Source organism: Amycolatopsis sp. NPDC051716 (genome assembly GCF_040681595.1).
Classification (GTDB): domain Bacteria; phylum Actinomycetota; class Actinomycetes; order Mycobacteriales; family Pseudonocardiaceae; genus Amycolatopsis.
In genome coordinates this window covers 73,873-128,273 of sequence record NZ_JBFAZA010000021.1, presented here as the reverse complement: position 1 = coordinate 128,273, position 54,401 = coordinate 73,873, and the positions used below count along the sequence as shown (strand labels likewise).

The following is a 54,401-nucleotide window of genomic DNA, read 5'->3' as shown; positions in this document are numbered from 1 at the left end:
CACCGCGATGCCGAGCTCGCGCGGCAGCTCGACGGTCTGGTCGTCCCGCCGCAGCAGCAGGCCGCGGGCGAGCAGCTTCTGCACCGGCGTCCCGGCCTTCTCGAGCGGGAGGTCCAGCCCGGCGTCCCGGGTGCGGCCGATCGGCGGCCCCGCGGCGAGGGCGGTCAGCACGCCGCGTTCGTCGTCGGGCAGCTCGGCGAGCCGCGCGCCGAGATCCTGACCCGCCAGGGCCGGCGAGGACGAGCCCAGCCCGGCGGGGAACGGCCCCAGGGCCTCCCTGGCCGAGGGCGGCACGCGCAGGGCGTCGTCCGAGCCCCAGGTCAGCGCCCGCGCGCGCAAGCGGGCCAGCGGCTCGACGATGTCGGCGCCGATGAGCTTCGCGACGTCTTCGACCGGCACCGGATCGCGGTCGGCCCCGGCGAGCAGGCACGCTTCGAGCACGGCCAGGGTGAAGGTGTCGAGGTCCTCGCAGGCGCGCGCGACCGAGCCCGGTGTACCGGCCCGGGTGGCCAGCACCGTGCTGTCGGAGGGCGGGGGCGTCGACAGGTCGCGCCGCGTGCGGAGCAGCTCTGCGAGTGCGTCGTCGGACTCCGCACGCAGCCAGTCCGCCAAGGAGGTCGCGGGCATAGACGACCAGGATACCGGGCGGTTGTGACCGGCTGCGGGGGCTCAGGCAGACTGTCTGCGTCAGCCGAAGACCGGTGGTGGGAGGACGTTGTGGCCAAGAGTGAGAAGAAGCACAAGGGCATCGACCCGACCTGGCCGGGCGAGGACGGCGAACACCCCGTGACCGAGCTCGCGGCCGACCGCCAGGGCGCGCTTTCGCCGTTCGGCGACCTCACGTTCCCCCTCGACACGGTGCCCTACGTGCACCCCGAGACCGAGATCAATCGCTGACCGCATAGTTACTGGTCAGTACCGGTATCGGGGCCTCGTGAGGGCGGTCACGGGAGTAGGTTTCCTCCCGTCCCAGCCCAGCTTTCCCACACGGGGGTAGTGCCATGCCGGTTCCCGGTCCCGGATATTCGATCACCGTCCGGGTGGAGGCCCCGGCCTCGGTCACCGCGGCCGGTGACCTGACCGCCGCCGTCGGCCGCGTCGGTGGCGTGCTGACCGCGTTCGACGTCGTCGAGTCCCACTCCGACTCGATCGTGGTCGACATCAGCGCCAACGCGCTGTCGGAGAACCACGCGAACGACATCACCCAGACGCTCGACTCGCTGCCCGGCGTCAAGGTCCGCAAGGTCTCCGACCGGACGTTCCTGATCCACCTGGGCGGCAAGATCGAGGTCACCCCCAAGGTCGCGCTCCGCAACCGTGACGACCTCTCCCGCGCCTACACCCCGGGGGTGGCCCGCGTCTGCCAGGCGATCGCCGCCAACCCCGAGGACGCGCGCCGGCTGACCATCAAGCGCAACACCGTCGCGGTGCTCACCGACGGCTCCGCGGTGCTCGGCCTCGGCAACATCGGTCCCGCCGCCGCGCTGCCGGTGATGGAGGGCAAGGCGGCGCTGTTCAAGAAGTTCGCCGACGTCGACGCGTGGCCGGTGTGCCTGGACACCCAGGACACCGAAGAGATCATCCTGATCGCGAAGGCGCTGGCCCCGGTGTACGCGGGCATCAACCTCGAGGACATCGCCGCACCCCGGTGCTTCGAGATCGAGAAGCGCCTGCGCGAGCAGCTGGACATCCCGGTGTTCCACGACGACCAGCACGGCACGGCGATCGTGGTCGTCGCGGCGCTGCGCAACGCCCTGCGCGTGGTGGGCAAGAGCATCGAGGACTGCAAGATCGTGGTCAGCGGCGTCGGCGCGGCCGGCTCGGCGATCATCCGCCTGCTGCTGCAGAAGAACCCGGGCGACATCGTCGCGGCGGACATCGACGGCATCGTCCACCCGGCGCGCGGCAACCTCGACGACAACCTGGCGTGGATCGCCTCGCACACGAACAAGCAGCAGGTCAGCGGCACCCTGCACGAGGCGTTGGCGGGCGCGGACGTGTTCATCGGCGTGTCGGCCCCTAATTTGTTCGGCGCCGAGCAGGTGGCGACGATGAACAAGGACGCGGTGGTCTTCGCCCTGGCCAACCCGGACCCGGAGATCGACCCGATGGAGGCCCAGAAGCACGCGGCGGTCGTCGCCACGGGCCGCAGCGACTTCCCGAACCAGATCAACAACGTCCTGGCGTTCCCGGGCGTGTTCCGCGGGTTGCTGGACGCGAACGCCCACAACATCGACGACTCGATGCTCCTGGCGGCGGCCGACGCGATCGCGGACGTGGTGGACAACGGGAAGCTGAACGCGTCGTTCATCGTGCCGAGTGTGTTCGACAGCGCTGTCGCGCCCGCGGTGGCCGAGGCGGTGCGGAAGGCTGTGCGCGCGGAGCGCTGAGCCTTGCGACGATTCCGCGGCGGCTGGCTGGCGATGGGCGGCCGCTGCGGGACTCGGTGCGCGGCCCCGGTGGGACCCCCGGAGCGCTGAGCGGCAGCGACCTCGCCGTCGTGGTGTCCGCCCGGCTCCGGAAGTCCGGGCTCGCGGAGCGCTGACCGACCGCGAACCAGCCCCGCGGTGGCCGAGGCCGTGCGGCAGGCCGGGCTCGCGGGAGCGCTGAGCCTCAGCTGGTTCGCGCCAGCAGCCTCACCTCCACGTCCGGCAGGTCTTCGAACCGGGCCCGGCCGTCCGTGGTCACCAGCGTGCGGCCGGTGGCCCGGGCGGTGGCCGCGATGATCAGGTCGTGTGCGCCGCGAACCTGCCCGGTCCGCTGCAGGTGGGCCAGGAGCTCGGCGTGGTGCTCGACGACGTTCGTCGTGTAGTCGACCACCGGCGTGACGGCCAGGAACTCGGCCAAGAACGCACTGTGCGCCGCCCGGCGGGCCGGGTTCGGGTCGAGCCGCAGGCCCACCTCGTACTCGGTGATCACCAACGCCGGTACGGCGACGTCGTCCTCGTCGCCGATCGCGCCCGCCGGCAACCGTCGGCGGGCGGCGTCGATGAGGATGCCGGTGTCGAGGATCAGTCGCGCCACGGGTCGCCGTCCAGCTCGGCGGACGCCGTCTCGCGGACCTTCGCCACGTCCTCCTCGAACCGGTCGTCGACTTCGAGCTTTCCGGCCCAGCGGTGGAACACCGCGCACACCTCGGCGCCGTTCGCGCGCGGCGCGGGCACGATCAGCGCCACCCGCCTGCCATTGCGGGTGACGACGATCGTTTCGCCCTTCTCCGCTTCGTCGAGCACCGCGGAGAACGACCGGGAAGCTTCTGACGCCGTCAGTTCCAGCACGGGATCAGATTATCAGATTCCGGGGTTCTGAACCACGCGGCCGCGGCGGTGTTCCCCCGATGGTGGAAGTAGCCTCGGCTGGTGAGTGAACTCAGCCACGTCGACGAGACCGGCGCCGCCCGCATGGTCGACGTCTCCGGCAAGACCGCCACCGCGCGCACCGCGCTCGCCGCCGGGACCGTGCGGACCACCGCCGAGGTGCTCCGGCTGCTGGCCACCGATGGCCTCCCCAAGGGCGATGCCCTCGCCACCGCGCGCATCGCCGGGATCATGGGTGCCAAGCGCGTCCCCGAGCTGATCCCGCTGTGCCACCAGATCGCGCTGTCCGGGGTCAAGGTCGAGTTCGCGCTCGGCGAGGCCGAGGTCGGCATCCGCGCGACGGCGAAGACCACCGACGTCACCGGGGTCGAGATGGAGGCGCTGACCGCGGTGGCCGTCGCCGGGCTGACGCTGCACGACATGATCAAGGCCGTCGACCCGGCGGCGACGCTGGACGAGGTCCGCCTGCTCCGCAAGGACGGCGGCAAGACCGGAACCTGGGAGCGGCCGTGAAGCGCAGCGCGCGCGTGATCGTGGCGTCCAACCGCGCCGCGAAGGGCGTCTACGAAGACAAGACCGGCCCGGTGATCGCCGCCTGGCTGGCGGACCGCGGCTACGACGTGCCGGCGCCGGTCGTCGTCGAGGACGGCGATCCGGTCGGCGTCGCGCTGCGGGCCGCGCTGGCCGACGGCGTCGCCGTGGTCCTCACCACGGGCGGGACCGGTATCTCGCCGACCGACCGCACCCCGGACGTCACCCGCGCGCAGCTCGACCACGAGCTGCCGGGCGTCGCCGACGCGATCCGCGCCGCCGGCCTCCCGAAGGTGCCCACGGCGGTGCTGTCGCGCGGCGTGGCGGGCGTGGCCGGGCGCACCCTGGTCGTGAACCTCCCCGGCTCCAGCGGCGGCGTCAAGGACGGCCTGGGCGTCCTGGACGGCATCCTGGCGCACGCCGTCGACCAGCTGGCCGGGGGCGACCACCCGCGTCCCAACGCCGCCGCCGCGCCTCCGGTGCGGGTCGCGCGGGCACTGGTGACGGAGGAGCCGCTGTCGGTCGAGGAGCACGCCCGCCTGGTCGAGGACGACGCCGCGGGCGCGGTGGTGACCTTCTCGGGGGTGGTCCGCGACCACGACGGCGGCAAGGGCGTCCGCGACCTGACGTACGAGGGCCACCCGAGCGCGGGCCAGGTGATCGAGGACGTCGTCGCGGACCTGTCGGCGCGCTGGACCGGCGTCCGCGCGGTCGCCGTGAGCCACCGGCTGGGGGCGCTGACGATCGGCGACGTCGCCCTGGCGTGCGCCGTGGCGGCCGAGCACCGCGGGCAGGCGTTCGCGGCGTGCTCGGAGCTCGTGGACGAGGTCAAGGCGCGGCTGCCGGTCTGGAAGCACCAGCACTTCGCCGACGGCACGGACGAGTGGGTCAACTCGCCGTGAGCCGGAACGCCGCGACCCGCTGAGCGGCCGCGGCGAACTCGTCTGGGTCGGGGCCGGTGACCAGGCCCAGACGGACGAACATGGGCACGCCGTGCGGCACCTCGTGCGGGAAGGCGCGCATCACCCGCTCGCGCTCTTCGGCGTCGGTGACCTCGGTCAGCGTGACGGTTTGCCGCCGGCGCCCATGGGCGAGCTCGCCCCGGCCGGCGGCGCGGACGTTGCGCGCCCAGTCGCCGTCTGGCAGGCCGGCGATGACGTACCGCTGGCCGTCGACGGTCAGCGGGGAGACCGGAGTGGGCCGTGGCGCGCCCGAGCGGCGGCCCGGGACAGTCAGGACGTGCACGGTGCCCAGGCGCAGCCCCAGGCGCGTCAGGAGGCGCACGAGGCGGTTGGCGGGGCGCAGCCAGCGGGGCAGGGCCGGGCGGGTGGTCGGCACGGCAAATCCTTTCGATGATCGAAATACTTACCGGCCAAGGTAGACTCTTTCGAGTGTCGAAGCAATCACTGGTCACCGAGGCAACTCACGCGGCAGCGGCGTTCGGCGCGGCGAACGACGTAGTGGACGAAGCCGCTGCGGCGGCCTTCGGCGTGAACCGCACGGACCTGCGCATCATCGGCTTGGTGGCGGCGGCGGGAGCGGTGACGGCGGGGCGGCTGGCCACGGAGGCGAACCTGAGCCCGGCGGCGACCACGACGGCGATCCAGCGCCTGGCGAACGCGGGCCACCTGACCCGCCGGACGGACGCGGACGACCGGCGCCGGGCCGTGGTGGAGCTGACGCCGAAGGCGGCGGAGCTGCTGGAGGAGGTCTACGGCCCGATCGAGCGGGCGGGCCGGGCGCTGCTGGCCGAGTACGCGCCGGAGCAGCTGGAGCTGGTCATCGAGGTGCTGCGGAAGGGTGAACGGATGCAGCTGGCGGCGGCGGAGCGCATTCGCACGCGCTGAGGGGCTGGCGCCTGCCGGCGAATCTGTGCGCGCTTCTCGCGCTGAGGCGAGTGTGGGGCCGCATGGCTCCAGCGCCCGGCTGAGGCGACTGCGGGGCTGCTCGCTTGGCCTCCGGCCCCCGGTTGCCAGCTTACCGGCGAGGGCCGACAGTTCCTGGCGCCCGCGAAAACGAGTGAAGGGCTCCCACCGCCCGGGGGATCGGCGGTGGGAGCCCGTTCAGGTCACGGCTCGAGGCCGGACCCGTGCATCACTGCGAGATCGTCACTTGGTGGCGATCTTCTGCCCGACGAGGATCAGGTCCGCGTTCGGGATGTACTTCGCGTTCATGTCCTGCAGCTTCTGGTAGCCGCCCTGGACGTTGAACTTCTGGGCGATCTTCGACAGGGTGTCGCCCGCCACGACGGTGTAGTCACCGGCCGGGTTGGAGCTGCTCACGCCGGTCGACACGGGGGCGGCCGGGGCCGCGGCCGGAGCCGACGCCGCCTTCTTCGGGGCGGGCGCGGTCGTGCTCTTCTTCGGGGTCACCTTCTTGGTGGTGGGGCTGCTGGCCTTGGGGGCCGACGAACCGCCGCCCTTCTTGCCACAGACCGGCCACGCACCGATGCCCTGACCCTGCAGGACGCGCTCGGCCACGGCGATCTGCTCGTCGCGGGAAGCGTTCGCCGCGCTGCCGGTGCCGCCGTAGGCCTTCCAGGTGCTCTGCGTGAACTGCAGGCCGCCGTAGTAGCCGTTGCCGGTGTTGGTGTTCCAGTTGCCGCTGCTCTCGCACTGCGCGATGGCGTCCCAGTTGGTCGCCGACGCGGGGGTCGCGGCGATCGCGAGGGGAGCGCCGACCGCAATGCCCGCGATGGCGACGCGAGCGACGGTGCGGGTGGCAGCGGACATTTTGCGGTGCTTGCCTCGGTAAGACATTTGGATGCTTCTCGGTTTCCCAGCGCCTACGAACCGGTGTGAGGGTCAGGATCGGGGTCCTGGCGCCGACCGTCTCAGGCCGGCAGGCGAGTCCGACGCACGGCGCGTCTTCGTCGTCCCCTCGTCCCTGTCCGGAAATGCTTTCGCTCGGGGTATGGGTCCGGGGATCCGTCGGACAGGGCTAGGCGCTACGGATTCCCGGTCTTGCTGGTTGGTCGGGGCCAACCGAAAAGCGACGGTACGTAACGATGGCCGTGATCGGAAATTATTCGGGGCGTGACCTACGTCACAGTAACGGCACGCAACCCTGGCCGATATGCCTGTTTGTGCAGGTCAGCGGGCCGTTATCTGGCCGTTTCCTCCCCGAGATAAAACACGGATCGTGAGGCTTGCATCACGTGTTTCGGGGAGCGAATGGGCCATTCGCGCCCTCGCGATCGCGATTGAAGCGCGCATCTTAAGAGCCCTGCCGGTGCGGCGCCAGACTTGACAATCCTGCCCCACATGCCCCAGGAGTCACAACAGTCCCACCTGTTCGAGCGGTTTCCCGACCCGGTCGGAGAGAAGCTGGCCCTCCTACCCGGGCCCTGACACCGACGCAGGGCGACGGACCAGGTGAAACAGGTCACCGGAAGGCGTGGTGGCCGGTCGCGATCAGCTTCTCGCGAACACCCGGATCCGGTGACGCGCCACGCCGAGGACCCGAAACCCCGTCGCCGAGCGGTCGGCCGCCGTACCCGAGCGGTCGCAGATTTACCGGAAGGGCGAACTCGACACGCCTCCGCCGAACGGACCACCCGCTTACAAGCTTCGGCGCAAGCCACCCACCCCGGCCCGCGTACCCAGGCGGTCGGCCTGCGCACCCAGAGGGTCGGCCCGCGTACCCAGAGGGTCGGCCCGCGTGTCTGGAGAGCCGACACACGTGATCAGAAGGTCGACACACGTGACCAGGAGGTCGACACGCGTGATCAGAGGGTCGACACGAGGGGCTGGCCTAGTTTCGCCGTGTTGACCCTTCAATCACGCGTGTCGACTGTTCAGACACGCGAGTCGACCCTTCGATCACGTGCCGGGGTGGTCAGCCGCCGGCGAACGGGGGGAGGACGTCCAGCTCCGCGCCGTCCCGCAGGGGGCGGGTGAGGTCGCGGACCGCGATGCCGTCCAGGAGGTAGCTGACCGCCTCCAGCAGCCGGGGCAGGCCGGCCGGGTGCAGGCGGGCCAGCTCGGCCACGGCGTCGGCGACCGACGCCCCGGCCGGCAGCTGCACCTTCTCCTCTTCCACGCCCGCCGCGGCCCGCGCCGAGGCGAAGTACCGCACCACGATGGTCACCGTCGCCACCTCAGCCGCCGATCGCGCTCATCGGCCGGATCGGCTGCGCGAACCCGGCGTCGTTGATCTCGTGCCCGGCGAGCTTGCCCCACATCGTCGCCCGCCACGCGTCCGCCACCTCCTCATCGCGCGCGCCCGCGCGCACGAGGGACCGCAGATCCGTCTCGTCGTTGCTGAACAGGCAGGAGCGCACCGCGCCGTCGGCGGTCAGCCGGGTCCGCTCGCAGGCCGAGCAGAACGGCCGGGTCACCGACGCGATCACGCCGACGTCGCCGGGCCCGCCGTCGACCAGCCAGCGCTCGGCCGGTGCGCCACCCCGCGCCGCCGGGAACGGCGTCAGCTCGAACTCCGCCTCCAGCATCGAAAGGATCTCGGCCGCGGTGATCATCTCGCCGCGGTTCCAGCCGTGCTGGGCGTCCAGCGGCATCTGCTCGATGAACCGCAGGTGGTAGCCCTCGTCGAGGCAGAACCGCAGCAGCGGCACGGCTTCGGTCTCGTTGAGCCCGCGGATCAGCACGGCGTTGACCTTCACCGGCGACATCCCGGCGTCCCGCGCCGCGGCGAGGCCGGCGATCACGTGTGAGAGCCGGTCGCGCCGGGTGATCGTCTTGAACAGCTCGGGGTCGACGGTGTCGAGCGAGACGTTGATCCGGTTCAACCCGGCCTCGGCGAGGCCCGCGGCCCGCCGGGCCAGCCCGATCCCGTTCGTGGTCATGGACAACCGCGGCCGGGGCGACAACGCCGTGATCCGCGCGACGAGGTCCTCGAGGCCCGCCCGCAGCAGCGGTTCGCCGCCGGTGAGCCGGATGTCGGTGACGCCGAGCATCTCGACGGCGATCCGCATCAGCCGGACCAGCTCGTCGTCGGTCAGCACTTGCTCGCCCGGCATCCAGTCGAGGCCCTCCGCGGGCATGCAGTAGGTGCAGCGCAGGTTGCACCGATCGGTCAGGGAGACCCGCAGATCGGTGGCCACCCGGCCGAAGGTGTCGATGAGATGGGGGTTCTCGGGCCGGGGCACGCGAGAAGATCCTCGTGTACCGGGGACGCGAGGAAACCCGAGATCCACTGCTGTCATTACGCACAGAGTAGCTCCGCAACGGCCGGTTAGGATACTTTGCGCAGAGAGTGGTTCAGTGGACGAACTAACGAGGGCCCGTGACGGAAAAGACTTACCCGGTCACCGAAGAGGAACTCTTCCGCTTCGCGGAATTGGGCCGCCAAGGCAGCACGTTCACCGTCCTGCGGCACGCCCGGATCGCCGAGCAGATGGGCCTGTCCGGCACCGACCACAAGGCCTTCGACCTGGTCATCCAGGCCGGTGGGCCGCTCACCGCGGGCCGGATCGCCGGGCTGACCGGCCTGTCCACCGGCGCCGTCACCGGCGTCATCGACCGGCTGGAGAAGGTCGGGCTGGTCCGCCGCGTACGCGACCCCGAGGATCGGCGCAAGGTCCTCGTCGAGGTGGTGCCGGGGACGGCCGAACGCTTCGCGCCGCTCTTCGAGTCGGCCTTCGACGTCCTCCGCGAGCTGCTCGCGCAGTTCTCCCCGGCGGAGCGAAAAGTGATCGAGCGTTATCAGAACGCAATGCTCGAAGCGATGCGCACCGAAGTCATGGGCAATTCGCGCCCCGCGTAGCTTTTCCTCAACTGCGGAGATAATGTCTGCGGCATGCCGCAATTTCGGTTGTCCGAGGCCGCGCGCCTGCTCGGCGTCAGCGACGACACCGTCCGGAGGTGGGTGCGCGCGGGGCAACTGACCGCGACCGACGACGCCGCCGGCCGCAAGGTCGTCGACGGCGCCCAGCTCGCCGGGTTCGCCCGGGCACAGGCCACCGCGCCCGACGACCCGTCCGCGGTCGGCCGGTCCGCCCGCAATAGGTTCGTGGGGCTGGTCACCGAGGTCATCACCGACAAGGTGATGGCTCAGGTGGAACTGCAGTGCGGGGCGCACCGCGTGGTGTCCCTGATGAGTACGGAAGCCGTCCGCGAGCTGGGCCTGCGCCCCGGCGTGCTCGCGGTCGCGGTGGTCAAAGCGACCACTGTCGTGGTGGAGACACCGGAAGGAAGTCGATGAAGAAGCTTGCTCTGGCCGTCGCGGCCGTCGCCCTGTTCGCGGGCGCGTGCAGCAGCTCGGACGAGCCCAGCACGCAGCCCGGCGGGTCGGTCACCGCGCCCGCGCCCAAGGGGGCCGGCAACACCGGTGGCGGCACGCTGACCGTGTTCGCGGCCGCGTCGCTCACCGAGTCGTTCACCGCGCTCGGCAAGGCGTTCGAAGGCCAGCACCCCGGCGTCACCGTGAAGTTCAGCTTCGCCGGCTCGTCCGGCCTGGTCCAGCAGCTGACCAACGGTGCCAAGGCCGACGTCTTCGCCTCGGCCGACCAGGCCAACATGGACAAGGCCGTCCAGGGCGGCGTGATCGACGGCCAGCCGGCGGTGTTCGCGACCAACAAGCTCGCCATCGCCGTGGCGCCCGGCAACCCCAAGGGCATCAAGTCCTTCGCCGACCTGAACAAGGCCGGCCTCACCGTGATCACCTGCGCCCCGCAGGTGCCGTGCGGTGCGGCGGCGAAGAAGGTCGAGACGGCCACCGGCGTCACGCTCAAGCCGAAGAGCGAAGAGCAGGACGTCAAGCAGGTGCTGAACAAGGTCGCCTCCGGTGACGCCGACGCCGGCCTGGTCTACATCACCGACACGACGTCGGCCGCGGGCAAGGTCGACAAGGTGGACTTCCCCGAGGCGGCCCAGGCGATCAACAGCTACCCGATCGCCGCGATCAAGGGCGGGCAGAGCGCCCTGGCCAAGCAGTTCGACGACTTCGTCCTCGGTGCCGAGGGCAAGTCCGAGCTGACGAAGGCCGGGTTCGGTCCTGCCAAGTAAGCGGCTCTCCAGCGGCCGGCCGGGATCCGTCCCGGCCGGCCGTTCGCGCGTTCCGTGGGTCCTGGGCATCCCGGCCACGCTCGCGCTGGCCCTCGTCGTCCTCCCGGTCGTCGGGCTGCTGGTGCGCTCGGACCTGACGCGGCTGCCGTCGCTGATCGTCACGCCGTCGTCGTGGCACGCGCTGCGGCTGTCGCTGCTCACGGCGGCGCTGTCGACGCTGGCCTGCGTGCTGCTCGGGGTGCCGCTGGCCGTCGTGCTCGCGCGGGCCCGCTTCCGCGGGGTCCGGCTGCTGCGCCCGATCGTGCTGCTGCCGCTGGTCCTGCCGCCGGTCGTCGGCGGCCTCGCCCTGCTCTACCTGCTCGGCCGCAAGGGCTTCCTCGGCATGCTGATCACCACGCTGACCGGGGAGTCCGTGCCGTTCACCACGACCGCCGTCGTCATCGCGCAGACGTTCGTCGCGATGCCATTCCTGGTGGTCAGCCTCGAAGGCGCCTTGCGCGGCTCCGGCGACCGCTACGAGCAGGTCGCCGCGACGCTCGGCGCGCGCCCGTGGACGGTGTTCCGCCGGGTCACGCTGCCGCTGCTGCTGCCCGCGCTCGGCTCCGGCGTCGTCCTCAGCTTCGCCCGCGCGCTCGGCGAGTTCGGCGCCACGATCACCTTCGCCGGCAGCCTCGAAGACGTCACCCGCACGCTGCCGCTGGAGGTCTACACGCAGGCGGAAGTGGACATCGACAGCGCCGTCGCGCTCTCGCTGCTGCTGATCGTCGTGGCGTTCCTGGTCATCGCCGTCGCGCGGCCGCGCTCGTGGGAAGGCGGCCTCCGGTGAGCCTCACGGCCCGGATCGCCGCCGTGCGCGGCTCGTTCGACCTGGACGTCGAGCTCGACGTCCCCGCCGGGCACGTGCTGGCGCTGCTCGGCCCGAACGGCTCCGGCAAGTCGACGGTCCTGGGCTGCCTCGCCGGGCTGATCACGCCGGCGTCGGCGGAAATCACGGTGGCCGGCCGCGCGCTGGCCGGCTTGGCGCCGCACCACCGCGGGATCGGGCTGCTTTCCCAGGACGCTCTCCTCTTCCCGCACCTGTCCGCGGTGGACAACGTGGCGTTTTCGCCGCGCTCCACCGGCGCCGGCCGCCAGGCCGCGCGCGAACGGGCCTTCTACTGGCTGGCCGAAGTGGACGCCATCGCGCTCGCCGACCGGCGGCCCGGGCAGCTCTCCGGCGGCCAGGCCCAGCGCGTCGCGATCGCCAGGGCGCTGGCCGCCGAACCCGATCTCCTGCTGCTCGACGAGCCCTTCGCCGCCCTCGACGTCGACGCCGCGCCGGCGATCCGCGGCCTGCTGCGGCGGGTGCTCAAGACCGGGCCGACGACGGTGCTCGTCACGCACGACCCGCTGGACGCGCTCGCGCTCGCCGACCACGTCGCGGTGCTGAACGACGGCCGGATCGTCGAACGCGGCCCGACCCGCGAGGTCCTTTCGGCGCCGCGGACCGCGTTCACCGCGCGGATCGCCGGCCTCAACCTCGTCGCCGGTACCGCGGTCGCGGAAGGGCTGCGGACGGCGTCGGGCGAGGTCGTCAGCGGGCTTCCGGCGGCCGACGTGGTGCCGGGGGAGCCCGCGGTGGCGGTGTTCCCGCCGAACGCCGTCGCCGTCTACTCCCGCGACGGCGAGCACCGCGGCAGCCCGCGCAACACGACCGGCGCGGTCGTCGCGGCCCTGGAGCCGCACGGGCCGGTGATCCGCGTCCGGGCCGAGGGCGACGGCTGGGCCCACGGCCTCACCGCCGACCTCACCCCGGCCGCCGTCGCCGAGCTCGCCCTGGAACCCGGCTCGGCGGTGACGCTGTCGGTGAAGGCCGCGACCGTGGCGATCCACCCGGCCGCGGCCTCTTAGCCGGCGCCGGTCAGGCGGCGTCGTGGTGGTGGCCGCCGCCCGGGTGGACGTGGAACTTCGCCACCGCCGGCGGGTGCACGACGAACGGCCGCATCATGCCCTCGTCCTCGTGGTCGAGGATGTGGCAGTGGTACATGAACTCGCCGGTGCCACCGCCGAACTGCCCGGCGACGCTCACCCACTGGCCGGGGTTCACGATGATCGTGTCCTTCCAGCCCTCCTCGTACTCCTCCAGCGGGACGTCGGTGAAGCCCTCGATCGGCGCCGTCGTCCGCTCCGACGCCTGGTCGAACGTCGTGGTGAAGGCCCGCCGGAACAGCGCCTGGAACTCCGTCAGGTGGATGTGGATCGGGTGTGCCGGGCCGCCGTTCGCCACGTGCAGGATGTTCCACACCGCCCACCGGTCGTGGTCGATGAAGATCCCGGTGGTGTCGTCGAAGACCCGCCCGATCATCCGGAACGTCTTCAGGCCGCCGTTCGGGTCCTGGACCTGGATGATCCCCTCGCCGCCCGGGTCGGCTTCGACCTGCTCGAGGTCCCACAGCTCCGGGTGGCCGGCCTTGTTGAGCAGCAGCGCGATCCAGACGTGGTCGTGGTCTTCCGGCAGCGTCGTGCCGTGCTGCAGCCGGACGTACGACGTCGAGATCTTCTCCGGCAGCGTGAACGGGTCGTGCTTGGCCCGGCCGTCCACCCGGAACTCCATCAGGTCCGGCTCGACGATGCCCAGCCGCGGATCGGCGTTGCGCAGCTTGAGCTTCCGGCCCTTGAACCGGCTGAAGTCGATGAGGACGTCGAAGCGCTCGGCCGGGGCGACGGTCAGCCCGCCGGCGGGCAGCGGCGCCGGCGCGGGCAGCAGGCCGCCGTCGGTGCCGATCAGGCGGACGGCGTCGTTGACCGGGACGTTGTTCTCGTCGACCAGGTTCAGCGTGTAGAACCGCGAGTTGGCCGCGTTGAGCAGCCGGAAGCGGTACCACCGCGCGTCGACGTCCAGGTGCGGCCAGATCACCCCGTTGACCAGGTTGAACGGGCCCGAGAACGGGATCGCCGGGCCGGCCGGCGGGATGACCGGGAACTTGAAGAGCAGCTGCCCGGTGAGCTCGCCGGTCGCCGGGTCGAGGTCCAGGTTCCGGTCGGTGATGACCAGCGGGATCTCGTGGTCGCCGTGCGGCAGGCCGAGCGCGTCCTCCTCGTCGTCGCGGACCAGGTACATCCCGGCCAGGCCCGTGTGGACGTTGAAGCGCGTGATCGCCATGGCGTGGTCGTGGTACCAGAGCGGCATCGCCCGCTGGCGGTTCGGGTACTCGGCCAGCTGGGCCGTCCCCGGGAGGCCGGCGTTGTGCGCCCAGCCGTCGTTGCCCGCGTTGGTGCGCGCGCCGTGGAGGTGGACGACCGTCCAGGCCGGCAGGTCCGCGACACCCTCGACGATCGAGTAGCCCGGCCTGTCCAGTTCGCGGCCGGGGCGGCTCGCCGGCGCGTCGGCGAGCGGCCCCTGCACGGCCACGAGCGGGAACTCCCCTTCGATTTCGTTCGACCACGAAATCCGCAGCTGCTTGCCGTTGCGCACTTCGATCGTCGGACCCGGGAAATGTCCCGCGTACGTCCACAACGTACTTTCGGGCAATTCCGAGTGCAGCCGCTGCCGCGTCGTGATCATCGGAATCGTGATCATTTCCCGGCTGCGCGGCCGGAACACGGGTGGAATGCGCAGCGGGTCCAAGAACTTGGTGAGTCCCCAGTTGGGCGCGGTGATCGGCCCGGCCGTCGCCGGGCGCTCGATGATTTCGGTCATGGTTCTCCCCCTTCGGTTCGGGGGCAGGAAGAATTGCGCGGCGGCGCGCACGCCGTCGACGTCGAAAAGTATTCCCCCGAACCCCCTCGGTGACCGGAAGCGCGACTCCCCTCGCGATACCGGCAATTCCCATGGTAGCCGTTTTCGACGTATCACGCAGGGGTCTCGCACGCGTGATAGGTTCCGGACCATGAACGAACGCCGGTGGACGTACCTCTCCGACATGGACGGCGTCCTGGTGAAGGAGGAGCACCTCGTCCCCGGGGCCGACGAGTTCCTCGCCGAGCTGAAGGCGAACGGCATCGACTTCCTGGTGCTCACGAACAACTCGATCTACACCCCGCGCGACCTGCGGGCGCGGCTGGAGCGCACCGGGCTCGACATCCCGGAGGAGTCGATCTGGACCTCGGCGCTGGCGACCGCGAAGTTCCTCTCCTCGCAGCGGCCGAACGGCTCCGCGTACGTCATCGGCGAAGCGGGCCTCACGACGGCGCTGCACGAGGTCGGCTACGTGCTGACCGAGCGTGACCCGGACTACGTCGTGCTGGGCGAGACCCGCACGTACAGCTTCAGCGCCATCACGCGCGCGATCCGGCTGATCGAGGGCGGCGCGAAGTTCATCGCGACGAACCCCGACGCGACCGGCCCGAGCGTAGAGGGCTCCATGCCGGCCACCGGTTCGGTCGCGGCGCTGATCGAGAAGGCCACCGGGCGCTCGCCGTACTACGTCGGCAAGCCGAACCCGCTGATGATGCGCTCGGCGCTGCGCCGGCTCGGCGCGCACTCGGAGTCGACGCTGATGATCGGCGACCGGATGGACACCGACGTGCACTCGGGCATCGAGGCCGGGCTGCAGACCATCCTGGTGCTCACCGGCATCTCCACCCCGGAGTCGGCCGAGCGCTATCCGTACCGGCCCACGCTGGTGATCGACTCGATCGCCGACCTGATCGGGCGAACCGGGGACCCGTTCGGCGAAGGCTGACCGCGAGCCGGGAGGCCACAGGGCATATCGTCAGCGGATGAGCAAGTCGACGTACGTGGTCGGCGACGTCCACGGCCACCGTGACGAACTCGCCGACGCGCTGAGATCCGAAGGCCTCGTCGACGAGGAGGACAACTGGTCCGGCGGCGAGGACCAGTTGTGGTTCCTCGGCGACTTCGTCGACCGCGGCCCGGACGGCGTCGGGGCGATCGACCTGGTCATGCGGCTCGAAGAGCAGGCGGCCGAGGGCGGTGGCCAGGTCCAGACGCTGCTGGGCAACCACGAGATCCTGGCGCTGGGGATGTACCACTTCGGCGACGAGCCGGTGCCGTCCGACTTCGGCCCGCGCAGCTTCGCCCGCAGCTGGGAGATCAACGGCGGCCTGCTGTCGGACCAGGACCGGCTGACCCCGGAGCACATCGAGTGGCTGAGCGCGCGCCCGCTGGCCGCGCTCGCCGCCGACCACCTGCTGCTGCACTCGGACACGCTGGAGTACCTCGACTGGGGCTCGTCGCTCGACGAGATCAACGAGGCGGCTCGCGACATCCTCGAGGGCAGCGACATCGAGGCGTGGTGGGACGTCTGGCGCCGGATGACGACGCGCTACGCCTTCCGCGGCCCGGACGGCGAGGAAAACGCCCAGAAGCTGATGGACGCCCTCGGCGGCTCGCGGATCGTGCACGGCCACAGCGTCATCGCCGACCAGCTGGGCATCCACCCGACGCAGATCGAGGGCCCGTTCCTGTACGCGGGCGGCAAGGCGCTCGGCGTCGACGGCGGCCTGTTCGTCGGCGGGCCGTGCCTGGTCGTCGAGCTGCCGTACCAGCCGGAGTCCTAGGCGATCTCGACGATCTCCTTGCCGAGCGGCACCAGCGACACCGGGATCAGCTTGAAGTTCGCGATGCCGAGCGGGATCCCGACGACGGTGAGGCAGAGCGCGATGCCGGTGAAGACGTGCCCGAGCGCCAGCCACCACCCGGCGAAGACGAACCAGACGACGTTGCCGACGCACGACGCGGCGCCCGCGTCCCGCCGGTCGACGACGGTGCGGCCGAACGGCCAGAACGCGTAGCGCGCGATGCGGAACGACGCCAGCCCGAACGGGATGGTGACGATCAGGACGCAGCAGATGACGCCGGCGAGCAGGTAGCCCACGGCCATCCAGAAGCCGCACAGGACGAGCCAGATGATGTTCAGCAGGGTGCGCATCAGATGTGCAGCTCCCCGCTGAGGACGGTGACGGCCTGGCCGGCGAGGTGGACGCGGTCGCCGTCCTGGCGGGTCCGGACGATGCCGCCGCGGGCCGAGGCCTGTTCGCCGGTGAGCTCTTTCCGGTTGAGCCGCTCGGACCAGTAGGGCGACAGGATGCAGTGCGCGGAGCCGGTGACGGGGTCCTCGTCGATGCCGACGCCGGGGGCGAAGAAGCGGCTGACGAAGTCGTCTCCTTGCGCGGTGACCAGGAGCCGCCCGGTCCAGGTGTGCTTGAGCTTCCCGAGGTCCGGCTCGAGGCCGCGGACGGTGTCGGCGTCTTTGACGACGGCGAAGAGGTTCTCGACGCCGCGGCCGGTGTACTCGATCTCGACGCCGGGGAGGATTTCGGACAGGTCGTCATCGGTGGGCCGCGGCGGGTCGGAGGGGAAGTCCAGCTCGACCCAGCCGTCTTCGGCGTTGGCCCGCAGTTCGCCGCTTTTGGTGGTGTAGGTCTGTTTCCCGCCGAGAACGTGCGTGACGGCGACGGTGGCGTGCCCGCAGAGCGCGACCTCGACGGCGGGGGTGAACCACCGGAGCGACTTGGGGCCCGCGTCGGTGGTGACGACGAAGGCGGTCTCGGCGTGCTTCATCTCGGCGGCGACGGCCTGCATCCAGGCCGGGTCGGCGGGTTCGTCCAGCAGGACCACCCCGGCCGAGTTCCCGGCGAAGGCGCGATCGGTGAAGGCGTCGACGATGAAGAAGCGCATGTCCCCAATGTAGCCGGGGTTTTTCCGGTTGATCTCGGTCCGGGCCGGATCCCGGGGATGACCCCTAGGAGGTCTCCCCGATGGTCGGCTTCACGATCTTTTCCCCGTCCGGCCCGCGTTCCGGCTTGAGATCGAAGACCTCTTCGTCGACGGCGTACTTGTTCTTGTGCTCTTTGTCGTCGTCCTTCTTTTTCCCGGCCCCGGCGGCTCCGGCGGCACCGGAGCCGCCTTTCCCGCCCTTGGCCGCGGCGGCCGCGGTGGCTCCGCGCTCGAGCCGTTCGCCGGGCTTGCTGCCGGTCTTGCTGCCGCCTTCGCCGGGTGCTTCCTTGGGTCCGGTTCCGGCGCTGCCGGAGACCCGCGATCCGGCGAACCCGGTGCCGGCCCGGCCGGAGCCGATGCCTTTGCCGCGGGTGACGTCGCCGCTGCCGGAGGTGCCACCGGTGGTGGTGCCCGGCATGGCGAGCCCGTCGGGCGTGACGCGGCCGAAGCTGCCGGCGGCGGGGGTGGCGCGGAAGTTGGAGTTGCCGCTGAAGGTGCCGGTGCCGGTGCTGGTTCCCGGCGGGACGTAGGTGGTGCCGCTGGGGGTTCCTGGTCCGCCGGGGCCGCTCGTGACGCTCGGGCCTCCGGTTCCGCCGGTTCCGCCGGGGGCGCCGGGGGCGAAGCTGCCGCTGGTGCCGCCGGGCCCGGTCCCTGGTCCGGTGCCGCCGACGGAGGGCGTTCCGCTGAACCCGGTGCCGCTCGTGCCGTGGAAGCCACTGACCGAGGTGGAGTCCCCTTGCCCCAACTGCGGCGGCGGGGTGTAGGTGGGCTGGGTGCTGGCGGTCTCGTGGTAGGTGGAGTCGAGGTTTTGCAGAACCTGAACGGCCTGCTGATGAGCGGCATCGGCCTGCTGCTGCTTGGCGGCAACGTTGGTCATGGTCTGCGTCGCGCCGGCGACGTCCCCCGCCTGGTACTGCACGGTGGCCTTGGTGATCTCGGCCTGCTGGTTGAACCCGGTCGGCTCGGGCATGTTCTTCTGCGCATAATCGGCAGCGGCCGCCTGCTGGGAGTAGCGGTTGGAGCTGAGCTGGGCGGCATTCGCGGTATCACCCGTGTAGGTGGCGGTGCTTTGGAAGAAGCTGTGCGCCTGGGCGGCTCCGGGGCCTTGCCACTGGATCTCGCTAGAGCTGACCGCGTCGTTCGCGGCGTTGGAGACGTCGGCGAGCCAGTTGCCGAGCTTGTTGGCGACCCGGCCACGGTCGTCGAGATCCGCCGGCCGCATGTTGTCGTGCACCATGCCGTACAGCTCTTCATGCGAGCTGGAGGCGTAGTTCTGCCCAGGCGCGGGCGCGTCGCCGCGGGTGGCCTGGTTGTGCAGCAGAACCTTTCCTTGCTCGACGGAGTATTGCGCCGCCTGGTTTTCCGTCTGTGGCGTCACCCCCGCGCGGGCGTCCCCTTGGTCCTCGGCGCCGAAGTGGTGCACGTTCTGCTGCAGCTTCTGCTGCGTTTGCGCGTAGAAGTCGCTCTCGTACTGGCGATGTTCGGCGTGCTCGTGCGCCATGGTCACTCGCTCCCGCGAAGCTTGGCGAAGGTCTGGCTGTGTGCGTCCTCGGTTTCGCGGTAGTTCTTGCGGGCGATCTCGAGCGCTTCGCGGACCTTCTTGAAGCCATCGGAGAGCAGTTCGAGATTCGGCACGAGCGACTCGGGATCGCCGGCTGCGACCTTGACGTTGAAGTTCGCGACCTGATTCGCGTAGTCGCTGCCACCCATCTGCGCAGCGAGGCTGAGCACGTGAAGTTCGCGACGGATGTCGTTGTACCCGTCGATGAAGGTGTCGCAGACCTTCCGGTAATGCTCGAAACCCGCTTCGTTGATGGTGAATCCGCCGCTCTCGGCCAGGGCCTTGAACTGCTGGGCACCTGCGTTGACCCGCTTCGCGCCCTCCGGATCCAGCGGGACGTCGAGGAGGTTCGACAGGAAGTCATTCCCGGCGTCGCCAGCCGGCGTTGCGGGAGGTGGCCCCCCGAACTGAGCTCCTGATGCCATCGATTCCTCCCCAAGGCACGACTGGCCGTCGATCACCCTCTGTATCAAGCTACTACTGTAGTAGTGACTGAGCTTCGTGTCACTGTTCGTCGTGTCGCTATTTCGGCAGGAGCGGTTCGACTTTCGTTGAAACGTCGTTGACCAGCCGGCATGCCTCGTCGGTACCGGCTGTCTGGAGGGTGACCAGGACCGCGGCCCGCGAGTTCGGTGCTACCTCCATGGAGACGTCGCAGGAGCCCGTGCCCCCAAGTGCCTCGCGCTCCTGCACGGCGGGTCGCCCGTTGACGTCCCCGGTCACGGCCTTGCGCGGGTCGACGATGGTCTGATCGATCGTCTGCCCGGCTGGAGGGCCAGGCCGATGATGCCGTAGTCGGTCATCTTCGCGTCGCAGTTGTGGGCCGCATCGGCGTCGCTCCGCTTCGCGGCGGAGTAGCCCTGCCCGGTAAGCGCCTGATCGAGGATCTGGCACGGGTTCAGCCGGGCGAACGGGTCGGCTCCTGTGCGGCGGGGCAGGGTAGTCGGCGTGCCGCCCGAAAACGAGGCAACTGTTCGGGGTGTCCCCGCGACTTCGCTTCCACAGCCGCTCAGGGCGAGCGGGACGAGAACGGTCAAGGCGGTTCGGTGCTCGAAGCTCGGCCGGGTCGCGGTTCGTACGTTACGCATGGCAGAGAAATCAAGACCGCGGCAGGAGCGGCTCGACCTTGGTCGCGACGTCGTTGACATCCGTGCAGGCCTGGTCCGTGGTGCCGTAACTCAAGGCCACCGATACGACAGCGCGCGACTTCGGCTTGACCTCCATCGCGACGGCGCACTGGCCCTTCGCCCCGATGGGTTCGCGCTCCTGGACGGCGGGCCGGTCGTTGACCGTGCCGGTCGAGGCCTTGCTGGGGTCGGCGATGTTCTCGTTGATCGTCTGACCGGCGTGCAAGGAGATGGTCACGCCGACCGTCTCGTCACCGGTTTTCTTCTCGGTCGTGCAACTGCGCGCCGCATCAGCAGTGGTTGGTACGGAGGCCGGGTAGCCCTGACCATTCAGGGCCCGGTCGAGCGTGGCGCAGGGCTTCATGTCCCCGAACGGGTTGTCACCCGTCGCGCCGCTCGGCTTGGTCGTGGAGGCGCTGCTCGACGACGTGCCCGCGGCCTGCGGCGTACCCCCCACCTTGCTGTCACAGGCGCTCAGCGCGAGCGCCAGGGTGGCCAAGGCGAGGACGGTGGCTGCTCGGGTCACAACCTGAACACTACGGGTAGATCACGCGCCGATGCGAGGACGCGGGTCACCGCTGGGTCGTCTCCGCGATGCGCTCGTGCAACCACCCTCTCAGGTGTCCCCCGTCCGAGGGGACGAACCTCAACCGGGACTCGCCGCCCGGCAGGGGCTCGGTGAACGTCAGGTAGCGGCCCGCGTCGGTGTCGACGAAGGTCACCGTGCCCACCGGGCGGAGGTTGCCCTGGCCGGCCCGGGTCGAGAGCTCGAACGTTCCGTGGCGGTGCGGGGCCCACTGGGCGTACTCCCGCAGTGCTTCGGTGTCCGGTGGCCGGCTCGGGCCCACCGTCGACGTCGCCGGGGCCACCGGTAACGGCCCGTAGCGGGGAAGGATGCCGACCAGGGCGTCGACCAGGTGGTCGGGGCGGATCTGGACGAAGTTGATCCCGTCCGGCACCCGCTCCGAGTACACGCCCAGGCCGTGGCCGATCGTCGCTCGGTAGAACACCTGGCGGCCGTCCGCCACCTCCGCCGCGCGGACGATGATCAGCACCTCCGGCTGGGTCCAGGCGCGCAGCGTCTGCTCCACCTCGATGTCCAGCTTCTCCGGCCCCGCCAGCCCACGCCCTCGCATCGCGTCCCACGCCGCCGCCAGGATGCGTTCGTGCTCCTCCAGCGTGTGGCCTGGGCTGGGGATCTCGAACGGGTGCCAGTGCGCCGGGAGACCCGTGCGCCGGACCGCCGCGGTGACCTCCGTCAAACCCAGCGAGAATTCCTCCGGCACGTTCCCGAGCGTAGCGGAATCCCTCAGATGTCCAGCTGACGAACGCCCGTCTCCGGCAACGCCACCCGACCGGCCGTCGCCCGTCCGCGCAACCGGACTATTTCGTGCGGCTGCAAGCCGATCGCCACTCCGAAGGCCTCCACGTCCGGGAAGCCGCCCTGCCGCTGCCGCAGCTCCAGGGCCGTTGCCACCCGCGATGGCGTAAGGCCCGGAAGACCAGCCAAATCGGAAGCCGGCGCCGCGTTGACGTCCACCACCGCCACCGGGGGAGGCGGAGGTGGCGACAAAGGGGGCGAAGAAGGCACATACGCCTCGATCACGTCGTTCTGGCGCAGATCCCGCGTCCCGAGCCCCACCGTGAACACCCGCGACCCCGCCGTCGTCCGCACCGCGATCCCGTCGCGCGCCAGGGAAAGCACCGGCAGCCCCGCGGTGATGACCGTGCTCCGCTCGTTGAACGTCGTGCCGATCGGCCGCAGCACCCGGACACGCACCCCCACCGTGAACGCCGCACTCCTCCCCTCCGGCACCTCGACCGCCGCCACCACCGAACCTTGGCCGAGGTCGCTGACGCCGTGCACCACCGCCGTTCCGTCGCGCTGCTCCACGAACTCCGGCGACGGGAACGCCGTCAGCGTGTCGCCGGCCATCGGGGGCGCGTCGCACTGGAAGCCCAGCAACACCGTCCCCACCTGACCCGATGACAGCTCCTCGAGCGGCCCGGCCGGCCCGAACAGCCCGAGCACCCGCATCGGCTGGCCGCCGCGCGTCGAAGAACACAACGCCCCGAACCGCAGGACGCCGTTCCGGACCCGCACTTGCGCGTGGAACCCCGTCAGTGGCTCGAAAGCCGGCGCCACCACCGACGCGGCACCCTCGGGACGGCTCATGTCCGGGCCGACGGTGTCATCGGTGTACAGCTCCAGCGCGTCGCCGTTGCCGAGATCGCGCCGCCCGACGGCGACGAACACGTCCTTCAGGAACCCGGCGTCGGTCACCGGCTCGACGTCACTGGAGAAGTACTTTTTCCGCACCACGATCCCCAGGCGCAGGTTGTCCTCGACGATCCGATCGCCCCGGCGGAGCCGCGCGCGGGCGCCGCGGACCGCGCGCCCCGCGCTCACCTGCCCGCCTGGCAGCTCCCCGAGGCCGGGGACGGTGACCGAGTCGTGGATCGCCTTGCCGAACTCGATCAGCCCGACCCTGGTCTCGGTCACGACGTGGCGGCCAGCGTGACGCTGATCGACTGGTCGGCGTTGACCCGCTCCGCTTCGACGCGCATGCCCGCCTGAGCCGCCCGGTCCTTCAGCCGCGCGAGCACCGCCCGCTGCACTTCGGCCGCATACGCCTCATCGACCGACAACACGAGCCGCGAAGCTTCCTCGGGCACCAGGCCCGGCCCGTCGACGTGCGCCACCTGGACACCCTCGGGGCCGTAGCCGAACGTGATCCGCCGGCCCTCCCAAGCGGCGACGACCGACGTGCCGTCGTCGGTGACCTGCGCCCGCAAGCCGGCGAGCGCGCGGGCCAGCAGGTCGCGGTGGCGCATCCGGGTCCGCACGGTGACGACCCCGGGCTGCGCATGCGCGTGCGCGGCGATCGTGGCGGCGTCGAGCTGGGCCAGTGCCGCACTGCGCAGCTTGAGCGTGACACTCATCGGCGTTCCCCTTCGAGCAGCGCTTCGAGTACTTCGGTGGTGGCGAACCCGTTCAGCTCGATCGCGCCGTCGCGGGCGATCGTCAGTTCCAGGCGGTTCGGGGTGGTGAAGATCGACTCGTCGTAGCGGTCGCTCAGGAAGTGGAACCGCTGGTTCGCCGAGCCCACCCACGGCCGGGCAGGCTCGGGCCGGTCCGCCAGGAACGGCCCGTCCACCAGGAGATCCGTCGAATCCAACAGCGGAGACGGCGGCAGGTCCTCCAGGACGTGCCCGGTGAACGTCATCACCGAGAGCCCCGCCGAGCGCACCGCGGCGGCGAAGCGACCCAGCGGCTCGGGCTGGTCGAACGGCTCACCGCCGAGCAGCGTGACGCCTTCGATGCCGGGGACGGCGAGCACGCGCGCCACGAGGTCTTGCCACGAAAGGGAAAACCCGCCGCGGGTCGTCCACGTCTGCGGGTTGAAGCAGCCCGGGCAGCGCACCGAACACCCCTGCGTCCACACGGCACACCGGACGCCGGGGCCCTCGGCGGCGGTCGTGTCGACGATCCGGTGGAGGTTCAGGAGTTCCATTGCGACTGCTGCTGCGAAGCGGTGTCTTCCGCGGACGTGGTCGTGCGCCGGTAGTCCTCGGTGAACTCCGACGTCACGGTCTCCGCGTCGAGCAGGTCCTCCAGCAGCGGGATGTAGTCGAGGCACTTCGAGCCGGTCACGCCGTGCGTCTCGGCGCTGATCGAGCCGTCCCTGCCGATGGTCACGGTCACGCGGTGCGTCATACGTCGATCGTCCTCCCACTCGGTGCCGCCGGGGGCGGCGGCGCGACGGGCTCCGAACCGGGAACCGCGGTCTCCGTGGCGGCGACGGCCCTGGTCTCCGCCCAGTTCCGGATGGCCAGGATTTCGTCGGCCTGGGTGACCGACAGCGGCACGGTCGACTTCACCGCCCGCACCAGGTCGTCGCGGCGCAGCGGCCGCTTCTCGGCGAACGCGTCGACCAGGCCGGACAGCACCGCCTGCTCGATTTCGGCGCCGCTGTAGCCCGCGCTGACGTCGGCGAGCTCGGCGAACAGCGCGTCGTCCAGCCGCAGTTCGCTGCCCACGAACGGATCGGTGACGCGCTTGCCCAGGTGGATCCGCCAGATCGCGGCGCGCTCGGCCGCCGAGGGCAGGTCGACGAAGAAGATCTCGTCGAACCGGCCCTTGCGCAGGAACTCCGGCGGCAGCGAGCCGACCTGGTTCGCGGTGGCCATCACGAACACCGGCGCCGACTTCTCCTGCATCCAGGACAGGAACGTGCCGAACACGCGGCGCGCGGTGCCGCCGTCACCCCCGCCGCCGGCCCCGGCGAGGCCCTTCTCGATCTCGTCGACCCACAGCACGCACGGCGCGATGCCCTCCGCGGTGCGGATGACCGTGCGGATGTTCTTCTCGCTCGAGCCCACGAGCCCGGCGAAGACGCGCCCGAGGTCCAGCCGCAGCAACGGCAGCCGCCACATGTTCGCGACGCACACCGCGGACAGGCTCTTGCCGCAGCCGGGCACGCCGGTGAGCAGCAGGCCCTTCGGCGCCGCGAGGTTGTACGCCGACGCCGCCGGTGTCCAGGTGCCGGTGCGCTTGGTCAGCCAGCGCTTGAGCCGGTCGAGGCCACCGACGGCGTCGAAGCTCGTCTCCGCCGGCACGATGTCGAGCATCCCGGACCGCCGCACGGCCTGGCGCTTCTCGGCGAGGATCAGCTCGAGGTCGCTCGGATCGAGCCCGCCGCCCTCGACCAGGGCCCTGGCGAACGCGTTTTCGGCCTCCGGCAGCGTGAGCCCGCGCGCGGCGGCGACGATCATGTCGCGGTCGTCGCGGTCGATGGTGATCCGGACGTTCTGCCGGTGCGCGGCGACCATGCTGTCCAGCAGCTCGCCGATCTGGCGCTGGTCGGGCAGCGGGAAGTCGACGACGGTGGCGTCGTGCTCCAGCTCCGGCGGCACGGGCAGCGACGGCGACACGAGGATCAGGCTCAGCGGCACCGGCCGGGTCTTGAACGCGGCGGCGAGCTCCCGCAGCCGGCGCACGACGTCGGGATCGGGCCGGTGGCCGCCCTCGGACACCAGCGAGGGGTGCAGGTCGGCGAACACGAAGACGGCGGGCTCGCCCCAGCCGTAGATGCGTTCGAGCGCGGCGGCCGCGGTGCGGGTCTCGCTGATCGGCGGGCCGCCCGCGGGCGCCAGGCCGGTGGTGGACGACCAGACGTAGACGCGCCGCGGGGTCCGCAGCCGGTGGGCGTCTTCGGCGACCGCGCGGATTTCCCGCAGGACCCGCTGCTCCTCGTGCGTCTCGACGACGAGCAGCGGGTAGCGCGCCTGCAGCAGCTGGGTCAGCTCGTCGCGAAACCCCTCGCCGGCCATCGAACGCCCCCTCGAAGTCCGTTCGGACCCTACCAACTCACGCGTCGACGACGAGGACCTCGTAGGTGGGGCTGGTGGGCGGCGTGCCGCTGTAGATGTGGGAGTTGACGACGGCGAGCCGGTCGCCGACCTTCGCCGCCGAGACGGGCTGGTCGAACAGCGGATCGGTGATCGTGCCGGCCGCCGTGCCGTGGCTCAGGTCGCCGTCGAGGCACCACCGGGTGATCTTGTCGTCGAGCTGCACCGCCCAGAGCCGGTGCCCTTCGAGCACGAGGCTGACGACGCTGGGCGCGTCCACGCCGGCGATCTCCGCGCTGGCCCCGGTGACCGGGTTGATCTTGTACACCTTGCCGGGGATCGTGGCGGCCACGAGCAGGGTGTCGCCGGACGGCGTGGCGATGACGTCGTTCATGAAGAAGCTGCCCGGAGAGCCGCCGGCGCCCGGCCCGCTCAGCGGCAGGGTGCGGGGCGTGCCGAGCCGGCCGGCCACGATCGGCACGAAGAACAGCTGCGGGTGGTACGAGTCGGTGAACCACGCGCCCTGCGGGGTCACCGCCACGTCGTTGATGTAGGACGTCTGCGGGTCGCCGAAGGTGTAGTCGGCGACCTTCGCCTTGGTGCGGACGTCGTAGACGTACGCCTTGCCGTGGTCCGCGCCGGCGACGAACAGCAGGTCGTGGCGGCGGTCCAGGTCCACCCCGGCCGCCGCGGTGCCGGGCGGCGCCTCGATGAAGCGCTCGGCCGTCCCGCTCCGGACGTCCTCGCGGAAGATCGTGCCGGCGAAGAGGTCGCCGGTGTAGTAGGTACCGCCGCCGGCGGCGGTGATCCCTTCGGCGGACGTGGCACCGGGCAGCACGATCACCCGCGTCGCCGCCGACGCCGGTGCGGCCACCGTGAGCAGCAGGACTGCGGACGCCAAAGCCAGGATTCTTCGCATCGGGTTCCCTCCCTCGTTCCCGGGTGGATCCTGCCACCGACCTGGCTGTCCCGGTACCTGGTTCTTAGACTCGGCGGCAGTCACCGTCGACTTCAGGAGGCACCATGCCTGACGCGCCCGCCCTGCCGAGCTACGCCTCGGGGACCTCGGAGGTTCCGCTGCTCGGGGACACCATCGGCGACAACTTCGACCGGACGGTGGCCGCGTTCGGGGAGCGGGACGCCCTCGTCGACCGGGCCGCCGGCACGCGGTGGACCTACCGGGAGCTGGCCGCCGAGGTGGCCGCGCTCGCGCTGGGGCTGGTCGCGCGGGGCATCGGCAAGGGTGACCGGGTCGGCATCTGGTCGCCGAACCGGGCGGAGTGGACGTTCCTGCAATATGCGACGGCGAAGATCGGCGCCATCCTGGTCAACATCAACCCCGCCTACCGCGCGCACGAACTGGAGTACGTCCTCAACCAGGCGGGGATCCGGCTGCTGGTCGCGTCGGACGCGTTCAAGACGTCCGACTACCCCGCGATGGCGGAGGAGGTGCGCGAGAAGTGCGCGGGGCTCGAGCAGGTCGTGATCCTGGGCAGCGAGGGCTGGCAGGCGCTGCTGGACGCCGGCCGCGGGGGTGACCCGGCGCAGCTGGCCCACCTGCAGGCCGGGCTGTCGGCCGACGACCCGATCAACATCCAGTACACGTCCGGGACCACGGGCTTCCCCAAGGGCGCCACGCTGTCGCACCACAACATCCTGAACAACGGCTACTTCGTCGGCGAGCTCTGCAACTACACCGAGCAGGACAAGGTGTGCATCCCGGTGCCCTTCTACCACTGCTTCGGCATGGTGATGGGCAACCTGGCCTGCACCAGCCACGGCGCCTGCATGGTCATCCCGGCCCCGGCGTTCGACCCGCGCGCCACCCTCGAAGCGGTCGCGGCCGAGCGGTGCACGTCGCTCTACGGCGTGCCGACGATGTTCATCGCCGAGCTCAACCACCCGGACTTCGGCGAGTTCGACCTGACGTCGCTGCGCACCGGGATCATGGCCGGTTCGCCGTGCCCGGTCGAGGTGATGAAGCAGGTCATCGCCCGGATGGGGATGGCCGAGGTGTCCATCTGCTACGGCATGACCGAGACGTCCCCGGTGTCGACGCAGACCCGGTCCGACGACTCGATCGAGCGCCGCGTGTCGACGGTCGGGCGGGTCGGGCCGCACCTGGAGGTCAAGGTCGTCGACCCCGAAACCGGCCTGACGGTCCCGCGCGGCGAGCCGGGCGAGCTGTGCACGCGCGGGTACTCGGTGATGCTCGGGTACTGGGAACAGCCCGACAAGACGGCCGAGGCGATCGACGCGGCCCGCTGGATGCACACCGGCGACCTGGCGGTGATGGACGGCGACGGCTACGTCAACATCACCGGCCGCATCAAGGACATGGTCATCCGCGGCGGCGAGAACCTGTACCCGCGCGAGATCGAGGAGTTCCTGTACACACACCCGGACATCCTCGACGCGCAGGTGATCGGCGTCCCCGACGAGAAGTACGGCGAAGAGCTGATGGCCTGGGTCCGGATGCGCGAAGGCGCTTCGCCGTTGACGGCGGAAAAGGTGCGCGAGTTCTGCAGCGGCAAGCTGGCGCACTACAAGATCCCGCGGTACGTCCACGTCGTCGAGGAGTTCCCGATGACGGTGACCGGCAAGGTCCGCAAGGTCGAGATGCGGGAGAAGTCGATCAGCCTGCTGGGCCTGGAGCAGGCCGCGGCGGCCAAGTACGCCTAAACCACCCGGGACGTCCGGGCGTTGCCCCTTCGCGATTCCGCGAAGGGAGGCAAGTGATGATCATCTCCGGCTGGGAGTGGTGAACCCGTGTGGGCACCTTCGCGAAGGTGCCCACACGCGCCTAAACCGGCCGGGGTGGCCACGCGTTGTCCCGTCGCGGCGGAGGGGGCGCTTCCGGACGGAAGCGACGGGAGCCGCCGCGGGAGGGGGTAGTCGTGCTGTCCAGTCTGAAGAAACCGCTCACCGTGGGGACGCTGCTCGCGGCGGCCGCGCTGGGCCTGCCGGGCGTGGCGTCCGCGGCCACCGACGGGCCCGTCGACCTGGGCACCCTGCCGGGTGACCGGTTCAGTGGCGTGAGCGCGATCAACGCCGACGGCACCATGGTCGGCGAGTCGTACCCGTACGACGTGCGCCTGCGGTACCACCCGGTGAAGTGGGACCGCCAGGGCCGGATCAGCGCCCTGCCGACGCTGGGTGGCGAACAGGGCTCGGCGGTCGCCGTCAACGACGCCGGGGTGGCCGTGGGCTGGGCCCACGACGTGAGCGGCGCCCCGCACGCCGTCCGCTGGGCTCCGGACGGCTCGGTCACCGCGCTGCGGTGGGCCGGGACGTCCGACGCGGTCGTCATCAGCCGGACCGGCGTGACCGCCGGCGGCGGGAGCAGCCCGGAGGGGACGTACATCGCGCTGCGCTGGGCTCCGGACGGCTCGGTCACCCGGCTCGCGTCGCTGCCCGGCGGCGGGCAGGCCGTCGTCACCGGGATCACCGCGGACGGCGCGCTGATCAGCGGAAACGCCTGGGATTCCGCAGGCGACCAGCACGCGGTCCGCTGGACGGCCACCGGCGCGATCACCGATCTCTCGCCGGGCAGCCAGGGCAACCCCGGCGCCACGGCCGCCGCGATCAACGACTCCGGCGTGACCGCCGGAACCGTCACCGAGGCCGGCTCGCCGGCCGCGGTGGCCTGGAAGCGGGACGGGCGGCAGGTGCGGCTCGACTGGCCCGCGCCACCGGCTTCCGCGACGCCGCGCGCGATCAACCGCTTCGGGGTGGTCGTCGGCAGCGGGTACGTCGACTTCGCCGGCAACCGGGCCGTGCGCTGGTCCGCGGGCGGGGTCACCGTGCTGGAGCCCGCCCGGCCGTCCGAGGCGGTCGCGATCAACGCGGCGGGCACGGCCGTCGGCAACGTCGACTCGGTCGCGGCCCGCTGGGCCGCCGACGGCACGGAAACGATCCTCGGCGTCCTGCCCGGCGGCCAGAACAGCTGGGCCACCGGGATCGGCCCGGACGGCACGGTCATCGGCCGGTCCAACCTGTCCTTCGGCTGGCACGCGGTCTACTGGCCGGCGAGCTGACGACCGCTCGCCGGGCGGTGCCCCCGCCCGGCGAGCGTCCTCAGGAAACCGCCGCGGCGGCCTCCGCGATCGCCTTCGCGTCTTCTTCGCCGAAGGTCTCCTCGAGCTGCTCGGGCGAATAGTCGACGTCGATCTGCTCCACCGGCATCCCGCGTGCCGACTCGATCGCGCCCAGCCGCCGCTGCGCCCGGTCGGCCGCGTACTGGATGATCTCCTGTGGGTCGTTGTCGAACGGCAGTTCCTCGAACTGGTCCTGCACCCACTGGATCATGCTCAACGCGTGCGGCAGCAGCTCGCCCATCCGCTGCTGCACCGCGTCCCACAGGGAGTCGTCCGCGGCGACGTGGCGGCGGCAGGTGAACGTGCCCCAGGCCATGTGGCGGCGCTCGTCGTCGCCGATGCGGCGGACCAGTTCCTGCATGCCCGGCAGGATGTCGTGCTGGGTGCAGATCAGCTGCCACGAGTAGTACCCGGTGAGCGCGAGGCTGCCCTCGATCACGTGGTTGTAGGTGACGCTCGCGCGGATCTGGTTGAGCGGGCTGGGATTGTCCTCCAGCGCCCGCAGCGACTGCGGCAGCTCTTCGTAGAAGAGCTTGCGGTAGTGCGGGTTCTCGGCGACGAACGGGTGGAGGTCCTGCGTCAGCCCGACCGCGTCCATCCAGCGCCGGAACACCTCGGTGTGCTTGGCTTCCTCGAAGCAGAACTGCGTCAGGTACATCTCGTCGCCGAACCGGCCGGTCGCCGACATCGCCCGCATGAACGGCTGGATGTCCTCGGTGACCGCCTCTTCGCCGGCGATGAACTGCGCGACGAGGTAGGTCGTGCTGCGCTGCTGTTCCGGGTTGAGGGAGTCCCAGCCTTCGCGTTCCCGGCTGAAGTCGATGTCCGCCGGGTTCCAGAACTTCTTGTTGCCCTTGACGAACAGGCGCAGCGGGAACGAGTCCCAGTTCAGCCCGCCCTTGCGCAGCGAGGAGAAGCCGGTCCGCAGCTCGGGCAGCGTTTCGGTCATGGTGTCACTCCATTGTGGACGAATTGGCGGATGGCGGGTTCCAGTACCGCGGTGACGGCGTCGGCCGCTTCGGCCGCCGAGTGCGTGGAGAGCACCAGGTGCGACAGGGAAAGGCGCACGGCGGTCTCCGCGAGCAGCGCCGCGGCTTCGGCCGAGAGCCCGGGTTCGAACTCGCGGTACTGCTCGGCGGCGAGGGCCGCGGCCGCGCTGAGGATCGGCTCGCCCCGGGTCGTGAGCAGCGGCAGCAGGTCCTCGCCCGCTTCGGTGCCGAGCGCCGCCGCGACCAGGCGGTTCTCCCGCGCGTGCTCGATCGTGTAGACGACGGCGTGGTGGATGCCCGCCAGGAGCCCGTCCGCCGTTTCGAACCGCTGCCGGATCCCGTCGAGGAACTCCGCCGCGGTGCGCAGCGCCACCGCCTGGGTCAGCGCCGCCTTGTTCCCGAACTCGTTGTAGACCGTCTGCCTGCTCACGCCGGCCTTCGCGGCGACGTCGGCCATCCGCAGGCCCGCGTGGCCGCGGTCCGGCAGCAGGTCGGCGGCCGCGTCGAGCAGCGTTTCGCGCAGGGACGCCTTCGTCCGCTCGGTGAAGCTGGTCACACTTTCACCTTGACACAGATCGCTCTGCTGTCAAGGCGGTGTACACGGTCGGTCGTGGTGTAAAACTGTCGGTCCCTGCGGCTACCGTGTCGGCTGTGGGCATCACCGTGGGGTTCGACCTCGACATGACACTGATCGACGCCCGGCCGGGCATGGCCGCGGCGATGAACGCGCTCGGCGTCGAATCCGGCTTGCCGCTGGACGGCGACGCGTTCGCGGCCAACCTCGGCCCGCCGCTCGACGACATCCTGCGCGGCTTCGAAGCGCCCGAGGAACGCATCCCCGGGCTCGTCGACCGGTTCCGCGCGATGTACCCCGAGGTGGTCGTGCCGAGCGCGGTCGCGCTGCCGGGCGCGGTCGAGTCACTTCGCGCGGTCCGGGCCGCGGGCGGGCGCACGCTGGTCGTCACCGGCAAGTACGGGCCCAACGCGCAGCTGCACGTGGACGCGCTCGGGCTCGACGTCGACGAGGTCGTCGGCGAGCTGTGGTCGACCCAGAAAGCCGAGGCGCTGCTGGCCCACCACGCCCGGGTGTATGTCGGAGATCACGCCGGTGACATCCGGGGTGCGCTGGCCGCCGGGGCGATCCCGGTCGGCGTCACCACCGGGCCGTGCGATCGCACGCTCTTGCTCAGCGAAGGCGCCGAGGTGGTGTTCGAATCGCTGACCGAGTTCCCGGAGTGGTTCGAGCGGACGTTCGCGGGGAGCGTGGTGCCCTAACGCTACTTCTTGGCGCGCGCCTCGATCACCAGCGCGATCAAGCCCAGCGCCAGGCCCAGGGGCGTGATCACCCCGGCGGCGAGGGACAGCCACACCGGCAGGTTCTCCAGGCCGGCGGCGAACATGATGAACACCGCCAGCACGGCGACCATGCCGAGACCGAAAAGCCCGATGCCGATGCGCATCAGGAACGGTTTGCCGGGAGCGGCCACGCCCGCCTCCTTCGTCGTGCTCTTCATGAAGCAAGAGGGTACTGAGTCGGCCAGAAGCAGGCCGACCCCCAGGCGGCAAGTAGCCGTTGTCGAGAAGTCATTCGGCCGTGACTGTGGTCGGGTCAGTACCGGCCGGCACAGTATCCGGCGGTATCGGCTTCTCCCCAGGGCCTGTGGCGAGATACCCTTTACCCAGCGCGCCCTGGGTACGCCCCGGGCGCGTTCGTCGTGAGCGGACAGCAGAAAGACTGGTGAGGGAAGTGCCGACCGGCAAGGTCAAGTGGTACGACGCGGAGAAGGGGTTCGGGTTCGTCACGCAGGACGGTGGCGCCGACGTCTACATTCGCAAGGCCGCGCTGCCGCAGGGCGTCGAGGGGCTGAAGGCCGGCCAGCGGCTGGAGTTCGGCGTCGCCGACGGCCGCCGCGGTCCGCAGGCGCTCTCCGTCCGGCTGCTCGACCCGCCGCCGTCCGTCGCCGAGGCGCGCCGTCGCCCGGCCGAGGAGCTGCACGGCCTGATCGAGGACATGATCAAGCTGCTCGAGCTGAAGGTGCAGCCGGACCTGCGGCGCAACCGCTACCCGGACCGCAAGCACACCAAGCAGATCGCCGAGATCATGCGCGCGGTCGCCCGCGACATCGATCCCTAAGCCTCCAGCCGCAGGCCCCACACGTCACTGGGCAGCAGGCCCGACTCGCCGGTGTCCGCGTTGAGCACGGCCGTGTACTTCTGCACGTCCACCGCCGAGATGCGGTCGGCGGGCGTCGGCGGCGTGACCGTGTAGGCGTAGCGGTCCAGTGACGTGAACGGGATCGGGGCGCTCTGCTTGAACTCGCCCTGCGGGGTCACGTACTCGTAGACGATCTGCCAGGGCGAGTCCGCGACTTCGCCGGGCACCGAGATCTGCACCGGCTTGCCCGGGCGGACCTTCAGCGTCTGCGTCGAGCCCTTCGCGTTGCAGGGCTGCGCGAGCTTCTGCGAGTAGTCGCACGTGAGCACGGGGGCGGAGTTGATGGTGTGGCCGTCGGCGTAGAAGGTGACCTCGGCCGGGCCGGGCGCCGAGCAGCCGGCCACCGCGAACCCACCGGCCGCAAGCAGGGCCACCACCCGGGAACGTCGCATGGCCGGAGCCTACCGGCGGGCTCGCGGGTCGCTGGGCAGGCCCTGGGCCGGGAAGCTGCCGGTCGGCTCGGGGCGCAGCGGCCGGTCGCCGCCGAGGCCGGGCACGAGCGAGCCGCCGCGGCGCACCAGGAACGTCTGCGCGCACCCGACGGCCAGCACGACCGTGATCACCAGGAAGCCGATCCAGTACGTCGGCGGCAGCAGCAGGCCGACCGCGCCGCCGAGGCACCAGGCCAGCTGCAGCACGGTCTCCGAGCGGCCGAACGCCGAAGCGCGCGACTCCTCGGGCAGGTCCTCCTGGATGACGGCGTCGAGGCTGATCTTGGCCAGCGCGCTGGCCGTCGCGCCGACCAGGCCGACGATCGCGGCCGTGGCGAGGCCGGGCAGGATCGTCGCGACCAGCGCGGCCAGTACGCAGCCCGCCACGCACCCGACGATCACCTGGTCCGGGCTGCCGAAGTGCAGGCGCGAGCCCAGCGCGTTGCCGAGGAAACCGCCGGCCCCCGCCGCGGCACCGATCACGCCGAGCAGCAGCAGCTGCATGAACGGCGTCTGGCCGCTGCCCTCGGTCTGCGCCTTGACCGCGAACGCGGCGAACATCATGAGGAAGCCGGTGAGCACGCGCACCGAGCCGTTGCCCCAGAGCGCGACGACGATGTGGCGCCCCATCGGCTGACGCCGTTTCTTCTCCTTCGGGTGAGCCGAAAGGGAAGTCGGCACCTCGCCCTCGGTCGCCTCCACCCAGGCCGGGATCCGCATCGACTGCACGGCCGCGGCGACGCAGATCAGCGCGGTGAACCACAGCGCACCCGCCGAGCCGGAGATCGCGTTGATGCCACTGGCCACCGCGCCGAACACGCCGGCGGCGACCAGGCCGAACGTGGTCAGGCGGGCGTTCGTCTTGGACAGCGTGATCTCCGACGGCAGCACCCGGGGGGTGACCGCGGCCTTGAGCACGGTGAACGACTTCGACAGCACCATCATCCCGAGCGCGGCCGGGTAGAGCAGCCAGTCGTCGAAGTGCAGCGCCATCACCACGGCCATCAGCCCCTGGCCGACCGAAGACGCGCACATCGCCAGCCGCCGGCCGCGCTGCACCTTGTCGAGCGCGGGCCCGATCACCGGCGCGACCAGCGCGAACGGCGCGATCGTGATGAGCAGGTAGAGCGCCACCTTGCCCTTGCTCTCCCCGCTGGTGGCGGCGAAGAAGAGGGTGTTGGCCAGCGCGATCGCCATCGCCGCGTCGCTGGCGTAGTTCAGCATCACGGCGTAGGTCAGCGAGGTGAGGCCGGACTTCTCGGCGCCGTCGGCCTTCGTCGCGCGCTGGAAGGCGTCGACGGCCTGGCCGGTCAGCTGGCGGCTGCGCATCGCCGCCACCCGCGTGACGGTGATCTTCTTCGGCAGCTTCGGCGTCCCGCCCGGCGTGCGCGGCTCTTCCCGGGGCGGCTGCGGTGGCTGGGGCGCCGGCTCCGGCGGCCGCGGTTCGCCCGCGTAGCCGCCGGTGTCGTAGTGCTCGTACTCGCCGCTGCCCGGGTAGCGTTCGCCCTGGTAGAAGCCACTGCCGGGCGGCTCGCGGCGCACCGGCTCGGTGCGGTGCGGGTCATAGGGCCGGGCCCCGCGCGGGGGCGGCGGCCGGTGGTTCGCCGGCGCGGCCGCGGTGGGGGCTTCGCCGGCGTTCGGCACGCGGCCGTCGGGAAAGCCCGCGCGCGGCGGGACGGGCCGCTGGACGCGGGTGGGTGGCGGCGGGCTGCCGTGCTCGGCGCGCGGCGCGGCGGCATCCCGCCAGGACCGCGCCTGCGCGGCGCCCGGTTCCGGCGTCCAGCGCCGCTTGGACTTCCGGCCGTGCGGCTGACCCGACGGGGTGCCGTCGGAGCCGGAGCGCGAGCCGAAGAGTGCCACGTGTCAATCCTGCCTTACCGGGGGCCGGTTCCGCCTGCTCATCCGTGCTTTCACGCCGGCGCCGGGACGAACCTCACCCGGAACGTGACCGGCCACTGCTTCCCGGTGAGCAGGAAATCGCCGGTGCCCGGGACGGCGGCGATACCGTTGAGCACGTCTTCGGCGCCCGTGGCGTTCACTTTCGCGCGCAGCTGACCTGCGTCGATCGTCCCGGTCACGCGTCCGGTGGCGGCCTCGACCCGCAGGATGGTGTCGGTGTGCCAAACGTTTGCGTAGACGTCGTCGCCGACGCATTCGAGCTCGTTGAGCTGGTCGCGGCCGACGTCGACGCCCCCGGTGACGGCGAAGGTCTTCGGGTCCCGGAAGGTCAGCCGCGCGGAGCCGTTGCTCATCACCAGCCGGCCGCCGGCCTGGTGGCACAGGCCCCAGCCTTCGCCCTGGAACGGCACGCGCCGCAGCTCGGCGAGGGTCGCCGAGTCGCGTTCGATGGCGAACCCGTCCTGCCAGGTGAGCTGCCACAGCGTCGGCCCGAGGACGGTGACGCCCTCGCCGAACAGCGGCGACGGCAGCGTGGCCGTGGTCCGGGGCTCGCCGCCCGCCGGCCCCGCGGTGAGCGTCGACCGCCCGGCGAGCCCGGTGCTTTCGTAGAGGGTGTCGCCGGCGAACTCGAGGCCTTCGGTGAAGGCGGCGGGGTCGTGCGGCAGCGTCTCGACCACCTGGATGGTGAGCCGTTCCGGCCCGGCTGGTTGTTCCGGGGCACCGGCACAGCCGCCGAGCGCGGCGGCCAACAGCAGCGAGGTGACGATCGGCGTGCGCACGTAGAACAGCCTGGCACGGGCGCCGCGGATGCGTGCGGCACAATTGGCCGCATGACTCTGCTGCTGACCCTGGACGACGGTTCCGTGCAGCGCAAACTCGCCGAAGCGGTGGAGTTCGCGCGAGCTGCGGTGCTGGAGGACGCACCCGAGGAGCAGCTCGGCGCCCATGTGGGGGTCAGCCGCGAGGACGCGGTCACGGCGAGTCACCTGTTCGAGGCCCAAGTCCCGGGCTACGGAGGCTGGCGCTGGTCGGTCACGGTCGCGGCAGCGGGCGACGACGAGCCGGTGACGGTCAGCGAGGTCGTGCTGGTGCCCGGGCCTTCGGCGCTGGTCGCCCCGGCGTGGGTGCCGTGGGAGCGCCGGGTGCGCGCGGGCGACCTCGGAGTGGGCGACATCTTCCCGGCGGCGGAGAACGACCCCCGCCTGGTGCCGGCGTACCTCCAGTCGGACGACCCGGCGGTGGAGGAGGTCGCCCACGAGGCGGGATTGGGCCGCGTGCACGCGCTGTCCCGGTTCGGCCGCACGGAGGCGGCGGCCCGGTGGCACGCGGGCGAGTTCGGACCGCGGTCGGACATGGCCCGCAGTGCGCCGGACGTGTGCGGGACGTGCGGGTTCTTCGTACCGCTGGCGGGCTCGCTGCGCGGAGTGTTCGGGGTGTGCGGCAACGACATCGCCCCGGCGGACGGCCACGTGGTGGACGTGGAGTACGGGTGCGGAGCGCACTCGGAGGTGGAGGTCGAGGTGACCTCATCGGTCCCGGTGGCCGAGCTGGTGTACGACGATTCTTTGCTGGACTTCACCCCGGCGCCGTCGCCGGCGGTAGTGGAGACGGCGGCGGCCGAGCCGGAGACGGGTATCGCGGAGTCGGATGTGTCGCCGGCGGAGGTGGAGCCGGAGACGGCCCAGGCGGAGTCTGCTGAGGCGGCTGCTGCGGTTGCCGAGCCGGTGGTGGCCGAGGCGCCCGTAGCCGAGCCTGCGGCTCCGGCCGAGCCGGTGGCGGCGGAGGTCGCTGAGCCGGGTGATGCGGCGGTAGCCGAGCCGGTCGCGGCGGAGGTCGCTGAGCCGGGTGATGCAGGGGTGGCCGAGCCGGTGGCGGCGGAGGTCGCTGAGCCGAGTGCTGCGGCGGTGGCCGAGCCGGTGGCGGCGGAGCCTGCGGCGGCGGAGGTCGCTGAGCCGAGTGATGCAGGGGTGGCCGAGCCGGTGGCGGCGGAGGTTGCTGAGCCGGGTGATGCGGCGGTGGCCGAGTCGGCGGTGGCCGAGCCGGTGGCGGCGGAGGTTGCTGAGCCGGGTGATGCGGCGGTAGCCGAGCCTGCGGCGGCAGAGGTTGCTGAGCCGGGTGATGCGGCGGTAGCCGAGCCTGCGGCGGCAGAGGTTGCCGAGCCGAGTGCTGCGGCGGAGGAATCGGTGGCGCCTGAGGTGGCCGAGCCGGAGGATGCGGCGGTGACCGAGCCGGTCGCGGAGGCGGCGGTGGCCGAGCCGGTCGCAGCTCCGGAGGCGCCGGCCGAACCGGTGGCGGAGCCTGCGGTGGCCGAGCCGGTGGTGGACGAGGTGCCTGAGCCCGCGGAAGCCGAGCCGACGCAAGCCGAGGTCACCGATGCGGCTGTGGTTCAGGCTGCTCCCGAGCCGCACGTGCCCGCGGCCGAGCCCGAGACGGGTGAAATTCCGGTGGCCGCCGAGTCGGATGCTGCGGAGGTGGATCCTGTTCCCGCCGAGTCTGCTGAAACCGAGCTGCCGGAAGCGGCCGAGGTGACCGAGGCTGCCGGGACCGAGCCGCAAGAAGCAGCGGCGCCGACCTCGGCTGACGCTGAGGCTGAGGCTGAGGCCGTCGTGGTGCCGGAACCCGCCGACGCGGAGCCGGCCCAGGCCGAGCCGGCTCAGGGCGGTGAACCTCAGGACAGCGAAGTTCCCCCCGCCGTTCTCACCGACAATGTCGTGAGCGAGGCCGATGAAGCGCAAGCCCAGGTCGACAACGCTCCCGAACGGTGATCGGCGACACCCCTGAGCCGGGCGATCCGTTCGGGACCGCGCGGCTCCGCGAGGCCACGCTGCGCTCCTGGCGGGACTCGCCCACCCGGCTCACCGAAGACACCAACGTCGAACGGGACCTCCGTGTCGGCGCCTACCGGGATCGGCTCTTCGTCGAGCTCGCGCAGAACGCCGCCGATGCCGCCATGGCCGGGGGGATGCCCGGGCGGGTTCGGGTGTCCCTTGTGGACTCCGAACTGCGGTTCGCCAACACCGGTGCTCCGCTCGACGCCCGGGGCGTTGCCTCGCTCGCCTCGCTGCGGGCCTCCGGCAAGACCGGGGAGACCGTCGGGCGCTTCGGGGTCGGGTTCGCCGCCGTGCGGACCGTCTCCGACGAACCGCGCGTCGTCTCCGCCACCGGTGGGGTCGCCTTCTCCGCCGATCGCACCCGGCAAGCCGCCGGGATCGAGGGGGACGTTCCCGTCCTGCGGCTCCCGTGGCCCGTTCCCGCCGACGTGCCGCCCGGCTTCGACACCGAAGTCCGGCTGCCGCTGCGGGACGGCGTCGACGGGCGGATCCTGCTCGACGACCTCGCCCGGGACGTCGCCGATCTGCTGCTGGCCCTGCCCTGGCTGGCGGAATTCGACGTCGACGGTCGCGTTTGGACGCGCGAAGCCGATGGTGACCACGTCGAAATCCGGGGCCCCGAACGGGAAACGCGCTGGCTGACTCATCGCGGCGATGTCGTGTGGGCCGTCCCGGTCGATGCCGGCGGGGCTCCCCGGCCGCTCGACGAGGACGTTCTGCACGCCCCGACGCCCACCGACGACGGACTGTCGCTGCCCGCGCGGCTGCTCGCTTCCGTTCCGGTCGAACCGTCGCGACGTCGCGCGCTGCCCGGACCCGAACTGGCGCAAGCGCTCGAGGCGGCGGCGAAGGAATACGTCGGGCTCGTCCGGCTGCTGCCGCCCGGGCAACGGTTCGCGCTCGTGCCGGTACCGGGATTTCCAAAGTCCACTGTGGACAACAAGCTGCGTGACGAGGTCTTGGCCGTCCTCGCGGTGGAACCGTGGCTGTCCAGTCAGGACGGCAAGGAAGTGGCCGGTCGGCAGGCCCGGGTGCTCGACGTCGACGTGCCCGGCCTGCCCGCGCTGCTCACCGAGCTCGTGCCCGGCCTGGTCGAAGGGCCCGCGCAAGTCCTCAAAGCCGTTTCGGGGCAAGTGATCGGCATCGAAGAGGTGCTGGACACGCTCACCGGTGTCACGCGCGATCCGAGCTGGTGGCGGGAACTCTACGCGGCGCTGGCGATCGCCGTCGAGTCGCACGCGCTCGCCGCCGAGCGGCTGGACGGCCTGCCCGTTCCGCTGTCGGACGGCCGGACGCTGCCGGGCGCCCGCGGCTGCCTGCTCGTCGAAGGCTCGGCCGAACTGCTCGACCTGCTGTCCGATGTAGACATCCCGGGCCTGCGGCTGGTGCACCCGGCCGCCTCGCACCCGCTCCTGGAACGCTTGGGTGCCAAGCACGCTGACGCCCGCGAACTGCTCAACGCCGATCCTCTGCGTGACGCCGTCGAGCGCAGTGTCGAGGACATCAAGTCCGGTTTGGACGGTACGACGCTCGCCGGTGCGGTGCTGCGGCTGATCGCCGACTGCGGGGACGACGCCCCGCGCTGGGTCGGTGCGCTCGCGTTGCCCGGCACCGATACCTGGCGACGGGCCGACGAACTCGTCCTGCCGACGTCGCCGCTGCTCGACATCTTCGACGAGGAGGTGTTCGAGGAAGACGGTGCGATGGACGTCCTCGACGAGGACTTCGCCGAGGACTGGCCGCAAAGCACCCTCGAAGCCGCCGGTGTGCTCGACTCCTTCGCGGTGGTGGTCGACGACGAGCCGCACGAGCCCGACCACGACCTGCCCGACGAGGAAGCCTGGTGGGACTCGCGGCCGGAGCCGCCGTCGACGCTCGTCGCGATCCGCGACCTGGACCTCGTCGCCGACGACGCCTGGCCCGCCGCCCTGCGCCTGCTCGCCGCGCGACCGGAAACCTGGCACGCCCTGCGCGCGCCGCACGGGCACGCCGCTTGGTGGATCGCGCAGTACGCCGTGCTCGAAGGGGCCGCGCCGAACGAATGGCGGCTGCCGGACGCCGATCTGGCGGGGCTCTTCGACGAGGTTCCCGATGTCGGCCTGAGTGAAGAACTTCTCCGGATTGCCGGTGTCCGGGTGGACCTGACATTGTCCAGTGTGGACGAAGCGAGAGACCTCCTTGACCGGCTCGCCGACCCGGAACGCGTGGTCTCGCCCGGGCTGACCACGCGCGCTTACGACGCTGTCATCGAGTCCGGCTCGGAGCCGGGCGTGCCGCGGGCCGTCCGGGCCGCGGACGGGTCCGTTGTGGACGACGCGCTGGTCCTGGACGTGCCGTGGGTCGCCGGAGCGCTCGAGCCCGGCCAGTACGTGGTCGCCCCCGAGGACCCGGAGCGGCTCGCGGACCTGCTCGACCTGCCGCTCGCGAGCACGGAGGAAGCCCGGGTCGTCAGCGAGGGCGAGTACGCGCCCTGGGCCGAGCTCCCCGCGCTGAAGCTCGTCGCGGACCAGCTCGGCATCCGGCTCCCGGACGGCGGCGTCCTGGTGCACGATCCGCTGTCCGTGCGCATCCAGGGTGCCGAACACGACGTCCAGTGGTGGTCCGACGACCGGCTGCACGCGGCCGACACTTCGGAGGGCCTGGCCCGCGCGTTCGCCTGGGCGGCCGGGCGCTGGCCCGACCGGCACCTGATCACGGCGCTGCTCGACGACCCCTCGCCGCGGACGCTGCTGGCGTAAGCGCCAGCGCCTCAGGGCCTCAGAGCCGCTGGGCCGACTTCGACCCGCGGCGGGCGGCGGCGCGCTGCCAGGCGATGATCGCCAGGCCGACGAAGCCGAGCGCGAAACCGGACAGCGCCGTCCGCACCCACAGACCCGAAGTCGTGAAGAAGAGCACCACCAGCGCGACAGCCCAGATCGAGGTGCCTACGATCACCACCGGTGTCAGGTCGGTGAGCCTCTTGGGCAGCTCCGGCGTGTGCCGCAACGAGCCCGTAACCTCCGGTGGATTGATCGGTTCACTCACGTGGTGAAGGGTACTCCGCAGCAGCGAGAGAATGGGCAGGCGAATGGCGGAGCAGGAGACGACCCGCACCGGGACGTCCACACTGGACCGGTTCTTCAAGATCACCGAGCGGGGGTCGACCGTGCCGCGCGAGTTGCGCGGCGGCCTGGTCACCTTCGTGACGATGGCCTACATCGTGGTGCTGAACCCGTTGATCATCGGCAGCTTCTCGGCCGGTGACGCGGGCGCGCACAAGGACGTCCTCGGCGGCATCCTCCCGGTGCCGCAGGTCGCCGCGGTGACCGCGCTGGTCGCCGGTGTGATGACGATCCTCATGGGCCTGGTCGCGAACTACCCGTTCGCCATCGCGACCGGCCTGGGCATCAACAGCCTGGTCGCGGTCACCATCGCCCCGCAGATGACCTGGCCCGAGGCGATGGGCCTGGTCGTCATCGAGGGCGTGATCATCGTCCTGCTGGTGCTCACCGGGTTCCGCACCGCGGTGTTCCGGGCGGTGCCGGCCGCGCTGAAGTCCGCGATCGCCGTCGGCATCGGCGTGTTCATCTGCCTGATCGGCCTGGTCGACGCCGGTTTCGTGCGCCGGCTGCCGGACGCCGCGCACACCACCGTCCCGGTCGGCCTGGGCATCAACGGCTCGATCGCCTCCTGGCCGACCGCGGTGTTCGTCGTCGGCCTGCTGGTCACCGGCGTCCTGGTCGTCCGGAAGGTCAAGGGCGCGATCCTGATCGGCGTGCTGACCTCGACCGTGCTGGCCATCGTCGTCGAGGCGATCGTCAAGGCCGGGCCGTCGCAGGGCACCAACCCGAAGGGCTGGAACCTCGGCTACCCGGCGCTGCCGGACCAGGTGCTCGGCCTGCCGAATCTCTCGCTCGTCGGCGACGTCTCGTTCGGCGCCTGGACGCGGCTGCCGATCATCACCGTCTGCCTGCTCGTGTTCACGCTGGTCCTGGCCGACTTCTTCGACGCCATGGGCACCATGACCGGCCTCGCGAAGGAGGCCGACCTGCTCCCGGCGGACGGCCAGCTCCCCAACGTCGGCAAGGCGTTGTTCGTCGAGGGCCTCGCGGGCGCGGCCGGCGGGTTCGGCTCGGCCAGCTCGAACACCGTGTTCGTCGAGTCGGCGGCCGGCATCGCCGAAGGCGCGCGGACGGGACTGGCGAACGTCGTCACCGGCGTGCTCTTCATCGCCGCGATGTTCCTGACCCCGCTCTACCAGGTGGTGCCGGTCGAGGCGGCCGCGCCGGCGCTGGTCGTGGTCGGCGCGATGCTGATGGCGCAGGTCCGCGACATCGACTTCACCGACTACTCGATCGCGCTGCCCGCGTTCCTGACCATCGTCGTGATGCCGTTCACCTACTCGATCGCGAACGGCATCGGCGCCGGGTTCGTCAGCTACGTCGTGATCCGCGCCGCGACCGGCAAGGCTCGCCAGGTGCACCCGCTGATGTGGGTGATCGCGCTGGCGTTCGTCGCCTACTTCGCGGTCGGGCCGCTGCAGGCGGCGTTCCGCTGATCAGCCCCTGATCTTCAGGGCTTCGTCGAGGACGCCCCGGTTGCGCTCGAATTCGGCGACCGGGGCCTCGAACCGCACCGTCACCAGGGCGTCACCGGCGCCGAGGCCGACCACGGTCACGCGCCGCGACACGCCACCGCGGTCGTAGGTGAAGTCCCATTCCGCGGCGTCCCGGTCGGCGATCGGGGTGTGCTCGGCAACCGTGCCCTGGGAGCCGGCCAGCGCGCGCAATCCGCTCACGGGATCCTCCTGCGTGATCGGCACCCGGTCGGTCTCGAGGAGGAGTTCGCCCTGCCGGAAGCTCGCGCGCTCTTTGTCGCGGCTCACGGCCCAAGACGACGGCACCGGGATCTCGATGGCCGAGCCCGGACCGGTCGCATCCGCGAGCCGATAGGTCTCCAACGTGCCTTTGGTGATTGCCGGCGCGGGCGGCGGCGGTGCGGCGGCGGGCGCTTCTTCGCCACCGCCCACGAACTGGACCACCACGATCGCCAGGACCGCCGCGCCGACCACGGCCGAGCCCACCAGCTTCTTGTTCATCCGACTCCCCAGGTTCTGCTCCTGGTGAAGACGCACGGACCTGTTCCAGGTTGCGGTTAGACGGAGATCACCCCTGCGGCCGAAGTTTCGTAAGGTATGCTAACTATATGTCCGGCGACACGCACGAACGCTCTTTGGCGAGCCGTCTGCGTCTCGCGGTGGTCCGGCTCAACCGCCGGCTGCGGGCACAGCGCGTCGGGGACGACCTCACGCTGACGCAGGTCGCCGCGCTGTCCACCCTGCACAAGTGCGGTGCGCTGACCCCGGGTCAGCTCGCCGCGAAGGAAGGCGTCCAGCCACCTTCGATGACGAGGGTGATCGCCGCGCTCGAGGAACTGCGGTTCGTCGAGCGGCGCCCCCACCCGACCGATGGCAGGCAAGCCATCGTCGAGCTGTCCGAGAGCGGGCTGGCCTACGTTCGGAAGGCCATTTCCGTGCGGGAGGCGTGGCTGGACCGGCAATTGGCGGAACTCGGCGACGAAGAGCTCGAAGTGCTCTCCAAGGCCGCCGAAATCATAGACAGGATGGCGGGGAACTAACCACGGTGACGGTCACGGGTAGCGAAACCAAGAGTTCGATCGAGACCACTGCTACCCGGGAATCGGCCGCACCGCCGTCCGCGTCACCACCGTCCGGACCCCAGCGCGGCAGCATGTTCGCCTCCCTGCGCGTCCGCAACTACCGGCTGTTCTTCACCGGCCAGGTCATCTCGAACATCGGCACCTGGATGCAGCGCATCGCCCAGGACTGGCTGGTGTTCACCCTCAGCGGCAACAACCCGATCGCCCTCGGTGTCGCGGTCGCGCTGCAGTTCACGCCGACGCTCTTCCTCTCGCTGTGGGCCGGCGTCCTCGCCGACCGCGTCGACAAGCGGCGGCTGCTCACCTGGATCCAGGTCGCGGCGTGTTCGCAGGCCGTCATCCTCGGCGTGCTCGACCTGAGCGGGATCGCCGCGCTGTGGCACGTCTACGTCCTGTGCTTCACCCTCGGCGTGACGGCGGCGCTGGAAGTGCCGACGCGGCAGTCGTTCGTCGCCGAGATGGTGGGCCGTGACCAGGTCACGAACGCCGTCGCGCTGAACTCGTCGATCTTCAACATGGCGCGGATCGTCGGCCCGGCGATCGCCGGGTTCGCGATCACCTGGATCGGCACCGGCTGGCTGTTCATCGCGAACGCGCTCAGCACGGTCGCGGTGATCACCGGGCTGATCCTGATGAACCCGGACAAGCTGTTCCGTGTCGCGGCCGTCCCGCGCGAGAAGGGCCAGCTGGCCGAGGGCCTGCGGTACGTCCGCCGCCGGTCGGACCTGATGACGGTGATGGTGCTGGTGCTGTTCGTCAGCACGTTCGGCATCACGTACTTCAGCTCGCTGCCGATCGTCGCGGCGAACGTCTTCCACACCGCGGCCGACGGCTACGGCCTCCTCTCGACGCTGGTCGCGGTCGGCACCTTCACCGGCGCGCTGATGTCCGCCCGCCGGGGCACCAAGGGGCGCCCGCGGGTGCGGCTGATGCTGGTGTCCGCGTTTTTCTTGGGCGTGTTCGAGCTGCTCACCGCGTTCATGCCGACGTACCTGACGTTCGGCCTCGGCCTGATCCCGCTCGGCTTCGCCACGATGACCTTCCTCAACACCGCGAACGCGCTGGTGCAGACGTCGGTCAGCCCGGAGATGCGGGGACGCGTGATGGGCTTGTACGTGCTGGTGCTGATCGGCGGCAACCCGATCGGCGGCCCGATGGTCGGGTGGATGGCCCAGGAGTTCGGCGGGCGGTCTCCGTTCTACATCGGCGGTGCGGTGTCGGCCGTGGCCGCGGTCGTGTGCGCGGTGGTGCTGATCCGGCGGGGCGGGATTTCCTGGCCGGTGAAGCGCGGCCTGGGGCTGCGGGTGCTCAAGCGGGCGAAGGTCTGACGGGACGTATCGGTTCGAATTCACGGCGTGACCGTATCGGCGACCACCGACAAAAACCGGGGGTCAGGCGCCTCGATGTCACCCGGAAGAGTGAGATCGGAGTCTCTGTTGCCGCACTCTTGCCCGCGGAGATGAGGTTAGGCTAACCTCATGCTTGTCCGCTTCGTGGTGGGAGCGGCAGTCAGTTCGGGAACGGACGGAGCCCCGGCCCTGGGAAAACCCCAGGCCGGGGCTTCGTTCACATCAGCGCAGTGTCCGGCTGGCGCACGCCGTCGGTCAAGGGACTCCCGCCCGGCGGGACCGGCAGGTGCGTCAAAGTCATCCCGAAGTACACGCGGTACGCCGCGCGGATCGCCTTCGAAGAGGGCAGGCGAAGCTCGTTCCGGACGCCGTCGACCGTCTCGATCAGCTTGTCGCCCGACAGGGTCACCCGGCCCTGCGACGTCGGTCGGGAGCACGTCAGCGAGCGGGTGAAGTGGGACTCGGGTGAGGTCGTCTGCCACCACGCCATCGGGATGAAGTCGGCCAGCGGGCGCGGGCGGCGCTCCAGGCGGTACTGCGGCTTGCCGTCCAGCAGGACGTCGAGGTCGCCGTGCGGTGCGTCCAGCACCAGGAAATCGCCCTCGGGGTCCGGTTGGCCGTCCACGGCGGACAGCCGAAGCGGGTGCCGCGCGAACCGGCCGAAACCGACGTCCACCAGCCAGTCTTCGGCCAGGGAAACGACGATCGCCGCGTGGTCCAGGGGCGGGCCGAGCGTGCCGTCGGCGTGGAAGACCTGCGCCGCGTGCAGTGAAGCGTCGTACCCCAGCGCGCGCAGCAGGGCGATGAACAGGCCGTTCAGCTCGTAGCAGAACCCGCCCCGGCGGCGGTGCACGATCTTGGCGAACAGGGCGTCCTCGTCCAGCTCGACGGGCTCCCCGAGGTGGCTGCTCAGGTTCTCGAACGGCACCGCGGACAGGTGGCGTTCCTGCAGGTGGCGCAGCGTCGCGAGGTCGGGCGCGGCCGGGCGCGCGACGCCGAGGCGGTCCAGGTACGCGTCGATGTCCATGGCGTCCACTGAAACACCTCGACCGCGCTCGAGGTCAAGGGATTTTCACCTGGCGACGAAAACGGGGCCCTCCCCGCAAGGGAGGGCCCCGCCGACGAGAAGAACTCAGCCGAGCAGCAGGCCGTTGCCGCCCGCGACGGCGTTGTCGAAGCGCTTGCTGATCTCGGCCCAGTTGAAGATGTTCCACAGGGCCTTGACGTAGTCCGGCTTCACGTTCTTGTAGTCCAGGTAGAACGCGTGCTCCCAGACGTCGACCAGCAGGATCGGCACGGTCGGCAGGATCAGGTTGTTGTGGTGGTCACGCAGCTGCTGGGTGATCAGCGTCTTGCCGATCGGGTCCCAGGAGAGCGCGCCCCAGCCGTTGCCCTGGATCGTGGTCGAGACGGCGGTGAACTGCGCCTTGAACTTGTCGAAGGAGCCGAACGCCTCGTCGATCGCCGCGGCCAGCTCGCCGGTCGGCTTGTCGCCGCCTTCGGGCGACAGGATCTTCCACCACACGACGTGGTTGGCGTGGCCGGCCAGGTTGAAGGCCAGCGTCGTCTCCAGACCGACGATGTTGCCGAAGTCCCCGGCGTCGCGGGCTTCCGCGATCTTGTCCAGGGTGTCGTTCGCGCCCTTGACGTAGGTCGCGTGGTGCTTGCTGTGGTGCAGCTCGTTGATCTCGCCGGAGATGTGGGGCGCCAGGGCGCTGTAGTCGTAGTCGAGATCGGGGAGCTCGTAGCGGGCCATTGGCCCTCCTTCTGTCTTCGACACAAGTTTCCGGTATCGAACCTAGTAGCACACGCCCCCTCGCGGCGAGCGGGGGCGCATGGCCATCACTGCGTGGGACGGCGGCTCTTCAAGTGGCGTACCCGAGGGTCCGACACCCGAAACCGAGCCTGCTACCTGCACCTAAGTGGAGGTCAACGAGCTGTGAGATCGATCATTCAGGCGCGGAACTCGTCGAGCCGCAGCGCCAGTTCGTCGAACACGGCGACGTTGCACTCGAACGCCACCAGCGTCTCCTCGATCACGCGGGCGCGCTCGTCGTCGTCCCAAGGCGCGTTGTCCAGCTTCGCCCGGTACTGGTCCCGGAAGCGGGGGGCGCTGCCGATGCCGTCGAAGTGGTAGAACAGCGCACCCGCTTCGGCGACGTCGTAGTTCTTCTCGAGCGTCCGCCGGATGACCTGGCCGCCGGCGATGTCGCCGAGGTAGCGCGTGTAGTGGTGGGCCACGTACCCGCCGGCCCACGTCGAAGCTTCGCGAATCCGGGCGACGTACTCGCGAGTGGAGGCGAGCGGCGAGATCGTCGCGCGCCAGTCCGGGCCGGCGAGGTGGGCGAGGTCGCGCTCGAGGAGCGGGAGACGCCGCAGCTCGTCGAAGACGAACTCGCCGCCGACGCCGTCGCCGGCCATCGCGTCGCTCGCCGCCTCGATCGCGCCGTAGATGAAGTAGTACTGGATCGCCAGCTGGGTGTAGCCGTCGCGAGTCAGCTCCCCGCCGAGCAGGGCCCGCATGTACGCCGAGTAGTTCGCCCGGTCGTGGACTTCGAGGGTCGACGCGCGCAAGGTCGCCGAGAACGGGCGGGCGTCCGTGGTCACCGACATGGGCAGGCCTCCCGGCGATCGATCTGACACGCTGTCAGAAAGATCGTAGGGCAAGAATCGGACTTAGGCCACCCTAAACCGTCGCGCCGACCGCGCGGAGGACGAACCGGACCGCCGCCTCGACGACGTCCGCCAGCTGGTCGGCCGGCCCGTCGACCAGGGTCCGGTTGCCCAGCGCCGCGGTGATCATCGGGATCAGGACGTCCGGGTCCTCGGCCGGCCAGCGGCCCAGGTCGACGCCGCCGGCGAGGATCGCGCGCAGGCGGTCGGTGATCGGGTCGGCGTGCGCGCTGATGCGGCGGTACGCCGCCGGGGCCAGTGCCGACGCCAGCGCCGTGCCCGGGGGCATGTGGTACTCGGCCAGCACGCGCAGCTGCAGCCGGACGAACGTGGCCAGCTGGTCCACCGGATCCGCCTGGGCCTCGACGGCTTCGGTCAGCCGCGTGACGTACTGGGCCGCTTCGTCCTCGACGAAGGCGACGAGCAGGCTCTCCTTGTCGGGGAAGTGGTTGTACAGCGCTGTCCGGCCCACCCCGGCCGCCGACGCGACGCCGGCGAGGGTGATCGCGTCGAAGCCGCGTTCGTAGAGCTGCGCGCGCAGGACGTCGAAGACCCGGGACCGCACCTCGCGCCGGTGCGCCTCCAGCGACTCACCGAGAATCTTCGGCATCCGCTCAGGCTAGCGTCAATCGGCCACCGGCCACGTGTGCACCGGTTCGCCCGCCTCGGACAGCTCCAGGTAGCGCCCCAGCATCAGGCTGAGCGCCGCCTCGCGGTCCAGGCCGCGTTCCTGGGCGCGCAGGACGTAGTCACGCTGCCAGGTCGCGCCGGTCCGCCGCGCCAGGCACCGGCGCTCGATGATCCCGAGGTAGCGCTCGCGGGCTTCGTCGGAGACGTCGGAGCGGCGCAGGCCCTCGTGGGCCAGCGGCAGCAGCACGCGCAGCGCCAGCTCGTCCGGCGGGATCCAGCCGATGCCCGGCCAGTACAGCTGCCCGTCGAAGCCGCGCCGCGCGCCCGCGTAGAAGTTTTCCTCGGCGGCCTGGAACGACATCTGGCTCCACACCGGGCGTTCCGCCTCGGCCAGCGCGCGCTGGGCGCCGTAGAAGAAGGCCGCGTTCGCCACCGTGTCGACCACCGTCGGGCCGGCCGGCAGCACCCGGTTCTCCACGCGCAGGTGCGGCAGGCCGTCGACGACGTCGTACACCGGGCGGTTCCAGCGCCAGATGGTGCCGTTGTGCATGCGCAGCTCGGTGAGCTTCGGCGCCTGGCCCGCGTCGAGCGCCTCGATCGGGTCTTCGGCGTCGGTTTCCGGGAGCAGGCCGGGGAAGTAGCGGACGTTCTCCTCGAACAGGTCGAAGATGGACGTGATCCAGCGCTCGCCGAACCACACCCGCGGCCGCACGCCCTGGTTCTTCAGCTCCTCCGGCCGGGTGTCGGTCGCCTGCAGGAACAGCGGGATCCGCGTCTCGTGCCACAGCGCCTTGCCCAGCAGGAACGGCGAATTCGACGCGAGCGCGATCTGCAGCCCGGCCAGGCACTGCGCCGCGTTCCAGTGCGCGGCGAACTCCTCGGGCGCGACCTGCAGGTGCAGCTGGACGCTGGTGCACGCGGCCTCCGGCAGGATCGACTCCGCGTAGCTGCGCAGGCGTTCGGGCTGCTGGCCCGGCAGCGGCACGCCTTCCATGGCGAGCACCGTGCGTTCGCCGCGGGCGGCGAAGATCTGGTCGTTCAGCGAGGAGTACCGGGTCTTGTTGGTGAGCCACTTCTGGTCGAAGTGCTCGTGCTTCAACGTCGGCAGGATGCCGATCATCGCCAGCGCCGAGCCGGTGTCCCGCGCCTTCGTCGCCGCGGTGTCGAGGTACGCGCGGAGGTCGTCTTCGAGCTGGAGCGCGGAATCGCCGGCCAGCGGCCGCGGCGGGACGTTCAGCTCGATGTTGTGCTGACCCAGCTCGGTGGTGAACGACGGGTCGTCGAGCGCCTCCAGCACCGCGGTGTTCGTCATCGACGGGCGCAGCTCGCGATCGACGAGGTTCAGCTCGACTTCGAGGCCGATGTTCTTGCGGGGGAACGAAAAACTGCCGTCGGTGAGCATGCGGGCCAGCGTGTCCAGGCAACGCTGGACCTTGCGGCGGTACCGTCCTCGGTCCAGCGTGTTGAACGGCTGAGCCTCGAGGTCCATCCCCATGACCATCCCTGCTTCGTGTCGGCGTGGACTAGGACGTGTTTCAGGCCCCGGCGGACAACCGTTACACAGGCGATGCAGCCGGGCTAGCGGCCAAACTGGTGCTCTCCGTCACTGACGGTTAACCGAAAGCAAAATGGCCCCGTTCGTACCACATCAGGGCGGACGTTCGGACCAGTGAGCCCACCGGCAAGCGGATGACAGACTGGGCGGATGGGCGTGATCCACATCGACCACTCCGGCGATCCCCGCGTCGACGATTTCCGCGACCTGTCCACTGCGGACCGTCGGCCCGACCGGCCCGGCGGGCGGGGGCTCGTCATCGCCGAAGGCGCCGTCGTGGTGTCCCGGCTGCTGGCGTCCCGCTACCCGGTGCGCGCGCTGCTGGGCGTGCGGCGGCGGTTCACCGAACTGGCCGGGGACCTGGCCGGGCGCGACGTGCCCCAGTACGTCGCCTCCGCGGAAACCATGGCCGAGGTGGTCGGTTTCCACCTCAACCGCGGGATCCTCGCCGTCGCCGACCGGCCCGCGCCGCTGATGGTGCCCGAAGTCACCGGCGGCACCGGCCCGATCGCCGTGCTGGAAGGGGTGGGGGACCACGAAAACCTCGGCGCGCTCTTCCGCAACGCGGCCGCGCTCGGCGTCGGCGGCGTACTGCTCGGGCCCGGCTGTTCCGACCCGCTGTACCGGCGCAGCGTGCGCGTGTCGATGGGGCACGTCCTGCGCGTGCCGTTCGGGCACCTCACGGACTGGCCGGGCGGGCTCGACGACCTCCGGGCACGCGGGTTCGCCGTCGCGGCGTTCACCCCGCGGCCGGGTTCGATTCCGCTGCGCGAACTGCGTGAGCACGCGCCCGGGCGAGTGGCGTTGCTCTTCGGCGCCGAAGGTCCCGGGCTGACCGAGACGGCGCTCGCGGCGGCTGATCATGCCGTCCGGATACCCATGCCGGCGGGAGTCGATTCACTGAACATCGCCACGGCCGCCGCCATTGCCTTCTACGAACTGGCCCGGGACGGCTAGAGTTTTGGTCTCCGAGGCGGAAAGGGGCACCATGGAGCTGCGGATCCGCGGCGAGCGCGCCGTGCTGGCCGGCCCGGGCGGGGAGCACGCGCGCGAGGTGGACCCGCACAAGCTCGCGATCGGTGCCGAACTGGCGCAGGCGCTGCACGAGTGGGCGCGCGTGGCGTCCGCGGTCACCGCCGACCCGGGGGCGGAGGCGGGCGCGGTGGTCTCGCAGCGCGGCCGCCAGCTGGCCGGCCGGCTGGCCTCGGTGATGGGCACGGCCGTGCGGTTCGTGGATCCGGTGACCGGGGCCGACACCGTCGTCGAGCCGCCCCCGCCGTCCACCGAACCCGGTCACCGGTTCGTCCGGGCGGTGCTCGGGCCGCCCGGCCCGCCCGGCGAGCCGACGCCGTGGCTGACCGGGCTGACCGTGTCGGCGTTCATCGCGGCCGTGGTCGTCGTCGCCATGCTGGCGCTGGCCTCGACGCTGGCCCGCGAAACCAGCGGCTGGCTCGCCTTGGCGGCGTCGGTGATCGTGACGGCCGGGATCACCCCGTCGCTGTGGCTGATCCGCCGCACCCCGATCCTGCGCTGGGCCGCCTACGGTGCGGCGGGCGGTGTCGTGATCGCGTGGATCGGCGTGCTGGTGATCGCCTTCTAGCGCAGCCTGGCGTAGGTCACGAGCGTGCCCTGGGCACTGGTCGCCGTCTGGCTGCGGAAGAAGTAGCCGTGGAACGCGGCGATCTGGCGGATCAGTTCGGGGGAGACGCCGAACTGGCTCGAGAAGAACGTCACGCTGGTGCTGCCGTCGAACTCACCCGCCAGCCAGCCGACGCGGACGGAGCGCGGGAACGCCCGGAGCACCCACAGCAGGGGCGGTACCCCCAGCACGGTCAGGGCGAAGCCGATCACGGCTATGCGGTCGTCGCCGGTCAGCGCCGCCGTCAAGAGGCCGCCGACGAAGCAGAGCGCGGCCCACCCCGCGGGGGCGAGGAAGCCGGTGAACGACATCCGGAATTTCGGCCTGGGGACCGGCGATCCGCGCCGCAGCAACACGATCCGATCGGTGCTGTCGGCGAATTCCGCGGCGGGCAGCAGCCCCTCGGCACCGGCGATTTCGGCGATCCGGGCCGGGGCCAGCCGCGCGTGCCGGACGCTCACCCACAGCTCGTCGCGGCCGTCGAGGTGGTTGCGCAGCCACTGTTCCCGGTCCGGCGATCCGGCCGGGACTTCGTAGGACGGCGTGACCCGCGGGGCCGGGGTGCCGAAAACCAGGCCGGGGCGGGTCTTCCGGAACAACAGGTCGAGGTGGTTGCGGGTCGACTCGCACGGGCCGGCGGAGAAGTAGCCGTAGAGCGAAGCGACTTCGCCGAGCAGTTCGGCGGACACCGACGGCGGCGGCAGCACGATCACCTGCGCACTGCCGTCGAACGGCTCGTCCAGCCACGGCATGCGTGGTGACCGGCCGGCGACCGCGCGGATCAGGAACTGCGCCGCCACCGCGGCGATCAGGTAGACCGGGATCAGCAGGATCGGCCACTTCTGCTCGGACGTGGCCGCGACCCAGGTGCCCGCCGTCACCACGGCGATGCCGAGGACCCCGGCGAGGTTTTGGACCGTGCTCAGGTCGAGCCGGCGTCCGGCCGTGCGCGGCCGCAGTTCTTCGTCGGGCAGGCCGATCCGACGCAGCAGCAGGAGCCGGTCGGTCGGGTCGGCGGCTTCGGCGACCACGGCCAGCCCGGCCGCCGCCGCGGCTTTGCCGATGTCGTCGCGGCCGAGCCGCAGCCGGCGCGAGCTCGCCCAGAACTGCTCCTGCGCGCCGAGCAGCTTCGCGAGCCGCCGCCGGTCGGCGTCCGTGCCCGGCCCGCGGTCGAACGGCGGCGGGAAGAGCCCGGGCGCGAACTCGAACCGCAGGGCCTCGGCGTGGCCGGGAGCGGTTCGCGGTAGCGGCGCGAGTGCGCGGCCTGCCGGATGGTCGTCGGATCGAGGCCCCACTGCGCGGGCGCCACTTCGACTGCCGGGGCGCCGCTGAACGCGCGGTAGCGCAGCTCGCCGAAGCGGACGAGCCAGGCCTGCTGGTCACGCTGCATGATCAGTCCCTCCCTCAGCGTGACATCGTAGCCTGACGGGATGGAGCAGCTGGACGCTTTGCGGAAGTTGTGCCTGGCCTTGCCGGAGACCACCGAGCGGATCAGTCACGGAGAGCCGACGTGGTTCGTGCGCGGCAAGAAGACGTTCGTGATGTTCGCCGACCACCACCACGACGACCTGCTCGCGTTCTGGTGCCCGGCGCCGCCCGGGGTGCAGGAGGAACTGGTGCGTACGGAGCCGGAGAGGTTCTTCCGGCCGCCGTACGTCGGGCACCGCGGGTGGCTGGGCGTGCGCTTGGACGTCGACGTCGACTGGCCGGAGATCGACCGGATCGTGCGCGAGGCCTACCGGCTCGTGGCGCCGAAGACGCTCGCCGCGCGGGTTTGAGGCTCAGCCGCGCTGCGAGCGGACCCCGAGCAGCACGTCCTCCCAGGACGGCACGATCGGGTGGTTCTTCTTCGCCTTGGGCCGCGGTTCCGGCACCGCCGCGTCCTCGTCCGGGTCCGCCGGGACACGCGGGATTTCGCGGGTGTCGTCGTCCGGGTCCGGCTCGGCCGACGGCAGCTCGGCGCGTTCCGGCGCCACCGAATCCAGCGTCGGCTGGAACTCCGTCTCGCGGGCCGGCGCCAAGGCGCGGACCGTGCGGGGGGCGCGGTAGGCGTTCGGGTCCAGGAGGACCTCGGCGTTCTCGTCCAGCGCCGTCACCGTGCCGCCGTGCGCGCCCGGCGAGAACGCCCAGTGCGCCCGGTTGTCCGACCGCCCGGCCTTCCAGCGCAGCACGACGACCCAGCGGCCGTCGTCGCCCTTCCAGGAATCCCAGGTGGCCTGCGAATAGTCGTGGCCGCGGACGCCGAAGCTGTGCGCGACGACCTCGCCGAGCGTCTGCACGTCGGGGCCGTCCTCGCGGACGGGGTGGGCGCTCTGCGCCAGCTCGGCGGTCCGGGACCGCTCGAGCAGGACCGGGTAGGCGTAGCGCTCGACGCGCTGCGCCGAGACACCGGCGCCCGCGGCGACCTGCTCGACGGACTCGCCGGCCCGGATGCGCTGCTGGATCTCGCGTGGCCGCATCTGGCTCTCCAACTCGATTTCGATCTGGCCGAGGCGGGTGATGTCACCCCGCGCCGCCGCGCGCAGTCGCTCATCAGCCGGGAGCAGGAAACGAGTACGGCTCGCCGGGTCTTCGAGCACGATGGACTTCCCGTCCTCGTGCAGTCCGACCACTCGCAGCGCCCGCATTGTTCTCGCCTCCCCGATCTTCTTCACCGTTGTGGGTGCCCACGTTAGAACGGCGCGTCGGCTTGACGTGCGAGGCGCGCCGAGTCCGCACCGAACTGCCCACTGTTCATTTTGCGTCCTTCGCATCCTTACTCAGGCAGGTCAGCGGCAAAGGGGTGACACGCCGGGCACGCAAAGTCACGATCGAGTGGATCAAGAAGGCGGCCGAGGCGAGTTGGGGTGGGGCGCCGGAACGTCGCGGTGGTTAGATTATTGTACCACCAAGAGCCCCACAAATCAAAAAAGGGCACACCG

Annotated in this window: 60 protein-coding genes (1 of these 60 running past the window's edge); 24 read left to right on the top strand and 36 right to left on the bottom strand. The window is 71.1% G+C overall.

The features are described 5' to 3' along the window. A protein-coding gene (locus tag AB0M30_RS27865; protein ID WP_364589217.1) for a helicase-associated domain-containing protein crosses the window boundary here: on the bottom strand, positions 1-627 show its 5' end (the start). Its footprint begins 1,611 nt before the window's first position; the window shows 627 of its 2,238 coding nt (coding positions 1-627); the start codon lies at positions 625-627; the stop codon falls past the left edge of the window. Between the two features lie 90 nt (positions 628-717). Between AB0M30_RS27865 and AB0M30_RS27860 the strand changes: the two genes are divergently transcribed. Both AB0M30_RS27860 and AB0M30_RS27855 read left to right on the top strand, forming a co-directional pair. After that, positions 718-897 (top strand): hypothetical protein, encoded by a 180-nt coding sequence (locus tag AB0M30_RS27860; protein WP_364589214.1) that lies wholly within the window; start codon positions 718-720, stop codon positions 895-897. Positions 898-1,001: 104 nt separating this feature from the next. Beyond that, positions 1,002-2,390, top strand: a complete 1,389-nt coding sequence (locus AB0M30_RS27855) for an NAD-dependent malic enzyme (protein ID WP_364589211.1) — start codon at positions 1,002-1,004, stop codon at positions 2,388-2,390. Positions 2,391-2,613: 223 nt separating this feature from the next. Here AB0M30_RS27855 and AB0M30_RS27850 read toward each other — a convergent pair whose 3' ends face one another. After that, entirely contained in the window at positions 2,614-3,024 is a 411-nt protein-coding gene (locus AB0M30_RS27850; RefSeq protein WP_364589208.1) for a PIN domain-containing protein, read from the bottom strand. Next, positions 3,012-3,278: a type II toxin-antitoxin system prevent-host-death family antitoxin gene (locus AB0M30_RS27845; RefSeq protein WP_364589205.1), complete on the bottom strand. Its 267-nt coding sequence runs from the start codon at positions 3,276-3,278 to the stop codon at positions 3,012-3,014. The genes AB0M30_RS27850 and AB0M30_RS27845 overlap by 13 nt, the downstream gene beginning before the upstream one ends. An 81-nt stretch (positions 3,279-3,359) precedes the next feature. Here AB0M30_RS27845 and moaC point away from each other — a divergent pair, with 81 nt between their 5' ends. Together moaC and AB0M30_RS27835 are read left to right on the top strand one after the other, a co-directional pair. Further along, positions 3,360-3,830 (top strand): cyclic pyranopterin monophosphate synthase MoaC, encoded by a 471-nt coding sequence (moaC, locus tag AB0M30_RS27840; RefSeq protein ID WP_091318516.1) that lies wholly within the window; start codon positions 3,360-3,362, stop codon positions 3,828-3,830. Then, the gene (locus tag AB0M30_RS27835; RefSeq protein WP_364589202.1) at positions 3,827-4,750 is read left to right on the top strand and encodes a molybdenum cofactor biosynthesis protein MoaE; all 924 of its coding nucleotides are present in this window, start codon (positions 3,827-3,829) and stop codon (positions 4,748-4,750) included. The genes moaC and AB0M30_RS27835 overlap by 4 nt, the downstream gene beginning before the upstream one ends. Here the strand turns inward: AB0M30_RS27835 and AB0M30_RS27830 are convergent. Further along, positions 4,737-5,186, bottom strand: a complete 450-nt coding sequence (locus tag AB0M30_RS27830) for a nitroreductase family deazaflavin-dependent oxidoreductase (protein WP_364589199.1) — start codon at positions 5,184-5,186, stop codon at positions 4,737-4,739. The two genes, AB0M30_RS27835 and AB0M30_RS27830, sit on opposite strands and share 14 nt — an antisense overlap. A gap of 53 nt (positions 5,187-5,239) precedes the next feature. Between AB0M30_RS27830 and AB0M30_RS27825 the strand changes: the two genes are divergently transcribed. Next, positions 5,240-5,695: a MarR family transcriptional regulator gene (locus tag AB0M30_RS27825; protein ID WP_364589196.1), complete on the top strand. Its 456-nt coding sequence runs from the start codon at positions 5,240-5,242 to the stop codon at positions 5,693-5,695. Between the two features lie 261 nt (positions 5,696-5,956). On the opposite strand, the gene AB0M30_RS27820 is transcribed toward AB0M30_RS27825, so the two are convergent. The 3 genes from AB0M30_RS27820 to moaA all read right to left on the bottom strand — a co-directional run bounded on the left by AB0M30_RS27820 (position 5,957) and on the right by moaA (position 8,955). Beyond that, positions 5,957-6,607 (bottom strand): transglycosylase family protein, encoded by a 651-nt coding sequence (locus AB0M30_RS27820; protein WP_364589193.1) that lies wholly within the window; start codon positions 6,605-6,607, stop codon positions 5,957-5,959. A gap of 1,078 nt (positions 6,608-7,685) precedes the next feature. After that, complete coding sequence (locus AB0M30_RS27815) at positions 7,686-7,937, bottom strand: MoaD/ThiS family protein (protein WP_364589190.1); 252 nt, start codon at positions 7,935-7,937, stop codon at positions 7,686-7,688. Positions 7,938-7,947: 10 nt separating this feature from the next. Further along, the gene (gene moaA, locus AB0M30_RS27810; protein WP_364589187.1) at positions 7,948-8,955 is read right to left on the bottom strand and encodes a GTP 3',8-cyclase MoaA; all 1,008 of its coding nucleotides are present in this window, start codon (positions 8,953-8,955) and stop codon (positions 7,948-7,950) included. Positions 8,956-9,092: 137 nt separating this feature from the next. On the opposite strand from moaA, the gene AB0M30_RS27805 reads away from it, so the two are divergent. From AB0M30_RS27805 to AB0M30_RS27785, 5 genes are all read left to right on the top strand, one after another. Next, positions 9,093-9,572, top strand: coding sequence for a MarR family transcriptional regulator (locus AB0M30_RS27805; protein WP_364589184.1), 480 nt, complete (start codon positions 9,093-9,095; stop codon positions 9,570-9,572). A 33-nt stretch (positions 9,573-9,605) separates the two neighbouring features. After that, complete coding sequence (locus tag AB0M30_RS27800; RefSeq protein ID WP_014467790.1) at positions 9,606-10,010, top strand: helix-turn-helix transcriptional regulator; 405 nt, start codon at positions 9,606-9,608, stop codon at positions 10,008-10,010. Further along, on the top strand, positions 10,007-10,813 hold the full coding sequence (gene modA, locus AB0M30_RS27795) for a molybdate ABC transporter substrate-binding protein (protein WP_364589181.1): 807 nt from the start codon (positions 10,007-10,009) through the stop codon (positions 10,811-10,813). Before AB0M30_RS27800 ends, modA begins: the two co-directional genes overlap by 4 nt. A gap of 61 nt (positions 10,814-10,874) precedes the next feature. Then, positions 10,875-11,639: an ABC transporter permease gene (locus AB0M30_RS27790; protein ID WP_364589320.1), complete on the top strand. Its 765-nt coding sequence runs from the start codon at positions 10,875-10,877 to the stop codon at positions 11,637-11,639. Then, positions 11,636-12,703, top strand: a complete 1,068-nt coding sequence (locus AB0M30_RS27785) for an ATP-binding cassette domain-containing protein (protein WP_364589178.1) — start codon at positions 11,636-11,638, stop codon at positions 12,701-12,703. The genes AB0M30_RS27790 and AB0M30_RS27785 overlap by 4 nt, the downstream gene beginning before the upstream one ends. A 10-nt stretch (positions 12,704-12,713) precedes the next feature. Here AB0M30_RS27785 and AB0M30_RS27780 read toward each other — a convergent pair whose 3' ends face one another. Next, entirely contained in the window at positions 12,714-14,492 is a 1,779-nt protein-coding gene (locus tag AB0M30_RS27780) for a multicopper oxidase domain-containing protein (RefSeq protein WP_364589175.1), read from the bottom strand. Positions 14,493-14,682: 190 nt separating this feature from the next. On the opposite strand from AB0M30_RS27780, the gene AB0M30_RS27775 reads away from it, so the two are divergent. Beyond that, positions 14,683-15,477 (top strand): HAD-IIA family hydrolase, encoded by a 795-nt coding sequence (locus AB0M30_RS27775; RefSeq protein ID WP_103336445.1) that lies wholly within the window; start codon positions 14,683-14,685, stop codon positions 15,475-15,477. Positions 15,478-15,514: 37 nt separating this feature from the next. Next, positions 15,515-16,315 carry a metallophosphoesterase gene (locus tag AB0M30_RS27770; RefSeq protein ID WP_364589172.1) on the top strand — a complete coding sequence of 267 codons (801 nt, stop codon included), beginning with the start codon at positions 15,515-15,517 and terminating at the stop codon, positions 16,313-16,315. On the opposite strand, the gene AB0M30_RS27765 is transcribed toward AB0M30_RS27770, so the two are convergent. From AB0M30_RS27765 to AB0M30_RS27705, 13 genes are all read right to left on the bottom strand, one after another. Then, positions 16,312-16,686 (bottom strand): YccF domain-containing protein, encoded by a 375-nt coding sequence (locus AB0M30_RS27765; RefSeq protein WP_364589169.1) that lies wholly within the window; start codon positions 16,684-16,686, stop codon positions 16,312-16,314. The two genes, AB0M30_RS27770 and AB0M30_RS27765, sit on opposite strands and share 4 nt — an antisense overlap. Then, entirely contained in the window at positions 16,686-17,435 is a 750-nt protein-coding gene (locus tag AB0M30_RS27760; RefSeq protein ID WP_364589166.1) for a PhzF family phenazine biosynthesis protein, read from the bottom strand. The genes AB0M30_RS27765 and AB0M30_RS27760 overlap by 1 nt, the downstream gene beginning before the upstream one ends. A gap of 64 nt (positions 17,436-17,499) precedes the next feature. After that, on the bottom strand, positions 17,500-18,975 hold the full coding sequence (locus AB0M30_RS27755; protein ID WP_364589163.1) for a hypothetical protein: 1,476 nt from the start codon (positions 18,973-18,975) through the stop codon (positions 17,500-17,502). A 2-nt stretch (positions 18,976-18,977) separates the two neighbouring features. Beyond that, the gene (locus AB0M30_RS27750; RefSeq protein ID WP_364589160.1) at positions 18,978-19,496 is read right to left on the bottom strand and encodes a hypothetical protein; all 519 of its coding nucleotides are present in this window, start codon (positions 19,494-19,496) and stop codon (positions 18,978-18,980) included. A 258-nt stretch (positions 19,497-19,754) separates the two neighbouring features. Beyond that, the gene (locus AB0M30_RS27745) at positions 19,755-20,072 is read right to left on the bottom strand and encodes a hypothetical protein (RefSeq protein WP_364589158.1); all 318 of its coding nucleotides are present in this window, start codon (positions 20,070-20,072) and stop codon (positions 19,755-19,757) included. 61 nt (positions 20,073-20,133) lie between these two features. Then, on the bottom strand, positions 20,134-20,661 hold the full coding sequence (locus AB0M30_RS27740; protein ID WP_364589155.1) for a DUF3558 family protein: 528 nt from the start codon (positions 20,659-20,661) through the stop codon (positions 20,134-20,136). A 73-nt stretch (positions 20,662-20,734) separates the two neighbouring features. Further along, a complete protein-coding gene (locus AB0M30_RS27735) occupies positions 20,735-21,448 on the bottom strand; it encodes an ESX secretion-associated protein EspG (RefSeq protein ID WP_364589152.1) in 714 nt (237 codons plus the stop codon). Between the two features lie 23 nt (positions 21,449-21,471). Further along, complete coding sequence (locus tag AB0M30_RS27730; RefSeq protein WP_364589149.1) at positions 21,472-22,665, bottom strand: helix-hairpin-helix domain-containing protein; 1,194 nt, start codon at positions 22,663-22,665, stop codon at positions 21,472-21,474. Next, complete coding sequence (locus AB0M30_RS27725; RefSeq protein ID WP_364589146.1) at positions 22,662-23,105, bottom strand: hypothetical protein; 444 nt, start codon at positions 23,103-23,105, stop codon at positions 22,662-22,664. The genes AB0M30_RS27730 and AB0M30_RS27725 overlap by 4 nt, the downstream gene beginning before the upstream one ends. Beyond that, on the bottom strand, positions 23,102-23,677 hold the full coding sequence (locus tag AB0M30_RS27720) for a 4Fe-4S single cluster domain-containing protein (protein WP_364589143.1): 576 nt from the start codon (positions 23,675-23,677) through the stop codon (positions 23,102-23,104). Before AB0M30_RS27720 ends, AB0M30_RS27725 begins: the two co-directional genes overlap by 4 nt. Further along, positions 23,665-23,880 carry a DUF2997 domain-containing protein gene (locus AB0M30_RS27715; protein ID WP_364589140.1) on the bottom strand — a complete coding sequence of 72 codons (216 nt, stop codon included), beginning with the start codon at positions 23,878-23,880 and terminating at the stop codon, positions 23,665-23,667. The genes AB0M30_RS27720 and AB0M30_RS27715 overlap by 13 nt, the downstream gene beginning before the upstream one ends. Continuing rightward, complete coding sequence (locus tag AB0M30_RS27710; protein ID WP_364589137.1) at positions 23,877-25,496, bottom strand: AAA family ATPase; 1,620 nt, start codon at positions 25,494-25,496, stop codon at positions 23,877-23,879. Before AB0M30_RS27710 ends, AB0M30_RS27715 begins: the two co-directional genes overlap by 4 nt. A gap of 37 nt (positions 25,497-25,533) precedes the next feature. Beyond that, the gene (locus tag AB0M30_RS27705) at positions 25,534-26,433 is read right to left on the bottom strand and encodes a hypothetical protein (protein WP_364589135.1); all 900 of its coding nucleotides are present in this window, start codon (positions 26,431-26,433) and stop codon (positions 25,534-25,536) included. Positions 26,434-26,537: 104 nt separating this feature from the next. Here AB0M30_RS27705 and AB0M30_RS27700 point away from each other — a divergent pair, with 104 nt between their 5' ends. Further along, a complete protein-coding gene (locus AB0M30_RS27700) occupies positions 26,538-28,196 on the top strand; it encodes an AMP-binding protein (RefSeq protein ID WP_364589132.1) in 1,659 nt (552 codons plus the stop codon). A 215-nt stretch (positions 28,197-28,411) separates the two neighbouring features. Next, positions 28,412-29,551, top strand: a complete 1,140-nt coding sequence (locus AB0M30_RS27695) for a hypothetical protein (RefSeq protein WP_364589129.1) — start codon at positions 28,412-28,414, stop codon at positions 29,549-29,551. A 40-nt stretch (positions 29,552-29,591) separates the two neighbouring features. Here the strand turns inward: AB0M30_RS27695 and AB0M30_RS27690 are convergent, their stop codons facing one another. Together AB0M30_RS27690 and AB0M30_RS27685 are read right to left on the bottom strand one after the other, a co-directional pair. Continuing rightward, on the bottom strand, positions 29,592-30,560 hold the full coding sequence (locus AB0M30_RS27690; protein ID WP_364589126.1) for a R2-like ligand-binding oxidase: 969 nt from the start codon (positions 30,558-30,560) through the stop codon (positions 29,592-29,594). After that, a complete protein-coding gene (locus AB0M30_RS27685) occupies positions 30,557-31,156 on the bottom strand; it encodes a TetR family transcriptional regulator (RefSeq protein ID WP_364589123.1) in 600 nt (199 codons plus the stop codon). The genes AB0M30_RS27690 and AB0M30_RS27685 overlap by 4 nt, the downstream gene beginning before the upstream one ends. Positions 31,157-31,251: 95 nt before the next feature. On the opposite strand from AB0M30_RS27685, the gene AB0M30_RS27680 reads away from it, so the two are divergent. After that, positions 31,252-31,875: an HAD family hydrolase gene (locus AB0M30_RS27680; protein WP_364589121.1), complete on the top strand. Its 624-nt coding sequence runs from the start codon at positions 31,252-31,254 to the stop codon at positions 31,873-31,875. A gap of 2 nt (positions 31,876-31,877) precedes the next feature. Here the strand turns inward: AB0M30_RS27680 and AB0M30_RS27675 are convergent, their stop codons facing one another. Continuing rightward, positions 31,878-32,114 (bottom strand): hypothetical protein, encoded by a 237-nt coding sequence (locus AB0M30_RS27675; RefSeq protein WP_360163840.1) that lies wholly within the window; start codon positions 32,112-32,114, stop codon positions 31,878-31,880. A gap of 233 nt (positions 32,115-32,347) precedes the next feature. On the opposite strand from AB0M30_RS27675, the gene AB0M30_RS27670 reads away from it, so the two are divergent. Next, entirely contained in the window at positions 32,348-32,734 is a 387-nt protein-coding gene (locus AB0M30_RS27670) for a cold-shock protein (RefSeq protein ID WP_013230216.1), read from the top strand. On the opposite strand, the gene AB0M30_RS27665 is transcribed toward AB0M30_RS27670, so the two are convergent. The 3 genes from AB0M30_RS27665 to AB0M30_RS27655 are packed head-to-tail and all read right to left on the bottom strand — an operon-like array spanning position 32,731 to position 35,924. Then, positions 32,731-33,207 (bottom strand): DUF2771 family protein, encoded by a 477-nt coding sequence (locus AB0M30_RS27665; RefSeq protein WP_364589118.1) that lies wholly within the window; start codon positions 33,205-33,207, stop codon positions 32,731-32,733. The two genes, AB0M30_RS27670 and AB0M30_RS27665, sit on opposite strands and share 4 nt — an antisense overlap. 9 nt (positions 33,208-33,216) lie before the next feature. Continuing rightward, a complete protein-coding gene (locus AB0M30_RS27660; RefSeq protein WP_364589115.1) occupies positions 33,217-35,106 on the bottom strand; it encodes an MFS transporter in 1,890 nt (629 codons plus the stop codon). Between the two features lie 50 nt (positions 35,107-35,156). Next, complete coding sequence (locus AB0M30_RS27655; RefSeq protein ID WP_364589113.1) at positions 35,157-35,924, bottom strand: glutaminyl-peptide cyclotransferase; 768 nt, start codon at positions 35,922-35,924, stop codon at positions 35,157-35,159. 51 nt (positions 35,925-35,975) lie between these two features. Here AB0M30_RS27655 and AB0M30_RS27650 point away from each other — a divergent pair, with 51 nt between their 5' ends. Beyond that, the gene (locus AB0M30_RS27650; RefSeq protein WP_364589110.1) at positions 35,976-37,910 is read left to right on the top strand and encodes a DUF3027 domain-containing protein; all 1,935 of its coding nucleotides are present in this window, start codon (positions 35,976-35,978) and stop codon (positions 37,908-37,910) included. After that, positions 37,907-40,714, top strand: a complete 2,808-nt coding sequence (locus tag AB0M30_RS27645; protein ID WP_364589107.1) for a molecular chaperone Hsp90 — start codon at positions 37,907-37,909, stop codon at positions 40,712-40,714. Before AB0M30_RS27650 ends, AB0M30_RS27645 begins: the two co-directional genes overlap by 4 nt. 19 nt (positions 40,715-40,733) lie before the next feature. Here AB0M30_RS27645 and AB0M30_RS27640 read toward each other — a convergent pair whose 3' ends face one another. Then, complete coding sequence (locus tag AB0M30_RS27640; protein ID WP_364589317.1) at positions 40,734-40,961, bottom strand: DUF2530 domain-containing protein; 228 nt, start codon at positions 40,959-40,961, stop codon at positions 40,734-40,736. 82 nt (positions 40,962-41,043) lie between these two features. Between AB0M30_RS27640 and AB0M30_RS27635 the strand changes: the two genes are divergently transcribed. After that, positions 41,044-42,513, top strand: a complete 1,470-nt coding sequence (locus tag AB0M30_RS27635; protein ID WP_364589314.1) for an NCS2 family permease — start codon at positions 41,044-41,046, stop codon at positions 42,511-42,513. Here AB0M30_RS27635 and AB0M30_RS27630 read toward each other — a convergent pair whose 3' ends face one another. Next, positions 42,514-43,053, bottom strand: coding sequence for a hypothetical protein (locus tag AB0M30_RS27630; RefSeq protein WP_364589104.1), 540 nt, complete (start codon positions 43,051-43,053; stop codon positions 42,514-42,516). 107 nt (positions 43,054-43,160) lie between these two features. On the opposite strand from AB0M30_RS27630, the gene AB0M30_RS27625 reads away from it, so the two are divergent. Further along, positions 43,161-43,592: a MarR family transcriptional regulator gene (locus AB0M30_RS27625; RefSeq protein WP_364589101.1), complete on the top strand. Its 432-nt coding sequence runs from the start codon at positions 43,161-43,163 to the stop codon at positions 43,590-43,592. A 113-nt stretch (positions 43,593-43,705) separates the two neighbouring features. Continuing rightward, a complete protein-coding gene (locus tag AB0M30_RS27620; RefSeq protein WP_364589098.1) occupies positions 43,706-44,962 on the top strand; it encodes an MFS transporter in 1,257 nt (418 codons plus the stop codon). Between the two features lie 238 nt (positions 44,963-45,200). On the opposite strand, the gene AB0M30_RS27615 is transcribed toward AB0M30_RS27620, so the two are convergent. The 5 genes from AB0M30_RS27615 to AB0M30_RS27595 all read right to left on the bottom strand — a co-directional run bounded on the left by AB0M30_RS27615 (position 45,201) and on the right by AB0M30_RS27595 (position 49,781). Then, entirely contained in the window at positions 45,201-46,010 is an 810-nt protein-coding gene (locus AB0M30_RS27615) for an arylamine N-acetyltransferase (protein ID WP_364589311.1), read from the bottom strand. 105 nt (positions 46,011-46,115) lie between these two features. Next, on the bottom strand, positions 46,116-46,739 hold the full coding sequence (locus AB0M30_RS27610; RefSeq protein ID WP_103336673.1) for a superoxide dismutase: 624 nt from the start codon (positions 46,737-46,739) through the stop codon (positions 46,116-46,118). Between the two features lie 197 nt (positions 46,740-46,936). Then, positions 46,937-47,596: a biliverdin-producing heme oxygenase gene (locus AB0M30_RS27605; protein ID WP_364589095.1), complete on the bottom strand. Its 660-nt coding sequence runs from the start codon at positions 47,594-47,596 to the stop codon at positions 46,937-46,939. Between the two features lie 73 nt (positions 47,597-47,669). Continuing rightward, entirely contained in the window at positions 47,670-48,266 is a 597-nt protein-coding gene (locus AB0M30_RS27600) for a TetR/AcrR family transcriptional regulator (RefSeq protein ID WP_103336675.1), read from the bottom strand. A 15-nt stretch (positions 48,267-48,281) separates the two neighbouring features. Further along, on the bottom strand, positions 48,282-49,781 hold the full coding sequence (locus tag AB0M30_RS27595) for a glutamate-cysteine ligase family protein (protein ID WP_199191134.1): 1,500 nt from the start codon (positions 49,779-49,781) through the stop codon (positions 48,282-48,284). 210 nt (positions 49,782-49,991) lie between these two features. Here AB0M30_RS27595 and AB0M30_RS27590 point away from each other — a divergent pair, with 210 nt between their 5' ends. Together AB0M30_RS27590 and AB0M30_RS27585 are read left to right on the top strand one after the other, a co-directional pair. Continuing rightward, a complete protein-coding gene (locus AB0M30_RS27590; RefSeq protein WP_364589091.1) occupies positions 49,992-50,798 on the top strand; it encodes an RNA methyltransferase in 807 nt (268 codons plus the stop codon). A 31-nt stretch (positions 50,799-50,829) separates the two neighbouring features. After that, a complete protein-coding gene (locus AB0M30_RS27585; RefSeq protein WP_360163814.1) occupies positions 50,830-51,441 on the top strand; it encodes a DUF2537 domain-containing protein in 612 nt (203 codons plus the stop codon). Here AB0M30_RS27585 and AB0M30_RS27580 read toward each other — a convergent pair. Beyond that, a complete protein-coding gene (locus AB0M30_RS27580) occupies positions 51,438-52,775 on the bottom strand; it encodes a hypothetical protein (RefSeq protein ID WP_364589088.1) in 1,338 nt (445 codons plus the stop codon). The two genes, AB0M30_RS27585 and AB0M30_RS27580, sit on opposite strands and share 4 nt — an antisense overlap. 135 nt (positions 52,776-52,910) lie before the next feature. Here AB0M30_RS27580 and AB0M30_RS27575 point away from each other — a divergent pair, with 135 nt between their 5' ends. Continuing rightward, positions 52,911-53,258: an MmcQ/YjbR family DNA-binding protein gene (locus tag AB0M30_RS27575; protein WP_364589085.1), complete on the top strand. Its 348-nt coding sequence runs from the start codon at positions 52,911-52,913 to the stop codon at positions 53,256-53,258. Between the two features lie 3 nt (positions 53,259-53,261). Here the strand turns inward: AB0M30_RS27575 and sepH are convergent, their stop codons facing one another. Further along, positions 53,262-54,107: a septation protein SepH gene (gene sepH, locus AB0M30_RS27570; protein ID WP_103336681.1), complete on the bottom strand. Its 846-nt coding sequence runs from the start codon at positions 54,105-54,107 to the stop codon at positions 53,262-53,264. Between the last annotated feature and the right edge of the window lie 294 nt (positions 54,108-54,401).

What these genes read in the sequence shown, in the direction of transcription:
- AB0M30_RS27700 (WP_364589132.1), top strand. Translation starts at nt 26,538, where the DNA reads ATGCCTGACGCGCCCGCCCTGCCGAGCTACGCCTCGGGGACCTCGGAG.
- AB0M30_RS27770 (WP_364589172.1), top strand. Translation starts at nt 15,515, where the DNA reads ATGAGCAAGTCGACGTACGTGGTCGGCGACGTCCACGGCCACCGTGAC.
- modA (WP_364589181.1), top strand. Translation starts at nt 10,007, where the DNA reads ATGAAGAAGCTTGCTCTGGCCGTCGCGGCCGTCGCCCTGTTCGCGGGC.
- AB0M30_RS27630 (WP_364589104.1), bottom strand. Translation starts at nt 43,053, where the DNA reads ATGAACAAGAAGCTGGTGGGCTCGGCCGTGGTCGGCGCGGCGGTCCTG.
- AB0M30_RS27605 (WP_364589095.1), bottom strand. Translation starts at nt 47,596, where the DNA reads ATGTCGGTGACCACGGACGCCCGCCCGTTCTCGGCGACCTTGCGCGCG.
- AB0M30_RS27755 (WP_364589163.1), bottom strand. Translation starts at nt 18,975, where the DNA reads ATGGCGCACGAGCACGCCGAACATCGCCAGTACGAGAGCGACTTCTAC.
- AB0M30_RS27650 (WP_364589110.1), top strand. Translation starts at nt 35,976, where the DNA reads ATGACTCTGCTGCTGACCCTGGACGACGGTTCCGTGCAGCGCAAACTC.
- AB0M30_RS27690 (WP_364589126.1), bottom strand. Translation starts at nt 30,560, where the DNA reads ATGACCGAAACGCTGCCCGAGCTGCGGACCGGCTTCTCCTCGCTGCGC.
- AB0M30_RS27760 (WP_364589166.1), bottom strand. Translation starts at nt 17,435, where the DNA reads ATGCGCTTCTTCATCGTCGACGCCTTCACCGATCGCGCCTTCGCCGGG.
- sepH (WP_103336681.1), bottom strand. Translation starts at nt 54,107, where the DNA reads ATGCGGGCGCTGCGAGTGGTCGGACTGCACGAGGACGGGAAGTCCATC.
- AB0M30_RS27765 (WP_364589169.1), bottom strand. Translation starts at nt 16,686, where the DNA reads ATGCGCACCCTGCTGAACATCATCTGGCTCGTCCTGTGCGGCTTCTGG.
- AB0M30_RS27615 (WP_364589311.1), bottom strand. Translation starts at nt 46,010, where the DNA reads ATGGACATCGACGCGTACCTGGACCGCCTCGGCGTCGCGCGCCCGGCC.
- AB0M30_RS27595 (WP_199191134.1), bottom strand. Translation starts at nt 49,781, where the DNA reads ATGGGGATGGACCTCGAGGCTCAGCCGTTCAACACGCTGGACCGAGGA.
- AB0M30_RS27665 (WP_364589118.1), bottom strand. Translation starts at nt 33,207, where the DNA reads ATGCGACGTTCCCGGGTGGTGGCCCTGCTTGCGGCCGGTGGGTTCGCG.
- AB0M30_RS27675 (WP_360163840.1), bottom strand. Translation starts at nt 32,114, where the DNA reads ATGAAGAGCACGACGAAGGAGGCGGGCGTGGCCGCTCCCGGCAAACCG.
- AB0M30_RS27715 (WP_364589140.1), bottom strand. Translation starts at nt 23,880, where the DNA reads ATGACGCACCGCGTGACCGTGACCATCGGCAGGGACGGCTCGATCAGC.
- AB0M30_RS27800 (WP_014467790.1), top strand. Translation starts at nt 9,606, where the DNA reads ATGCCGCAATTTCGGTTGTCCGAGGCCGCGCGCCTGCTCGGCGTCAGC.
- AB0M30_RS27600 (WP_103336675.1), bottom strand. Translation starts at nt 48,266, where the DNA reads ATGCCGAAGATTCTCGGTGAGTCGCTGGAGGCGCACCGGCGCGAGGTG.
- AB0M30_RS27625 (WP_364589101.1), top strand. Translation starts at nt 43,161, where the DNA reads ATGTCCGGCGACACGCACGAACGCTCTTTGGCGAGCCGTCTGCGTCTC.
- AB0M30_RS27775 (WP_103336445.1), top strand. Translation starts at nt 14,683, where the DNA reads ATGAACGAACGCCGGTGGACGTACCTCTCCGACATGGACGGCGTCCTG.
- AB0M30_RS27725 (WP_364589146.1), bottom strand. Translation starts at nt 23,105, where the DNA reads ATGAGTGTCACGCTCAAGCTGCGCAGTGCGGCACTGGCCCAGCTCGAC.
- AB0M30_RS27610 (WP_103336673.1), bottom strand. Translation starts at nt 46,739, where the DNA reads ATGGCCCGCTACGAGCTCCCCGATCTCGACTACGACTACAGCGCCCTG.
- AB0M30_RS27820 (WP_364589193.1), bottom strand. Translation starts at nt 6,607, where the DNA reads ATGTCTTACCGAGGCAAGCACCGCAAAATGTCCGCTGCCACCCGCACC.
- AB0M30_RS27585 (WP_360163814.1), top strand. Translation starts at nt 50,830, where the DNA reads ATGGAGCTGCGGATCCGCGGCGAGCGCGCCGTGCTGGCCGGCCCGGGC.
- AB0M30_RS27780 (WP_364589175.1), bottom strand. Translation starts at nt 14,492, where the DNA reads ATGACCGAAATCATCGAGCGCCCGGCGACGGCCGGGCCGATCACCGCG.
- AB0M30_RS27705 (WP_364589135.1), bottom strand. Translation starts at nt 26,433, where the DNA reads ATGCGAAGAATCCTGGCTTTGGCGTCCGCAGTCCTGCTGCTCACGGTG.
- AB0M30_RS27620 (WP_364589098.1), top strand. Translation starts at nt 43,706, where the DNA reads ATGTTCGCCTCCCTGCGCGTCCGCAACTACCGGCTGTTCTTCACCGGC.
- AB0M30_RS27590 (WP_364589091.1), top strand. Translation starts at nt 49,992, where the DNA reads ATGGGCGTGATCCACATCGACCACTCCGGCGATCCCCGCGTCGACGAT.
- AB0M30_RS27855 (WP_364589211.1), top strand. Translation starts at nt 1,002, where the DNA reads ATGCCGGTTCCCGGTCCCGGATATTCGATCACCGTCCGGGTGGAGGCC.
- AB0M30_RS27720 (WP_364589143.1), bottom strand. Translation starts at nt 23,677, where the DNA reads ATGGAACTCCTGAACCTCCACCGGATCGTCGACACGACCGCCGCCGAG.
- AB0M30_RS27575 (WP_364589085.1), top strand. Translation starts at nt 52,911, where the DNA reads ATGGAGCAGCTGGACGCTTTGCGGAAGTTGTGCCTGGCCTTGCCGGAG.
- AB0M30_RS27710 (WP_364589137.1), bottom strand. Translation starts at nt 25,496, where the DNA reads ATGGCCGGCGAGGGGTTTCGCGACGAGCTGACCCAGCTGCTGCAGGCG.
- AB0M30_RS27635 (WP_364589314.1), top strand. Translation starts at nt 41,044, where the DNA reads ATGGCGGAGCAGGAGACGACCCGCACCGGGACGTCCACACTGGACCGG.